Annotated in this window: 43 protein-coding genes (2 of these 43 cut by a window edge); 28 read left to right on the top strand and 15 right to left on the bottom strand. The window is 72.7% G+C overall.

Features of this window, described 5'->3' with window-relative positions:
- Positions 1-845, top strand: the 3' portion of a protein-coding gene (locus L3078_RS31865; RefSeq protein WP_239757394.1) for an L-serine ammonia-lyase. Its footprint begins 523 nt before the window's first position; only the last 845 of its 1,368 coding nucleotides appear in the window; its start codon lies beyond the left edge, outside the window; its stop codon occupies positions 843-845.
- Positions 846-941: 96 nt separating this feature from the next.
- Here L3078_RS31865 and L3078_RS31860 read toward each other — a convergent pair whose 3' ends face one another.
- On the bottom strand, positions 942-1,379 hold the full coding sequence (locus L3078_RS31860) for a DoxX family protein (protein ID WP_239757393.1): 438 nt from the start codon (positions 1,377-1,379) through the stop codon (positions 942-944).
- A gap of 127 nt (positions 1,380-1,506) precedes the next feature.
- Positions 1,507-4,902 (bottom strand): AAA family ATPase, encoded by a 3,396-nt coding sequence (locus L3078_RS31855; RefSeq protein ID WP_239757392.1) that lies wholly within the window; start codon positions 4,900-4,902, stop codon positions 1,507-1,509.
- 311 nt (positions 4,903-5,213) lie between these two features.
- Between L3078_RS31855 and L3078_RS31850 the strand changes: the two genes are divergently transcribed.
- The 3 genes from L3078_RS31850 to L3078_RS31840 all read left to right on the top strand — a co-directional run bounded on the left by L3078_RS31850 (position 5,214) and on the right by L3078_RS31840 (position 8,782).
- Entirely contained in the window at positions 5,214-5,888 is a 675-nt protein-coding gene (locus tag L3078_RS31850; RefSeq protein ID WP_239760537.1) for a helix-turn-helix transcriptional regulator, read from the top strand.
- 135 nt (positions 5,889-6,023) lie between these two features.
- Positions 6,024-6,680, top strand: a complete 657-nt coding sequence (locus tag L3078_RS31845) for a Pvc16 family protein (protein ID WP_239757391.1) — start codon at positions 6,024-6,026, stop codon at positions 6,678-6,680.
- The gene (locus tag L3078_RS31840) at positions 6,677-8,782 is read left to right on the top strand and encodes an ATP-binding protein (protein WP_239757390.1); all 2,106 of its coding nucleotides are present in this window, start codon (positions 6,677-6,679) and stop codon (positions 8,780-8,782) included. Before L3078_RS31845 ends, L3078_RS31840 begins: the two co-directional genes overlap by 4 nt.
- Positions 8,783-8,842: 60 nt before the next feature.
- Here L3078_RS31840 and L3078_RS31835 read toward each other — a convergent pair whose 3' ends face one another.
- From L3078_RS31835 to L3078_RS44985, 3 genes are all read right to left on the bottom strand, one after another.
- Entirely contained in the window at positions 8,843-10,255 is a 1,413-nt protein-coding gene (locus L3078_RS31835) for an RICIN domain-containing protein (protein WP_239757389.1), read from the bottom strand.
- Positions 10,256-10,351: 96 nt separating this feature from the next.
- Complete coding sequence (locus L3078_RS31830; protein WP_239757388.1) at positions 10,352-11,803, bottom strand: hydrolase; 1,452 nt, start codon at positions 11,801-11,803, stop codon at positions 10,352-10,354.
- 101 nt (positions 11,804-11,904) lie between these two features.
- The gene (locus tag L3078_RS44985; RefSeq protein WP_420864125.1) at positions 11,905-13,911 is read right to left on the bottom strand and encodes an eCIS core domain-containing protein; all 2,007 of its coding nucleotides are present in this window, start codon (positions 13,909-13,911) and stop codon (positions 11,905-11,907) included.
- Positions 13,912-14,146: 235 nt separating this feature from the next.
- On the opposite strand from L3078_RS44985, the gene L3078_RS31820 reads away from it, so the two are divergent.
- The 4 genes from L3078_RS31820 (at position 14,147) to L3078_RS31805 (ending at position 16,941) form a co-directional block, all read left to right on the top strand.
- A complete protein-coding gene (locus tag L3078_RS31820; RefSeq protein WP_239757387.1) occupies positions 14,147-15,724 on the top strand; it encodes a phage tail sheath subtilisin-like domain-containing protein in 1,578 nt (525 codons plus the stop codon).
- A gap of 88 nt (positions 15,725-15,812) precedes the next feature.
- Positions 15,813-16,256, top strand: a complete 444-nt coding sequence (locus L3078_RS31815; protein ID WP_033526822.1) for a phage tail protein — start codon at positions 15,813-15,815, stop codon at positions 16,254-16,256.
- Positions 16,256-16,786 (top strand): hypothetical protein, encoded by a 531-nt coding sequence (locus L3078_RS31810; protein ID WP_239757386.1) that lies wholly within the window; start codon positions 16,256-16,258, stop codon positions 16,784-16,786. Before L3078_RS31815 ends, L3078_RS31810 begins: the two co-directional genes overlap by 1 nt.
- Positions 16,783-16,941 (top strand): DUF6760 family protein, encoded by a 159-nt coding sequence (locus L3078_RS31805; RefSeq protein WP_086786782.1) that lies wholly within the window; start codon positions 16,783-16,785, stop codon positions 16,939-16,941. Before L3078_RS31810 ends, L3078_RS31805 begins: the two co-directional genes overlap by 4 nt.
- 993 nt (positions 16,942-17,934) lie before the next feature.
- Here L3078_RS31805 and L3078_RS31800 read toward each other — a convergent pair.
- Positions 17,935-18,384, bottom strand: coding sequence for a hypothetical protein (locus L3078_RS31800; RefSeq protein WP_239757385.1), 450 nt, complete (start codon positions 18,382-18,384; stop codon positions 17,935-17,937).
- A 484-nt stretch (positions 18,385-18,868) separates the two neighbouring features.
- Between L3078_RS31800 and L3078_RS44665 the strand changes: the two genes are divergently transcribed.
- From L3078_RS44665 to L3078_RS31735, 12 genes are all read left to right on the top strand, one after another.
- A complete protein-coding gene (locus tag L3078_RS44665; RefSeq protein ID WP_275593183.1) occupies positions 18,869-20,644 on the top strand; it encodes a hypothetical protein in 1,776 nt (591 codons plus the stop codon).
- A gap of 63 nt (positions 20,645-20,707) precedes the next feature.
- The gene (locus L3078_RS31785; protein ID WP_045563263.1) at positions 20,708-21,133 is read left to right on the top strand and encodes a phage tail protein; all 426 of its coding nucleotides are present in this window, start codon (positions 20,708-20,710) and stop codon (positions 21,131-21,133) included.
- A 16-nt stretch (positions 21,134-21,149) separates the two neighbouring features.
- A complete protein-coding gene (locus L3078_RS31780; protein ID WP_239757384.1) occupies positions 21,150-21,875 on the top strand; it encodes a CIS tube protein in 726 nt (241 codons plus the stop codon).
- Positions 21,875-23,776, top strand: coding sequence for a VgrG-related protein (locus tag L3078_RS31775; RefSeq protein WP_239757383.1), 1,902 nt, complete (start codon positions 21,875-21,877; stop codon positions 23,774-23,776). Before L3078_RS31780 ends, L3078_RS31775 begins: the two co-directional genes overlap by 1 nt.
- Positions 23,777-23,861: 85 nt before the next feature.
- Positions 23,862-24,332: a GPW/gp25 family protein gene (locus L3078_RS31770; protein WP_060883216.1), complete on the top strand. Its 471-nt coding sequence runs from the start codon at positions 23,862-23,864 to the stop codon at positions 24,330-24,332.
- On the top strand, positions 24,332-26,290 hold the full coding sequence (locus tag L3078_RS31765; RefSeq protein ID WP_239757382.1) for a putative baseplate assembly protein: 1,959 nt from the start codon (positions 24,332-24,334) through the stop codon (positions 26,288-26,290). Before L3078_RS31770 ends, L3078_RS31765 begins: the two co-directional genes overlap by 1 nt.
- Before the next feature lie 142 nt (positions 26,291-26,432).
- On the top strand, positions 26,433-26,990 hold the full coding sequence (locus L3078_RS31760; protein WP_239757381.1) for a phage tail protein: 558 nt from the start codon (positions 26,433-26,435) through the stop codon (positions 26,988-26,990).
- Complete coding sequence (locus tag L3078_RS31755) at positions 26,987-28,552, top strand: NADase-type glycan-binding domain-containing protein (protein ID WP_239757380.1); 1,566 nt, start codon at positions 26,987-26,989, stop codon at positions 28,550-28,552. Before L3078_RS31760 ends, L3078_RS31755 begins: the two co-directional genes overlap by 4 nt.
- A gap of 101 nt (positions 28,553-28,653) precedes the next feature.
- Positions 28,654-30,852, top strand: coding sequence for an McrB family protein (locus tag L3078_RS31750; protein WP_239757379.1), 2,199 nt, complete (start codon positions 28,654-28,656; stop codon positions 30,850-30,852).
- 53 nt (positions 30,853-30,905) lie between these two features.
- Complete coding sequence (locus L3078_RS31745; RefSeq protein ID WP_239757378.1) at positions 30,906-32,147, top strand: McrC family protein; 1,242 nt, start codon at positions 30,906-30,908, stop codon at positions 32,145-32,147.
- A 27-nt stretch (positions 32,148-32,174) separates the two neighbouring features.
- Entirely contained in the window at positions 32,175-32,732 is a 558-nt protein-coding gene (locus L3078_RS31740; RefSeq protein WP_239757377.1) for a glycoside hydrolase family 25 protein, read from the top strand.
- A 28-nt stretch (positions 32,733-32,760) separates the two neighbouring features.
- A complete protein-coding gene (locus L3078_RS31735) occupies positions 32,761-36,642 on the top strand; it encodes a P-loop NTPase fold protein (protein WP_239757376.1) in 3,882 nt (1,293 codons plus the stop codon).
- A 28-nt stretch (positions 36,643-36,670) separates the two neighbouring features.
- Here the strand turns inward: L3078_RS31735 and L3078_RS31730 are convergent, their stop codons facing one another.
- The 3 genes from L3078_RS31730 to L3078_RS31720 all read right to left on the bottom strand — a co-directional run bounded on the left by L3078_RS31730 (position 36,671) and on the right by L3078_RS31720 (position 38,702).
- The gene (locus tag L3078_RS31730; protein WP_239757375.1) at positions 36,671-37,333 is read right to left on the bottom strand and encodes an NADPH-dependent F420 reductase; all 663 of its coding nucleotides are present in this window, start codon (positions 37,331-37,333) and stop codon (positions 36,671-36,673) included.
- A gap of 170 nt (positions 37,334-37,503) precedes the next feature.
- A complete protein-coding gene (locus L3078_RS31725; RefSeq protein WP_086800233.1) occupies positions 37,504-37,716 on the bottom strand; it encodes an EF-hand domain-containing protein in 213 nt (70 codons plus the stop codon).
- A 71-nt stretch (positions 37,717-37,787) separates the two neighbouring features.
- Positions 37,788-38,702, bottom strand: coding sequence for a MerR family transcriptional regulator (locus tag L3078_RS31720; RefSeq protein ID WP_239757374.1), 915 nt, complete (start codon positions 38,700-38,702; stop codon positions 37,788-37,790).
- A gap of 60 nt (positions 38,703-38,762) precedes the next feature.
- Here L3078_RS31720 and L3078_RS31715 point away from each other — a divergent pair, with 60 nt between their 5' ends.
- Entirely contained in the window at positions 38,763-39,413 is a 651-nt protein-coding gene (locus tag L3078_RS31715) for a GNAT family N-acetyltransferase (protein ID WP_239757373.1), read from the top strand.
- A gap of 27 nt (positions 39,414-39,440) precedes the next feature.
- On the opposite strand, the gene L3078_RS31710 is transcribed toward L3078_RS31715, so the two are convergent.
- The 6 genes from L3078_RS31710 to L3078_RS31685 all read right to left on the bottom strand — a co-directional run bounded on the left by L3078_RS31710 (position 39,441) and on the right by L3078_RS31685 (position 45,910).
- The gene (locus L3078_RS31710) at positions 39,441-40,082 is read right to left on the bottom strand and encodes an ADP-ribosyltransferase (RefSeq protein ID WP_239757372.1); all 642 of its coding nucleotides are present in this window, start codon (positions 40,080-40,082) and stop codon (positions 39,441-39,443) included.
- 134 nt (positions 40,083-40,216) lie between these two features.
- Positions 40,217-41,443, bottom strand: a complete 1,227-nt coding sequence (locus L3078_RS31705) for a YncE family protein (protein ID WP_239757371.1) — start codon at positions 41,441-41,443, stop codon at positions 40,217-40,219.
- Positions 41,444-41,540: 97 nt separating this feature from the next.
- Positions 41,541-42,044 carry an ATP-binding protein gene (locus tag L3078_RS31700; RefSeq protein WP_217179687.1) on the bottom strand — a complete coding sequence of 168 codons (504 nt, stop codon included), beginning with the start codon at positions 42,042-42,044 and terminating at the stop codon, positions 41,541-41,543.
- Between the two features lie 334 nt (positions 42,045-42,378).
- Entirely contained in the window at positions 42,379-43,146 is a 768-nt protein-coding gene (locus L3078_RS31695; protein WP_239757370.1) for an enoyl-CoA hydratase/isomerase family protein, read from the bottom strand.
- A gap of 84 nt (positions 43,147-43,230) precedes the next feature.
- Complete coding sequence (locus L3078_RS31690) at positions 43,231-44,490, bottom strand: L,D-transpeptidase (protein WP_392310350.1); 1,260 nt, start codon at positions 44,488-44,490, stop codon at positions 43,231-43,233.
- A 193-nt stretch (positions 44,491-44,683) separates the two neighbouring features.
- On the bottom strand, positions 44,684-45,910 hold the full coding sequence (locus L3078_RS31685; RefSeq protein ID WP_239757368.1) for a L,D-transpeptidase: 1,227 nt from the start codon (positions 45,908-45,910) through the stop codon (positions 44,684-44,686).
- Between the two features lie 150 nt (positions 45,911-46,060).
- On the opposite strand from L3078_RS31685, the gene glgX reads away from it, so the two are divergent.
- The 7 genes from glgX to L3078_RS31650 all read left to right on the top strand — a co-directional run.
- Positions 46,061-48,316 carry a glycogen debranching protein GlgX gene (glgX, locus tag L3078_RS31680; protein WP_239757367.1) on the top strand — a complete coding sequence of 752 codons (2,256 nt, stop codon included), beginning with the start codon at positions 46,061-46,063 and terminating at the stop codon, positions 48,314-48,316.
- 169 nt (positions 48,317-48,485) lie between these two features.
- Positions 48,486-50,489: an ABC transporter ATP-binding protein gene (locus tag L3078_RS31675; RefSeq protein WP_239757366.1), complete on the top strand. Its 2,004-nt coding sequence runs from the start codon at positions 48,486-48,488 to the stop codon at positions 50,487-50,489.
- Entirely contained in the window at positions 50,486-52,456 is a 1,971-nt protein-coding gene (locus tag L3078_RS31670; RefSeq protein WP_239757365.1) for an ABC transporter ATP-binding protein, read from the top strand. The genes L3078_RS31675 and L3078_RS31670 overlap by 4 nt, the downstream gene beginning before the upstream one ends.
- A gap of 111 nt (positions 52,457-52,567) precedes the next feature.
- A complete protein-coding gene (locus L3078_RS31665; RefSeq protein ID WP_239757364.1) occupies positions 52,568-53,425 on the top strand; it encodes an alpha/beta fold hydrolase in 858 nt (285 codons plus the stop codon).
- Positions 53,426-53,491: 66 nt separating this feature from the next.
- Positions 53,492-55,291, top strand: a complete 1,800-nt coding sequence (locus L3078_RS31660) for an ABC transporter ATP-binding protein (RefSeq protein WP_239757363.1) — start codon at positions 53,492-53,494, stop codon at positions 55,289-55,291.
- A complete protein-coding gene (locus tag L3078_RS31655; protein WP_239757362.1) occupies positions 55,288-57,108 on the top strand; it encodes an ABC transporter ATP-binding protein in 1,821 nt (606 codons plus the stop codon). The genes L3078_RS31660 and L3078_RS31655 overlap by 4 nt, the downstream gene beginning before the upstream one ends.
- 252 nt (positions 57,109-57,360) lie before the next feature.
- Positions 57,361-57,671, top strand: the start of a protein-coding gene (locus L3078_RS31650; RefSeq protein WP_239757361.1) for a M4 family metallopeptidase. 1,756 nt of this gene lie beyond the right edge of the window; the window shows 311 of its 2,067 coding nt (coding positions 1-311); it begins with the start codon at positions 57,361-57,363; its stop codon lies beyond the right edge, outside the window.

The raw sequence follows: 57,671 nt of genomic DNA, 5'->3' as shown, positions 1-57,671 counted from the left end.
TCCGCACCGGGGACGAGCTGCTGCGGCTCACCCGGGAGACCGGCCTGTCCATCTCCGCGCTGATGCTGGAGAACGAGCGGGCCTGGCGCACGGAGGAGGAGATCCGCTCCGGGCTCCTGGACATCTGGGGGGTGATGCAGGCGTGCGTCTCCCGGGGCATGACCCGTGAGGGGATCCTCCCCGGCGGTCTGAAGGTCCGTCGCCGGGCGGCCGTCTCCGCCCGTCAACTGCGCGCCGAGGGCGACCCGTTGGCCCACGCGATGGAGTGGATCACGCTCTACGCGATGGCCGTGAACGAGGAGAACGCCGCCGGGGGCCGCGTGGTCACCGCGCCGACGAACGGCGCGGCCGGCATCATCCCCGCCGTCCTGCACTACTACATCAACTTCGTGCCCGGCGCGGACGAGGACGGCGTCGTGCGGTTCCTGCTCGCGGCCGGCGCGATCGGCATGCTCTTCAAGGAGAACGCCTCCATCTCCGGCGCCGAGGTCGGCTGCCAGGGCGAGGTCGGCTCCGCCTGCTCCATGGCGGCGGGCGCGCTGGCGGAGGTGTTGGGCGGCTCCCCCGAACAGGTCGAGAACGCGGCCGAGATCGGCATGGAGCACAACCTCGGCCTCACCTGCGACCCCGTCGGCGGCCTCGTCCAGATCCCCTGCATCGAACGCAACGGCATGGCGGCGGTGAAGGCCGTCACGGCGGCCCGGATGGCGATGCGCGGCGACGGCACCCACAAGGTGTCCCTCGACAAGGTCATCAAGACGATGAAGGAGACGGGGGCCGACATGAGCGTCAAGTACAAGGAGACGGCGCGGGGCGGGCTCGCGGTGAACATCATCGAGTGCTGAGCGGGCCCGTACAGGAGGCGGTGCCCCGCGCGCCGGCACCGGTCGCGGGCCCCTGGTGCGGGCCCGCGTGTCCGTGCGGCGAAGGTGCGTGACGGGTTACGTGGTTCCCCGTACGGGGCGGGTGCCGGCCTCGCGGGCGGTGAGGCTCGACAGGGAGAGGGCTCCCGGGCCCGCGAAGACCAGGAGGAGGAAGGCCCAGCAGAAGAGGACGGGGGCGAGGCCGCCGTTCTGGAGGGGGAAGAGGCCGTCCTTCTGGTGTTCCGTGAAGTAGGCGAAGGCCATGATGCCCGAGCTGAGGAACGCGGCGCCCCGGGTCGCGACGCCGAGCAGGATGAGGACACCGCAGACCAGCTCGATGACCCCGGCGTACCAGAAGGGCCAGTCGCCGACCGGGCTCGCCTTGCGGTCCAGGACGCCGAAGACCGTGGCGGCGCCCTCGCTGGCGAACAGCAGGCCCAGGACGATACGGAACAGGCCCAGGACGAGGGGCTGGCGTGACGTCAGCCAGTCGTTCAGGCGCGGTGGGCTGCTCATGGGTACTCCTAGGGTGTGTCGGCTACGCGTGGGTGCTCCCGGTTTTCCTACGCATCCGCCGAGCCTCCGGTTCAGGGAACTCGGTGCCGATTTCGGCACGAACGGCGGGCGAACCGTCCCCGGGCGGTCAGGGGGTGTCCTCGCCGCCGGCGAGGGCCGCGCCGAGTTCTGCTCTGCGGCGGATGCCCAGCTTGCGGTAGGTGCTGGTCAGATGGGTCTCGACGGTGCGGCGGGCCAGGTGGAGGAGCTCTCCTATCTCGGCGTTCGTGCGGTTCTGGGCGGCGAGTTCGGCGATACGGCGCTCACCGGCGGTCAGGGCGGAGGGGCCGGTGAGGGGCGTCGTGGCGCGGCGGGCCCCGCCCTCGCGCAGGGCCGACTCCGCGATCGCGCGCAGGCGGTGGGCGCCCAGGCGTTCGGCGCGTTCGGCCGCCTCCCGGAAGGCGTCACGGGCGCGCGCCCGTTCCCCGGCGGCGGCCAGTCCCCGCCCCTGCGCCAGGAGCGCCGGGATCAACTCCCCTTCGACGGGCCCGACTGTGTCGGGCTCCGTCCCCCGCGGCCCGCCCGCGGCCATCGATCCATCGCCGTCCGGCACGGCCCGGCCACCGGGCCACGGCGCGGACCCGTTTCCGTCCGGCGACCCCGACCCGCGACCGTACGCCGCGCTGGGGCGGTCTCCGGTCGGCGGCGCCGCCTCGGCCGTGGTCGGGGTGGCGGGCCGTCCCGGGTGCGGGGCGGCGGGCCTCGTCGTTCGCGGATCAGGGGTGAGTGCCGTGTCCGCCCCCGCCACGGTCCACCGGCCGCCCGGTGTCTCGGGCGTCGCCCAGCCGGTGATCGAGGAGAACGCGGACGTCCCGTCCACCGCCCAGCCGCCCACTGCTCGCACCGGGTTCCCGCCCAGTGCCCGGCCGCGCATCGCCGTCACCCTCGCGGGCGGGCCGCCCGACGCCGAGGCACTCCACAGGGCAGGGCCCCCGCTCGCCGCTGTCGCGGTCCACGAGGTCGCGCGCGAGGCCTCGGCACCCCACAGCACCGGGCCGTCACCCGACGCGTCGGCGCCCCACAGCGCCGGCCCGTGGTGGGCGGCGGCGGTCTCCGGCGGCGCGGCCGTGGCCCCGGGCTCCCCCGGGCCTTCCGTGCCGTGGCGCAGGAGGTGCACGGCCCGGTCGGCCAGGTGCAGGCCCCGGCGGCCTCGGGTGGCCGTGGCCAGGGTGGTGAGGGCGCGGCCGACGACGCGGGGCGTGTTCCACACGGTGGCCAGGGAGAGTTCCCGTTCGGCCAGGGCGAGGGCCTCGTGGGGGCGGCCGAGGGCGAGGTGGCATTCGGCGGCGGCGGTGCGCCAGGGGGTGACGACGGGGCTCACCACGTCCCGTGCCGTCTGGCGCCGCCCGCATTCCAGGAAGTCGTCGAGGGCGGCAGCCGGGTCGCCGGTGGCGGCGCGGAGGAGGCCACGGGCGTAGAGGAAACGGTTCAACTCCCAGGTGTCGTGGGTGTTCCGGAGGTCGAAGCCGTCGGCCAGGCGGGCGGCCTCGTCGGCGCGGTCGGTCTCCACGAGGGCGATGACCGCGTGGGCCAGCGCGTTGGCGGACTCGGGCCGGCCGGCGACCGCGCGGGTGACCTCGGGGTCGGCGAGGACCTCCGCGTGGGCACCGCGCGCGGCGACGATGTCGACGCGGACGTTGCGCAGGGCCAGGTGCATGGGGTGCAGCAGGGAGGTCCGCCGGCCGCCGAGGCCCCGGTGGACCAGCCGTTCCGCCTCGTCGAGCTGGTCGGCCCACTGGGCGACCGCGGCGGCCGTGCCCAGCAGGAAGACCTCGTCCGCCGGGTCGACCGGCTGGGAGAGCAGGGCCCGGACCCGGTCCATCGCGGTGGCCGCCGAGGTCAGCCCGGCGGTGGCCTCGTACCGCACCAGGAGGGCCTGCCCCGTCGTGCCGACCAGGTGGGGAGTGGTCTCGGCGGTCTCGCGCAGCCAGCGGTAGACCTCCTGCCGTACGCCCTGGTCGTGGTCGGAGAGCAGCGCGGAGGCGATCTGCACCGTGCGGATCAGGTCGGGGTGGTCCGTCAGGTGCTCGTCGCGGAGCCCGCGCAGCACGTCGACGGCGACGCGGGCCTCGCCGCGCCGCGCCAGGGCGGTGCCGAGGGCGACCGCCGCCTGGACGCGCTCGCGGGGCGGGCCCGGCCGGCGCATCGCCTCGACGAGCCGGGGGATGCCCGCGCCGGACCGTACGGTGGCGTACTCCAGGGAGCCCAGTTCGGTGAGGACCACGGTGCGGCGGGCGGCCGGCATCGGTTCGTCGAGGGCGCGGCGCAGCAGGGCGAGGGCGTCGTCGCTGCGCTCGGCGCGGACGGCGAGGTCGGCGGCGTCGAGCAGGGCACCGGTCGCCCAGTCCTCGCCCACGGGGCCGCAGCGCAGCAGTTGTCCGGCGACGGCCGCGGTGCTGTCGCCGCGGTGCAGCAGCGCCTCGGCGGCCCGGCGGTGGGCGGTCTGCCGGTCGGCGCCGGCCCAGCCGCCGAGCACGGCGTCCCGCAGCAGCGGGTGGGCGTAGCGCGGCCGGCCCTCGGCGTCGGGGCGCAGCAGACCGAGCCCGGTCATGGCGGTGAGCCAGCCGGGGACGCGGGCGGGGTCGGCGTCGGCCGTGCGGGCGAGCAGGTCGGCGTCGACGGGCACGGGGGCGTCCGCGTCGTCCAGCGCGGCGAGTGCGCGGGCGACCTCGACGGTCGCGGGCCCGGCGCTGTCCAGCCACCAGGACACGGCGGCGGCGTAGTTGCCCGGGTAGAGCGCGGCGCAGGTGTCCGGAAGGGCACCCGGGACGGCCCCGGGGTCGGTGGTGCGGACGTCGGACAGCAGGGCGCGCAGCAACAGCGGGTTGCCCGCGCCCGCGCGTAAGCAGGCGTCGACCCATTCCGGCGGGGCACCGGCGTGGGCGGAACGGACCAGTCGTGCGGCGGCGTCGGGGCTCAGCGGGGCAAGGGTGCGGGTGTGCACGAGGGCAGGCGAGAGGGCGTGCGCGAGACCGTCCGCCGGGGGGTCGATGTCGTACTGGCCGCGTTCGGTGACCACCAGGAGGACCGGCAGACGGTCGATGCGGCGGACGGCCTCGACGAGCCAGCGGCGGGAGGCGGTGTCGGCGACGTGCGCGTCGTCCACGGCGACGAGGAGGGGGGACTCGGCCGCGTAGGAACGCAGCAGGCGCCACAGCCGGGCGGGCCGGCCCCGGTGCGGCGGGGTCCCCGGCGGGTCCGGCGCCTCGCCCGCGACCTGGTCGAACTCCGGTCCTTGGGCCAGGAGTTGGAAGACGGTGTCGAACGGGACGGAGGTGTGCTCGGGCGAGCAGCGGGCCCGCAGGACCCGCATGCCGTTCGCCGCCGCGTGGTCGGCCGCCCACTCCAGGAGCGCGGTGCGGCCGGTGCCGGTGGCGCCCCGGAGCAGCACCAGGCGGCCCGAGCCGGTCCGGGCGCGGGCTGCCTCCGCGGTCAGCAGCTCCATGGCCTCACGGCGTTCGAGAAGCGGTTCCGGCGGGCACATCGCTGTCTCCTTCGTGGAAGGTCGTTTTCCGCTTCCGTAGACGGGGCAGAGGGCGTCGAGGTGCACCGTTCGCGGACGCTCGGCGTGAAAACGCCGTGTCCGGTCCCGCGGTGAGTCCCGAGGCGGTCCCGTGGTCGGTCCCCCGGAGATCTCGTGGTGTATCTCGTGGTCCTCCACGATTGCGCAGCGCACACGACACACAGAAGTGTGAATCGAGCCCATCGGCCACTCCCCTCACAGGAGCGGCGATTTCGTGCATACGGGAGAAACGGTTGCGCAGCACATTCCGGACCACGGACACGGCGACGGCCCTGTCGACGGCCACGGCCGCGACCACCGTCGCGTCGGAGCCCCAGGAGACCCGGCGCCGCATCCCGGTCGTGGTCCACACCCTCGACCCGCTCTCCCGCGCCGGCGTGCTCAGCCAGCTGCGGGGGCACCCGGTGATCGACCTCGTGGACGACTCCGAGGTACGGCCGGGCACCGTGGCCGTGCTCGTCGGTGACACCCCGGACGAGCCGCTGCTCTCCGCGCTGCGCCGGCTGGTGCGCAGCGAGGGGGCGCGGGCCGTGCTGGTGGTGAGCATGATCCGCGAGACGGAGCTGCTCGATGTCATCGAGTGCGGGGTCGGCGCCATCGTGTGGCGCCACGAGGCGACCGCGCACCGGCTGGCGCAGGCGGTGCTCGCGGCCTCGCGCGGGGACGGCGACCTGCCCGCCGATCTGCTCGGCCGGCTGATCAACCAGGTGGGGACGTTGCAGCGTTCGGTGGCCGGGCGCACCGGGGCGCCGCTGTCCGGTCTGGTACCGAGGGAGATCGACGTCCTGCGGCTGGTGGCCGAGGGGATGGACACCGGCGAGATCGCGAGCAAGCTCTCCTACTCCGAACGCACCGTCAAGAACGTGATGCACGGGCTCACCACCCGGCTGCATCTCCGCAACCGGGCGCACGCGGTGGCCTATGCCCTCCGTGAAGGCTACATCTGATCGAACGGGCAGCCGAACCCGCCCACTTGGGCAGCGCACTCTGCCCGCCCGACGTCCCCGGCGCGTCTACAGGCGCGGTGCCCGCGCCGGGCACGATCGGTGCACAGGCATCCGACACCGCAGGAGAGCACGACCGTGATCCACGAGGTGGACGAGGTCCTCAAGGGACTGATCGGCGGTGGTGCCCTGGCCGGCTCCGGCATCGACGTCTCCTTCGAGGCCCCGACCCGCGACTGGGCGGCCCGGCGCAACGCGCCCGCCGTCAACACCTATCTGTACGACATCCGCGAGGACGTCTCGCGCCGCCAGCGCGGCCACATGCCGGTCCGCGACGAACGGGACATCGTCGTACGCCGACGGCAGCCGCCCCGCTGGTTCCGGCTGTCGTACCTGGTGACGGCCTGGACCAAGCAGCCCCAGGACGAACACCGGCTGCTCTCCGCGGTGCTGGCCAACCTGCTGCCGCGCGAACTGCTGCCCCCGAGCGAACTCCCGGGTGCGCTCGGCGCGCTGGGGCTGTCCGTGCCCCTCTCGGTGGCGGGGCTGCACACCGAGTCGCGGTCCCTCGCCGAGATCTGGTCCGCGCTGGGCGGCGAGCTGAAGCCGTCCCTCGACCTCGTGGTCACCGCGCCGTTCCCGGCCTACCCCGAGTACGACGCCGGTCCGCCGGTCACCGAGGGGGCGGCGATCCGGGTGCGCGGTATCGACGGCTCCCTGGAGGGCTCGGAGGAACGCGCCCACCGTCCTGGGCAGTTGGCGTCGGCGCCGGTCTCCGAGGAGCGGCGCCGGTGACCGTGCAAGTCGGCGTGGACACGGATGGGCTCCTGATCCGGCTCGCCCGACTGCGGGAACGCGTGGCCGAGTTGGTGGCCGAGCGCGGTGCCGGTGATCCGACGGCGAGCGATCCGCTGCGCGGGCTGTACCTGTCCGAGGAGGGCGTGCGGCACCTGCTGGAGCCCTCGGCGGGGCCGAACCTGTCCGTGTTCGCGGACCCGGAACCGGCCTCGGCACCGGCCCCGGAACCCGGCCGGGAGGCCGCCGCGGGCGATCCGTTGGAGGCGCTCGCGGGGCGGCTGGGGCTGACCGGGCTGGACGCGCGGATCCTGCTCATCGCCCTGGCACCCGATCTGGACCGCTCCTACGAGCAGTTGTACGGGTATCTCAACGACGACGTGAGCCGGCGTCGGGCCACCGTCGGGCTGGCGCTCGATCTGTGCGGGCTGCCCGTGCACCTGGCGCGGGCCCGGGCCCGGTTCATGCCCTCGGCTCCGCTGAGCGCGCTCGGGCTGCTGGCCGTCGAGGACCCCGAACGCCCCTTCCTGGGACGGGGGTTGCGGGTACCGGACCGGCTGGTCGCCCATCTGCTCGGCGACGACACGCTGGACGCGGCGCTCGTCGGCCACGTCCGTCCGCTCGAGTCGCAGTCGACGGCAGTGGCGGTGGGGGCGGGCAGGTCGTCGGCGGTGGCGGTGGATCCGGCCGCGCCCGCGTCCGTCCCCGCGTCTGTCGAGGACGGCGGGTTCACGGCGCGGTTGGCCGCCCGGATCGCCGCCGCTCCGGTGACCGTGCATCTGCGCGAGCACCGCGAGGGCGACGGCCTGCTGCGCGCGGGAGCGGCCCTGCGCGCGGCCGGGGTGGACGCGCTGCACTTCACGCCCCCGGCGGCCGAGGACGAGCTCGCCGCGCTCCTGCCCCGCCTGTTGCGCGAGGCCCGGCTGCGCGGGTGCGCGGTCGTGGTGTCGCCGCTGCCGGAGAAGCCGGGGCCGTTGTTCCGGGCGTTGACGGCGGCTGACGTGACCGTCCTGTTCGTGGGCCCGCAGCCGTACGACCCGCAGTGGTGCGACCGTGATCCGCTGGTCCTCGACGTGCCCCGGCCGCCCGCGGGCGCGGTGGACGCCTGGTCGGCGGCGCTCGGCGCCGGGGCGGACGGGCCGGGGTTCGACCTGGCGGCCACGGTCGCCCCGTACCGGCTCGGCGGTGACCGGATCGAGCGGGCGGCGCGTGCGGCCGTGGACCTCGCGGCGTTCGACGGCACCGAGGTGACCGCGGCCCATCTGCGGCTCGCGGCGCGCCTGCAGTCCGCCTCCGGGCTGGAGCGGCACGCCCGCCGGATCCGCCCCGACGTCGGCTGGGACGACCTCGTGCTGCCCGACAAGCCCCTCGCCCAGCTGCGCGAACTCGCCCTGCGCGCCCGGCACCGCGACCGGGTGCTCGGCGACTGGCGGCTGAGCGCCGGGGGCGGCCGGGGCCGTGGCGTGCTCGGGCTGTTCGCGGGCGAGTCGGGCACCGGCAAGACGCTGTCGGCGGAGGTCGTGGCGGCCGAACTCGGCCTGGACCTCTATGTCGTGCAGCTCTCCTCGGTGGTCGACAAGTTCGTGGGCGAGACCGAGAAGAACCTGGAGCGAATCTTCAGCGAGGCCGACCGCACCGACGCCGTGCTGCTCTTCGACGAGGCGGACGCGGTGTTCGGCAAGCGCTCGGAGGTCAAGGACGCGCACGACAAGTACGCCAACATGGAGAGCGCCTATCTGCTCCAGCGGCTGGAGTCCTTCGACGGGATCGCCCTGCTGACCACGAATCTGCGGGCCAACATCGACGAGGCGTTCACCCGGCGGCTGGATCTGGTGGTCGACTTCCCGTTCCCGGACGCCGCCCAGCGGCTGGCCCTGTGGCGACACAGCCTGGCCGCCGTGCCCCGCGCGGACGACACGGATCCGGCTGCGGTCGCCCGCGACTTCGAGCTGGCCGGCGGTTCCATCCGCAGCGCGGTCGTCACCGCCGCGTACGCCGCCGCCGGACGCGGCGGGCCCGTCACCTCCGCCGACCTGCGGGAGGGCGCGGAGCGCGAGTACCGCAAGGCCGGCCGACTGGTGCCGGGCGAGGGCAACTGGTAGCGGGCGGACGGAGGTCCGGGGGCGGCCCGTCCGGGGCGCCCCCGCCCTGCCCGGCCGGGGCTACTTCACGCGCCACTTCTGGTTCGGGGTGCCCGCGCACGTCCACAGCTGGAGGTCGGCGCCGTTGCCGGTGCCGTTGTCCTTCACGTCGACGCACTTGTCGGCCTGCGGGTTGACCAGGTCGCCGCGGACACTGAGCACGAACTGCTGGGCGGGGTTGCCGCTGCACCTGGCCAGCTGGATGACCGCGCCGTCGTCCCGGGAGCCCCACGCCACGTCCATACACATCCCGACGGAGCGCACGGTGCCGTCGCCCCGGAAGTCCCACTTCTGGTTGGCCGAGCCGGCGCAGTCCCAGATCTGGAGCGGGGTGCCGTCCTTGCCCTTGCCGTTCTGCGCGTCCTTGACGTCGACGCAGCGGTTCGAGCCCTCGCCGATGATCGCGAACCCCTTGACGGCGGACGGCTTCTTCTTCGGTGTCTCCTTGGTGTCCGGCTCCTGGTCCGACCCGGAGCCCGATCCGCCGGAGCCGGACCCGGAACCGGAGCCGGAGCCCCCGCCCGAACCCGAGCCGGAAGCCGGGTCCTCCTCCGGCTGCTCCTCCTTCGGGGGCGCCTCGGGTGTCTCGGAGGGCAGCGGCGCCGCGGAGACGGTGGGCGCGGGGGCCATCGCGGACGGGCTGGCGCTCGGCAGGGCCGTCGTACCGGCCTGCTGGAGGTCGCTCGCGGCGCTGACGACCTTGGGCTGGTAGGCGAACCACAGGGTCACGAAGGTGATCGCCAGCGCCACGGCCACCCCCAGGCAGGTGGCGAGCCAGCCCGGCAGGAACCCCCGCTGGACATAGGTGCCGTCGACGGACTGCGGCGCCACACCCGCCCGTTGGACGGCGAGCGCGTACGGTCTCTCCTCCTTGGACCCGAACCAGATGATCTGCCGGGGCTTCAGCGTGGCCTTCACGAACGCGGCACGGCCGGGCTCGATCTGCACGTTGCTCGGGTGGATGTCGTACGACAGCTGGTCGCCGTTGTCGCTGCCGCTGACGGCGGCGGTGACCTTCGTGTTGCCGAGGTTGTCGATGGCGAGCTGTGGGCGGCCCCGCAGGCGGCCCTTCACGGTCGGCGGGACGAGTTCCGCCCGGACCTCCGTGAACGGCGTGATCGTCAGGTTCCCCTCGGGGACGGTCGTCGCCTCCGGGTGCTGCGTGGGAGTGATCCGCACGGCGTACGGGTTGGGCCCGGCCGTCGCGTCCGGGGTGCGGGGCGGCGCGAACGTCAGCTCCACCGTGCCCGTGGTCCCCGGGTACAGCCGGAGCGTCTGCGGCTCCACGGTCGTCCACGGCGCCACGTCGCCGACCGGCTCGAACCGGTACTCGTCGACCACGTCACCGGTGTTGCGCAGCCGCAGCCGTACGGTCGTACTGCTCCCCGGGTCCACGGTCGCGGAGGCGGGTTCGAGCGAAGTCCAAAGGCTCACGGAGGGACGCTACGCGACCGGCCGCGTACGGTCAGGAGTCGCCGGGGCAGGACCGGCTGCCCCGACGGACACCCGGTCCCTTCCCCAACGGCCTTGTCACACAGTGAACTTGACGGCTTCCAGCCAGATGCCGTTGTCGAGGGTGCCGCCGAAGATGTAGTGCTCCCCCTCGCCGGGTTTGTCGCAGGCCAGGTTCTGCCAGCCCCGGTCCTTCTGGTGGACCGACTGGCAGACGCCTCGGGCGCCGTCGTCGACGTTGATGGTGAAGCCCAGCATGGCCGGGGCGTCCTTCTTGGAGTCACCGATGTAGTTGTCCAGGCCGTCGGGCGCGCCCGACCAGGGCTCCACGTAATGCCCATGACCGTTCGTCGAGTCGGGGTTGTGGACGAAGGCGGCGCTGGCGGTGCCGCCCACGCCGGCCACCGCGATGTTGAGCGCGGTGAGCGGCGTGGCCTGGCCGACCGTGCCGGCCGTGTCTCCGTCGCACTCGGGGGCCGTCCAGCCCTTGCCCTTCACGAAGGCGCGGTAGCAGATGTGCCGGCCGCCCGGGTCCGACGCCGCCAGCTGCCGTACGGCGGTCGCGGCCGTCGGCGCCTTCTTCGGCTTCTCCTCGCCTCCGCCGCCGGATCCGCCGCCCCCGTCGTCACCGCCGCCGCTCCCGCCTTCGCTCTTCGGCTCCTCCGTCTGCGGGGGCGCCGAGGAGACGGCCGGAGGCGAGGGCGTGGGCGGTGCGGGGGCGGACAGGCTCGGCGAGGGCGAGGGCGGCAGCGTGCTGACGCCGGCCTCCCGCAGCTCGGTGGCGGCGCTGACCACCCTGGGCTGGTACGCCAGCCACAGCGTCAGGAAGGTGATGGCGAGCGCCAGGAAGATGCCGAGGCAGGTGGCGAGCCAGCCGGGCAGGAAGCTCCGCTGGACATAGGTGCCCTCGACGTCGAGCGGTGTCACCCCGGACCGCTTCACCGCGAAGGTGTAGGGCCGCTCCTCCTTGGACCCGAACCAGATGATCTGCCGGGGCTTCAGCGTGGCCTTCACGAACGCGGCACGGCCGGGCTCGATCTGCACGTTGCTCGGGTGGATGTCGTACGACAGCTGGTCGCCGTTGTCGCTGCCGCTGACCGACGCGGTGACCTTGGTGTTGCCCAGGTTGTCCACGGCGAGCTTCGGGCGCCCCCGGAAGCGGCCCTTGACCGTCGGCGGGACGAGTTCCGCCCGGACCTCCGTGAACGGCGTGATCGTCAGGTTCCCCTCGGGGACGGTCGTCGCCTCCGGGTGCTCGGTCGGCAGGATCCGCACCGCGTACGCGTTCGGGCCGGCCGTCGCGTCCGGGGTGCGGGGCGGCGCGAACGTCAGCTCCACCGATCCCGTCGTCCCCGGGTACAACCGGAGCGTCTGCGGCTCCACGGTCGTCCACGGCGCGATGTCACCGACCGGCTCGAAGCGGTACTCGTCGACCACGTCACCGGTGTTGCGCAGGCGCAGCCGTACGGTCGTACTGCTCCCCGGGTCCACGGTCGCGGAGGCGGGTTCGAGGGAAGTCCAAAGGCTCACCACCGGGACGCTACGGCAGCGCCCTGTGGGCGGGTCAGAGACGCCGGGGCAGCCTTCCCTGCCTCAAGGGGCAGCCTCGGCACCGTCTCCCGGAGCGGCGGTCAGCCCTTGCCCTTGACCTTCGTGACGGTGGCGTCGGAGATGTCCACCGAGTTGGGCAGCATCGCCTGCGGGCGCAGCAGGTCACGGAGGAGGAAGTCCATCAGCTCGGCTCCGCTCATGGCCTTCAGCCGCTGGGCCAGCGGCGGGTTGGCCTGTTCGAAGCGGATGATCTCCACGATCGCGCGCTCGACCAGACCGGGGACGATGTCGGCGCCGGCGAGGATGTTCTTGTGGAGGAGTTCGGGCCGCTTGACCTCCTTCTCCGGGCCGTAGACCATCTCGTCGCCCGGCACCATGTGCGCGAACTGCCGGGCCAACGTGTGCGCCTGCTTCTGCTCCGGGTCCTCGATGTGCTGGAAGGCCGTCATCGAGTTCATTATGTCCTCGTCGTCGAGCTGTCCCCGTCGGAACTCACGGACCGGCCGGTGGCCGGCCTGCTGCGCCGCGAGTTCCCGCTGACCCGCTTTCGCCTTGTGCTCCGGCTGGTCCGGCCGGTTCGCGGGGGCGACCAGTTTGGGGTAGTCGCGCTGGATGAAGTCGCTCAGCATGATCCAGCCCTCGCTCACCAGCCGGTCGATGCCGAGCTCCAACCGGATCTCGCCGAAGCGGGGGGCACGGTCCGTCTTGCCCCGGGGCTCGATGTAGAAGAAGACGAAGCCGTCGTTGCCGAGCACCAACTCGTCCACGTTCATGGTGTTGTTCTCGGCGTCGCCCAGCTCCGACTTGGGCTTCAGCTTCTTCTCCGAGGCGAGCATCGCGGCGGCCCGTTCCTGCTGGGTGTAGTGGGCGAGGACGCTGTTGCCCAGCTCGTTCTCCAGCTTGGCCCTGACGTCCTTGACCCACGCCTTGCCGCCCGCGCCGCCGATCTCCTTGGTCAGCTCCGCCCGGTTCATCTCCGACATCTCCCGGACGTAACTGGCCCCGGACATCCCGAAGTTCACGGTGCTCTGCGCGAACTGCGGGTCCTTCCACATGGTGCCCCGGTCGGTCATGGCCTTGTACGGCGCGGCCGCCGACTCGGGCATGCTCCCGTCGCGCTCGGCCTGCCCGCCCACGACGTTCATCTCGGCCCTGACGGCGGCGAGCACGTTCTCGAGATAGCGCAGGTCGCCGGGGAGCGCGCCCTCACGCAGGGGCAGGGCGAGCATCTGGAGCTCCGCCAGCCGGCTCAGGCACTGCTGCGGGTCGCGGACGGTGGACCTGTCGTACGCCAGGACGGCCTCCTTCACGGGGGCCACCGCCTCGGAGACCGGTTTCTCCTTGATCCAGCCCGCGAGGCGGCCGGTCAGCGACTTGGCCGGGGCGTTCGCCGCGCTCTCCAGCGTCTCGTGCCCCTTGCGCTGGACCGTGGGCCCGCGCTGGACCGAGGGCCCGGTCGGCGCGCTCGGCGCTCCCGCGCGCGGCGGGCCGTCCGTCGCGCGCTGGACGGGGGCGGGCCCGCCCATCACCTGCCGAGCGGTGGACTCCGCCTCCTGCTCCGCCCAGTCGGAGGGGTCGGAGACCCGCAGACCGGAACCGTTGTCCGTGCCGGGCACGGCGCCCTGCCGCTGCTGGCGGACGTGGTGCAGTTCATGGGCGAGGGTGTGCTTGTCGCGGCCGTCCCAGACCACATGGGACCCGGAGGTGTACGCCCGTGCCCCGATCTCCGCCGCGGACCGCTGCGCCACGGTGTCGGTGTGGACGCGGACGCCGCTGAAGTCCTCGCCTTCGAACCGGCTCTCCATCTCGGTGCGCAGTGCCGAATCCAGCGGCGTTCCCGAGGTGCTCAGAACCTGGTGCACGGCGGAGCGCTGCACCGGGGCGTCGTGGCCGCAGCCCGCGCCGTGCCGGTGGCGCTCCTCCTCGACGGCGCGGGCCACGGCCGCGTTGCCCGCGGCGCGTTGCAGGGCCAGGAGCGTGGCGGCGGGCCCCTGCGGCGGCACGCGGCCGGCCCGGCGGGCGGCTTCCGCCCGGCCCCGCTCCCGCCCGGCTCGCTCCCTGTCGGCCGCTCCGTTCTGCGCGCGCACCGGTTCTCCTCGGTTCGACGACAGCTGCTCCGGTCGACCAGGCTCACCGGACCGGGCCCCGCCCGGAAGGTCCTCGGGGGCAGTCCCGGGGGCAGAGGGAGCCTCGGTTGCCCCCGGGCGTGCCCCTGCGGGCAACGGCACTGCCCCCGTCCCGGCCCTCCGGGACGTTTCGAGGGACGCGCTTCGCGCGTGAGGGTGAGAGGCGACCTGTCTCGTACCCCAAGGAGAGCAGAGCATGCCGTCCTACCTGTCGCCGGGCGTCTACGTCGAGGAGGTGGCCAGCGGCTCGCGTCCCATCGAGGGTGTGGGCACCTCGGTGGCCGCCTTCGTCGGCCTGGCCCCGACCGGTCCGCTGAACGAGCCGACCCTGGTGACCAACTGGTCCCAGTTCGTCGCGGCGTTCGGCGAGTTCACCGACGGCTACTACCTCGCGCACTCGGTGTACGGGTTCTTCAACAACGGCGGCAGCGCCGCGTACGTGGTCCGCGTCGGCGGCACGGCCCAGGACGGCGCGTCCGCCGGGGGCCCGGCCGCCGTGACGGGGTCCGCCGCGCCGGCCGCGCTCCCGCCGGGCGAGCCGAAGCAGCTGGGCACGTTCAGTGTGACCGCCATCGCGGGCGGTTCGCTGAGCGTCGAGGTCGCCGACCCGGAGGGCGAGGGTCCCGCCGAGCGCTTCAAGCTGATCGTCAAGGACGGCGACAAGCCGGTCGAGACCTTCGACGTGACCGCCAAGAAGGGCGGCCGCAACTACGTCGTCACCCAGGTCAAGGAGCGCTCCAAGCTCATCACGGTCACGGAGACGGTGCCGGCCGCGCAGCTCGTGCGCCCCGACAACCAGACCGTCGCGCTTGCGGCCCCCGCCGCCCCGGCCCCCGTCGCGCCCGCCGCGGCCGACGACGCCCACCCCGGTCCGGCCGAGTACCTCGGTGACTCCGCCGACCGCACCGGCTTCGGCGGCCTGGAGGCCGTGGACGAGATCTCCATGGTCGCGGTGCCCGACCTGATGGCCGCCTACCAGCGCGGCGCGATCGACCTGGAGGCCGTCAAGGCGGTCCAGCTCGGTCTGATCGCGCACTGCGAGCTGATGGGCGACCGGGTCGCCGTCATCGACCCGCCGCCCGGCCTCAACGCCCGGCAGATCCGCGTCTGGCGCCAGGAGACCGCCGGCTACGACTCCAAGTACGCGGCCCTCTACTACCCCTGGATCAAGGTCTTCGACCCGGCCAGCGGCCAGTCCCGCGTCATCCCGCCGAGCGGCCACGTCGCCGGTGTCTGGGCCCGCAACGACTTCGAGCGCGGTGTGCACAAGGCGCCCGCCAACGAGGTCGTACGCGGCGCGGTGGACCTGGAACTCCAGATCACCCGGGGCGAGCAGGACCTGCTCAACCCCATCGGCGTCAACTGCATCCGTGCCTTCCCGGGCCGCGGCATCCGCGTCTGGGGCGCCCGCACCATGTCGTCCGACCCGGCCTGGCGCTACCTGAACATCCGCCGGTACTTCAACTACCTGGAGGAGTCGATCCTGATCGGCACCCAGTGGGTGGTGTTCGAGCCGAACGACCACGCGCTGTGGGCCCGGATCCGGCGCAACGTCTCCGCGTTCCTCGTCAACGAGTGGCGCCAGGGCGCCCTGTTCGGCCAGCGGCCCGAGGACGCGTACTACGTCAAGTGCGACGAGGAGACCAACCCGCCGGAGTCGGTCGACCTCGGCCGGGTCATCTGCGAGATCGGCATCGCCCCGGTGAAGCCCGCCGAGTTCGTGATCTTCCGGCTGGCCCAGTTCTCCAGCGGCAGCGGGGAGCTGGAGGAGTAGGCCGCCACCGGCCCGCGCCCCCGTTCTTTCGCTGAAGCCCCTTGCCCCCCTGCCCCTTGCCACTTGCCCCTAGAAGGACACAGAACAGATGAGTCTCGCGCCGGGTGACGCCCTTACTTCACACAATTTCGGCCTGCAGATCGACGGGGTGATGGTCGAGTACCTCGCGGAGGTCAGCGGCCTCACCCTCGAACAGGACGTCATCACGTACCAGCAGAACTCCGCCCAGGGCCGTCCCGAGGTCAATCTTCTGCCCGGTGTGCAGAAGAACGGGCAGTGCACGGTGGTCCGCGGTATGACCCAGTCGGCCGCGTTCAACACGTGGATCAACGACTCGATCAACGGTCAGATGGGCTCGGCGCGGAAGAACGCGTCGATCATCATGATGGATTATCAGAACAATCCGGTGAAGCGGTACAACATGCGCAACGCCTGGTGCAGCAAGATCGACGCGAGCACCCTCAAGGCGGGTGAGGCGTCCGCGCTCACCGAGACCGTGACCATCGTCTTCGAAGAACTGGTCATCGAGTAATGCGGCGTACGGCTGGCAGGTCGGGCGCGATGACGGTGACGGGGCAGGAGGCGGCGCCTTCCGCCACGTCTCCCTTCCCCACCACCGCGGCTCCCGTCGCCGCGCCGGAGCCGACGCCTGCTCCGGCGCCGGCCCCGGCCGTCGCGCCGGTGGCGCAGCGGCTGCGGACGGAGTTCCCGTTCGAGCTGCCGCGCGGCTACGTCGACGAGGCGGGGAACGTCCACCGGGAGGGCGTGATGCGTCTCGCCACCGCCCGGGACGAGTTGATCCCGCTCCGCGACGTACGGGTCCAGGAGAACCCGGCGTACCTGTCGGTCGTGCTGCTCGGCCGGGTCATCACCCGGCTGGGCAATCTGCCGATGGTCCACGACGGGATCGTGGAGAACATGTTCGCGTCCGACCTCGCGTTCCTCCAGGACTTCTATCGGCAGGTCAACGCGGAGGGCCACACCCGCGCGGCCGTGGAGTGCCCCCACTGCTCCGAGCCCTTCGAGGTCGAACTCGGCGGGAGCCGCCTGGGGGAATCGTGACGTACGCGACCGACCGGCTGCACGAGGAGATCGCGTACGTCGCCTTCCACTTCCACTGGAGCTTCGAGGAGATCCTCGACCTCGAACACCACGACCGCCGCCGCTACACCGAACAGATCGCGTCCCTCGTGACACGGGGCGGGTCGGAGGGCTGAACACGTGGGCTTCATGGATCGCCTACGGGGCGCCGCCACGTCGGCGGCGCGCCGGGGCGGGGGTGCGTCTGGCGACGCGGGTGCCGCGGACGGTTCGGGCGTTGGGGGCGGCTCGGGTGTCGGGGGCGAGGCCGGCGCTGGGGCTGTCGCGGGGTCCGGCGGCGGCTCGGGTGTCGGTGCGGCTTCGGTCGACACGGCCTCGGTCGGCGGGGGTGTTTCCGTCGGTGGTTGGGAGGGGCTGGGTCCGATTCAGCGGGCCACCGGGGGGCGGGCCGCTGTCGCGGACGCCGGGTTCAGCGGTCGGTTGAGCACCTGGCAGAACCCGTCCTTCACCGGGACCCTGTCCCACGCCGTCCTGCCCGGCGCGCCGGGCGGCCTGGTCAGGAACGTCCTCACCACGTCGGCGGTACCCGTCGCCGGCCTCGAACTGCCCTCGCGCACCCTGCCGGTGGCGACCGACGAGCCAGAGGCCCCGGCCTCCGGCTCCGCTCCGGCGTCAACGTCCGCGTCCGCCGGCTCTCTACCTGTACGGCGAGCCCCGTACGAGGTCACACCGTCGCGCCCGACCGGGCCCCGGGTCACCCCCGCACCGCCCCACGCCACTCGTCGCACTCCGCTGACCAAGGCCCCCGCCGCACCGGCCGTCCAGCGCCGGACACTTCCGACGGCGCGACCACAGGTTTCCGGGCCCGCCGGGGCACCGGGGGGTACGGCTGCCGGGCCGACGGCTGCGAGCGGTGCCTCGTCCGGAGGTCCGGTGCCTGGGCCGACGGCCTCGGGGGGTGCGCCGCCTGTGCGTACGGCAGCGGACGGCTCCTCGTCCGGGCACACGGCTTCCGGTGGCTCCTCGTCTTCGGGTCCGGCACCGGTTGCGGCGTCGGGCGGCACGCCGCCTCGGGCAACGGCGCCTGCCGTAAAGGCTGTCGGCGGCGAGGGCCCTGCGGGCGGCTCAGCCGACACCACTTCCTCCAGCAACACCACCGTCGCCCCCGGTCACGCGTCGCCCGCCATCCAGCGAGCGACGCCCGACACCGCCGCCGGTACGACACCGAACGCGGGCCGAGTAGCGGCGAACTCCGGCCGTAGTACGCCGAGTTCTGGCAGTACGGCGCCGAACTCCGGCCCTACGGTGCCGAGCTCCGGCCGTACGACGTCGAGCTCCGACCGCACGGTGCCGAACTCGGTCCGTAAGACGCCGAGTTCCACCCGTACGACGTCGAGCTCCGCCGATACGACGCCGAACCCCGGACGTACGGCCTCGAACCCCGCCGATGCGACGACGCCCCCTGGACGTACGGCATCGCACCCCACCAGCGCGACCACGCACCCCGGCCCTACGACGGCCGCCCCCGCCGGTACGGTGCCCAACTCCGCCGGCGCGTCAGCGAACCCCCGTCGCACAGCAGGTGACGGGGCCGGGATCGCGCCCCCGTCCAGCGCCACGGGCAACCTCCCCGGGGGTGGCCCCGCAACCTCCGGACGCGGGGAGGTCAGCGTGCAGCGGGCAGCGACCGGTTCCAAGGCCACGCCAGTCAACCCCGCCGGCACGGGCACCGGAGCCGACGCGCCCGCACGCGGCAAGGACAGCGTCCAACGGACAGTCACCGGCCCCGACACCACACCAGCCAGCCCCACCAGCACCAGCACCGGGACCGGGACCGGGACCGGGACCGGGACCGGAACCAACGTCGCGGGGCGCGGCAAGGACCGCGTTCAACCGACAGCAACCAGCCCCAACGCCACGCCAGCCACCCCCGCCAGCACAGGGACCGGCCCCGGCGCACCCGCACGCGGCAAGGACCGCGTCCGACCGACAGGCACCGGCCCCAACACCACGCCAACCCACCCCGCCGGCACAGGCACCCGCCCCGCCGCCCCCGCACGGGGCGAAGTCACCGTCCAGCGGCCGGTGGCCGGGGACCGTGCCGTGTCTGGTGATTCCAGCGGTACGGGGGCCGCCCCCGACGTGCCCGGCCGCGTCGAGGGCACTGTCCAGCGTGCGGCGAGCGAGGCCGGCACCACGGCTGCCAATGTCGCCGGTGCGACCACCCGCACCGCCCCTGCCCAGGCCACCCCCGCCACCCCCGGGCATTCCGGGCTCAACGTCCAACGGGCAGTGACCGGAGCCTCGGACGGCGCTCGCGGAGCAACCGCCCGCCCCGGTGGCACGTCGGCCGACGGCCGACCGTCCAGTGCCGGTCTCGGCAACCCCGTGGGCACCGCGCCCCGGACGACGACCCACGGCATCACGCCCAGCGGCACGGGCACCCCGACGGCCGACGTCCAGCGCTCAGCGATCCGCCCCGACGCCACGCCTGCCACGCCCGGCCCCGACAGCCCCGTCAACCCCCGTACGTCCTCCGGCCCCTCCCCCGTGCAGCGAGCGACGGTCGCCCCCAGCCGTACCGCGGCCACTCCGACAGAAACCGGCAGCACGGCGGTCGGCCCCAGCGGCGCGCCCGCGAGGGCCGCAGCCGCCCCGCCCCCTCACAGCGCGGCCGACCCCATCCAGGAGACGACGACCGACCCCCGAGTCGCGGCCCCCGCCTCCGGTACGCCCTCTGGCCCCGCCCAGCGGAGCGCGCCCGCACGGCGCGCAGGCCTCGGCACCCCCACCTCGGGCCCCGTGCCGCCCACACCTCCGCCGCCGCCCGCGATCCAGCCCACCCCCGCTCCCCGCCAGCGGCCCCTGCTCGGCGCCCCCCTCACCACCCCTCCCGACGACGCGAAGCCCCTGGCCGGGCGCCCGACCTCCGGCACCCGCCCCTCGCCCGTACAGCGAGCGACGGCACCGCACGGGGCCACACCGGCGGCCCCGCCCGTCCCCCTGACCACCCCCGGCCCCGCCCAGGCCCGCCCTGAAGGGGCGCGGGGAACTGCGCGACCGGCCACGTACGCCCCGCAGCCGCCCCACACCCCGACCCGGCACACACCCGAACGAACCAGCGCACCGACGGCCCCCACAGAGTCGAAGGCCCCGTCCGCCCCAGCCACGCCCTCGGCCCTGTCCACGCCCTCCGCCCTGTCCGCACCCTCCGCCCCTCCCGCACCCCTCACCACCGTGCGCCCCCTCACCCCCACCCGCGCTCTCACCTCGGCCCTGCCCACGCCCACCGCACCCCCCGCAGCCCAGCGTCAGGCCCCCCGGCCCGCCGTACCCCTGCGCCGCCCGGCGACCCCCGGTGCCGGCCCCGCCGTACAACGCCTCGCCACGGGCAAGCCCGCCTCCCCCACCACACCCCCGCAGGCACAGCGAGCACCGCAGAAGCCGACCCCCCTCCCCGCCCGCCCGGTGGTACAACGCCAAGCCCCCACGCCTCCCCCACCGGCACCCCCCATCACCCCCCAGGCACCCACCCCGCCCCTCACCGCGCCAACACCGGCACACACACCCGCACCCACACCCGCACCGATCCAGCGAGCCCCGAAGAGCCCCCTCCGCCCCAGCCCCGCCACCACAACCACCGCCACGAGCACGACGACAGCCACAGCCACCGCCACCGCTCACCGCACCGCGTCGGCCGATCCCCCGCCCCCCTACTCGGCGGTGGACGGCCCGGCCCCGTTCGACCCCCGGTCCCTCACCGACTTCCAGCTGGACGAGCTGACCCACAAGCTCATCGGCCGCATCACCCGCCTCGTCCGCACGGAACTCCGCCTCGACCGCGAACGCATCGGCAAACTCCGCGACCCCCGCCACTGACCCAGCCACTGACCCCGTCCCTGCCACCACCGCAACAGACCCCCGTCCGCAGAAAGGCCCCCGATGCCCCGCGATCTCGACCCGGGCTCCACCATCTACTTCACCCTGACGATCGACGGCGAGAGCCTCGGTTACTTCAACGGGTGCGAGGGGCTGTCCTCGACGGTGGAGATCGAGCACCGCCAGGAGGGCGGGAACAACGGGTTCGTCTGGCAGTTCCCGTCGCGCGTGACGTTCTCGAACATCCGGCTGACGAGGCCGCTCACCCCGGACACGGCGAAGGTCGCGGCGTGGATCTCGTCCGTGGCGACGGGCGTGAAACGGCCGACCGCCCAGATCGCGGCGCTGCGCGCGGACGGCTCGGAGGTGGCGCACTGGGGGCTGATCGACGTCCTGCCGGTGAGCTGGCAGGGGCCCTCCCTGGACCCGTCGAACCCGAGCGTGGCGACCGAGGTCCTGGAGATCACGCACCACGGATTCACGGACTGAGGGCGGGGGACGGATCATGGCGAAAGGCAGCAAGGGCGGCGCGGGCAAGAGCCTCGTGCGGGCCACCCTGGCCATCCACGAGCCGCCGGTCGGGACGAGCACGACCCCCGGCGGTCTGATCAGGACGTTCAGCTTCGAGTTCAACCCGGCGGAGCTGACGCTGCGGCAGGGCGCCCAGTGGAAGACCACCATCAGCGCGGCCGTGCGCGACGGCGCCCTGCCGGAGTTCATGGGGCCCGAGGCCCGGCAGATGAACGTCGAGATCTTCCTCGACTCGTCCGCCAAGCCGAGCGGCACCACGGTCCTGAAGAAGGTCGAGTCGCTGCTGTCGTGCTGCGAGGTCACCTCCAAGAGCCTCGCCGCGAAGCAGCCGTCGCCGCCCTGGGTGGTGTTCCAGTGGGGGTCGTTCTCGACGGCCCGCTTCACGGCGTACGTCAGCTCCGTGGACGTCACGTACTCCCTGTTCGGGACGACCGGTGTGCCGATCCGGGCGACGTGCCGGCTGTCGCTGCACGAGATCCCCAGCAACACCAAGGGGCAGAACCCGACGTCGGGCGCGCTGACCGCGCGGAGTGTGCACCGGGTCGTCGCGGGCGACTCGCTCCAGTCGCTGGCGTGGCGGGAGTACGGCAACGCGTCCGCGTGGCGGGCGATCGCGGAGGCCAACGACATCGACGATCCCACCCGGCTGCCCACCGGCATCGAACTCGTCCTGCCGGCCGCCGAGGAGGTCGGATTCTGATGGTGAAACCGTCCTTCTCCAACGTCATCCACGTCACCCTCGACGGCGCGAAACTGCCGACGGAGTACGCCGATCTGCTGGTCGGCGGCTGGGTCGATCTCGGGGCCGGGGTGCCGGGCGCGTTCCGGCTCACCTTCCGGGACCCGCACGGGCTGCTGCTCGGCAAACTGAACGTCAGGTTCGGCACCAAGGTCGTCATCGCGCCCGTCGCCGACGGACAGGGCGCGGGCACCCCGCTGCTCACCGGCGAGGTCACCGGCATGGAGACCGACTACGACGGCACCGGCACCTTCACCGTCGTGCGCGGCTACGACCCGGGGCACCGGCTGATGCGGGTGCGCAGGGTGGCGGCGTACCGCAACCAGACGGCCTCCGACATCGCGCGCAAGCTGGCCGGGATGAACGGCATCCCCGTCGGGCAGGTGCAGGGCACCAAGACGGTCTACGACTTCATCTCGCAGTCCAACGTGACGGACTGGGACTTCCTCGCGCGGCTCGCCGACGAGAACGAGATGGTGATGTCGCTGGACTCGAAGGGGAAGTTCCAGTTCGTCAAGCCGAAGCCGGCGTCCGGCGCGCCCCCGACGAGCACCCCCGGTGAGAAGAGCCCGTTCGTGCTCCAGGCCGGGGTGGACATCCTGCGCTGCCGGGCCGCCGTCACCGCCGCCGACCAGGTCGGCCGGGTCGAGGCACGCGGCTGGAACGTCACGACGAAGAAGAAGCTCACGGCGACCACCCCGGCGAACGACAACCCCGGTATCGCCATCGGCACCACGCCGCAGAAGGCGGCCGGCGCCTTCAAGACGGCGAAGCTGGTGGAGACCGACACGCCGTACGACCTGCAGACCGAGGTCACGCACGCGGCCGCCTCCCTCGCGGACGACATCACCTCGTCCTTCGCCGAGCTGGAGGTCACCGTGCGCGGCAACCCGCAGCTGCGGCCCGGCGTGCCGGTCACGCTCACCGAGGTGGGCACCCCGTTCGAGGGCAAGTACACCTGCACCTCCGTACGGCACTCCTTCGGCGACGGCAGCCACTACGAGACCTGGGTGACCGTCAGCGGACGGCAGTGGCGCTCCCTGTTCGGCCTGACGTCGGGCGGCACCTCCGCCGCGCCCCGGCTGCCCAGTGTGGCCAACGCCCTGGTCACCGACGTCCAGGATCCGCTGAAGCAGGGCCGGGTGAAGCTCCAGTTCCCGTGGCTGGACGACACCTACGTCAGCGACTGGACCCGGACCGTCCAGATGGGCGGCAAGGGCGGCGGCGGGATCTTCCCGCTGGACGTCGGCGACGAGGTGCTGGTCGCCTTCGACCGGGGTGCGCTCGACCACCCGTTCGTGATCGGCGGCCTCTACAACGGCGTCGACAAGCCGACGCCCGTGAAGGACGTGTGGCTGCACGACCCGGTGAAGAAGAAGGCGATCCGGCACACCCTGTCGGACCGCGAGGGCAACCGCGTCGACCTGCTCAGCCAGCAGACCGGTCTGCGCAAGCAGGGCGTACGGATCGCCAGCGGCAACGACCGGCTGATCATCAACCTGGACCGGACGAAGACCGAGATCACCGTGGACAGCAAGGGCGCCGTCAGCATCACGGGCGGCACCTCGGTGTCCGTGAAGGCGGGCACCGATCTGACACTGAGCGCGCTGCGGTCGGTGACCATCCGCAGCGGCGGCCCCCTCAACCTCCAGGGCCAGGGCATGGTCGGTCTGCGGTCGCTGGGCGGCGCGGTCAACATCAACGCGGTCGGCGCGCTCGCCATGAACGCGGCGGGCGCGGCGACGATCAGCGCGGCCGGGACCGTGCAGATCAACGCGGTCGGGCAGGCGGCGCTGCGCGCGGCCAACGTCGACATCACGGGCATCGTGCTGGTCAACAAGAAGCCGTACCCGATCCCGTGACGGCCGTCGTCCGCACCTCCCCACGTCCACACATCCACACGTCCGCCGAGCAGTCGTGCGTTCCGATAAGAGGGGTGGCCCGCTGATGGCCGAGCAGTTCGTCGGATCCGGCTGGGCGTTCCCGCTGCGCATCGGGCCCACCGGGGGCATCGCCCTGGTCAGCGGGGAGCGCGAGGTCGAGGAGGCCATCCGGCTCGTCCTGGCCACCGCGCCGGGCGAGCGGCCGATGCGCCCGGAGTTCGGCTGCGCCATCCACGACCTGGTGTTCGCGCCGGTCAACGAGGCCACCGCCGGCCGGATCCAGCACGAGGTGTACGCGAGCCTCGACCGCTGGGAGCCCCGGATCGAGGTGACCGACGTCGAGGTGACGGCGGGCGCCGACCAGGGCGTCCTCTTCATCGACGTCCGCTACGCGATCCGCGGCACCAACAACCCGCGCAGCCTGGTCTTCCCGTTCTACGTCATCCCCTCCCACGACGAGCCGGATCTGGCCCCCGGGGGTTCCGAGGGCTCCGACCGTCCCGACTTTCCCGACCGTCCCGAAAGCGACCGCTGATGGCCCTGCCCTCCCCGAATCTCGACGACCGCCGCTTCCAGCAGTTCGTCGACGACGCCAAGCGCTACATCCAGCAGCGGGCCCCGGAGTGGACCGACCACAACGTCTCCGACCCCGGCGTCACCCTGGTGGAGACGGTCGCGCACATGGCGGACCAGATCGTCTACCGGCTCAACCGGGTGCCGGAGAAGAACCATCTGGCGTTCCTGGACCTGGTGGGCATCACCCTGTTCCCGCCCTCGGCCGCCCGCACGGACGTGACGTTCTGGCTGTCGGCGCCGCAGGAGGAGCCGGTGCCGCTGCCGGTGGGCACCGAGGTCGCGACCGTGCGCACCGAGAGCGAGGAGGCGGTGGTCTTCACCACCGAACGCGAACTGGACGTCGTGCCCTGCGCGTTGCGGCATCTGGTGACCCAGCGCCCGGGTGAGCCGGTGGCCGACCGGACCTCCGACCTCGCCGAGGGCAAGGACCTGATGTGCTTCGCCGAGTCCCCGAGGCCCGGCGACTGCATGCTGTTCGGGCTGACGGCCGCGGTGCCGCACTGCGCGGTCGTGCTGGAGCTGGACAGCGTGGTCGACGGTGTCGGCGTGGACCCCCGGCAGCCGCCGCTGGTCTGGGAGGCGTGGACCGAGGACGGCTGGACCGCCTGCGAGGTCGACCGCGACGGCACAGGCGGCCTGAACCGTCCGGGCGAGGTCGTCCTGCACATGCCCGGCGGGCACACCCTGTCCCGCACCGGCGGCCAGGAGGCCGGCTGGCTGCGCTGCCGGGTCACCGAACCCCTGCCCGGCCAGCCCTTCTACACCACCTCGCCGACCGTCCGCGCCGCCGAGGCCTTCACCATCGGCGGCACCACCACCGTCGTCCACGCCGAGACCGTGTACGACGAGGCGCTCGGCGAGTCCACCGGCCTGCCCGGACAGCGGCTGCGCCTCGCGCACTTCCCCGTGGTCGGCGACACCCCGCCCGTGCTGCTGCAGACCGCCGAGCACGACGGCTGGACCGACTGGGACGTCGTCCCGTCGTTCGCCGCGTCCACCTCCTACGACCGCCACATCACCCTGGACTCCGCCACCGGCGAGATCGCCTTCGGCCCGGCGGTACGGGAGCCCGACGGCAGCCTGCGCCAATACGGGGCCGTCGCGCCCAAGGGGTCCGTCATCCGCGCCGTGCGCTACCGCACCGGTGGGGGCCGGGCCGGCAACGTGGCCCGGGGCGCCATCCGGGTGCTGCGCACCTCCGTGCCGTACGTCTCCGAGGTCGTCAACCGGGAGGCCGCGCGCGGCGGTGTCGACGCGGAGACCGTGGAGGAGGCGAAGGTCCGGGCGCCGATCACGCTGCGCGCCCAGGAACGCGCGGTGACCCTGCGCGACTACGAGGAACTCGCCCGCCGCGCGGCCCCCGAGACCGCCCGCATCACCTGCCTGGAGGGCGAGGAGGGCGAACACGGGGCGTACGCGGTACGGGTGTTGGTCGTTCCCCAGGCGGTCCCGGACCCGGGCGGCCGCCTCCGCTTCGAGCAACTCGTCCCCGGGGACGCCCTGTTGCGCCGTATCACCCGCCACCTGGACGAACGCCGCCTGATCGGCACGCGGTTGGCCGTCGGCCCGCCCTTCTACCAGGGCGTCACGGTCGTCGCCACGCTGCACGCCTTCCGGGGCGTGGACACCGACCGGGTCCGCCGCCAGGCCCACGACGCGCTCTACCGCCACCTCGACCCGCTGACCGGCGGCGCCGACGGCCGGGGCTGGCCCTTCGGCCGCCCCGTCCAGTCCGGCGAGGTCTTCGCCGTCCTCCAGCGCGTCCCCGGGGTCGAACTCGTCGACGACGTCCAGCTCCACCCCGCCGACCCCCTCACCGGCAAACGCGGCGACCCCACCAACCGCATCGACCTCTCACCCCCGTCCCTGGTGTTCTCGTTCGACCACCGGGTCCGCGTGATCGGGGACAAGCAGTGAGGGCCCTTGATCGCGCCGCGCACCCCCGCATCGGGGCGCAGCCCCGAAAGGGGCGCGGGGAACTGCGCGACCAGCCACGACACACCCGCAGCCGCCGACGCACCGCACCCCCCGAGCTCCTAGGCGCACTCGGAGGCCACATATGAGGGGCTCCATAGACGGCCTCGGCTCCTCCCACCCCATCGGCACCATGCTCCCCGCCGTGTTCGCCGACGACGACCTCGCCCAACGCTTCGTCGGCGGCCTCGACGACGTCCTCGCCCCGATCCTCTCCGTCCTCGACTGCCTGGACTCCTACTTCACGCCGTCCCTGGCCCCCGTGGACTTCACCCGCTGGCTCGCCGGCTGGGTCGGCGCCGAGACGGACGGCACGGAACCGGAGGACCGCCTGCGCGCCGCGGTCGCCGCCGCCGCGTACCTGCACCGGGTACGCGGCACCCGGCGCGGCCTGTCCGAGGCCGTACGCCTGGTCTTCGGTGTGACCCCGGAGATCACCGAGAGCGGCGCCGCCACCTGGGACGCCCGCCCCCTCGGCCCGGTCCCGGGCGAGCCCCGCCCGCGCCTGCACGTGGCCCTGCGCCTGCCCGACCCCACCCCGGCGGACGAACACCGGCTGGACAGCCTCGTCGCCGCCGCCCGCCCCGCCCACATGCCGTACACGGTCCAGGTGACCGCCGCCGAAAGGATCCCCGAGAGATGACCAGCCCGACCCCCGGCACCGGCCGGGCCCAGAGCTGCGCCGAATGCGGAACCCGCGGGGAGCCCGGCCAGTCCTTCTGCGACGCGTGCGGCGCGGTACTCGGCTGGTCCGGCACCGGCGCCGCCAGGAGCGAGGCCGCACCCGCGACGAGCGAGGCCCCGGCCGACGGCGCACGCACACCGGACGCGCCCGCGAACCGCCCCGCCCCAGCCCCCGCGTCCACCGCCACGACCCCGGCACCCGCGTCGGCCACCACGCCGACCCCGGCGGGCGCCGACCGCCCCGCCACCGGCGGCGAACCCGGCTGGGACGCCTTCGCCCACCCGGGCGCCGGAACCGGTACGGCCCGCACCGCGCACGACACGGCCCAGGCGGGAACGACCCCGGCGGTGACGGCCCCGGCCGCCGCCACCGGCGTACGCGACCCGGCCCCCGGCACGCCGGCCGGCACGGACGCACCCGCCGCCGCCCACCCGACGACCGCCCCGGCGGCCCCCGCCGCCCACGAGGCCCGCACCCAGCCCCAACCCCAGGTCCAACCCCAGGTCCAGGCCCAGCCCCAGACCCCGACGGCCCCTCACCCCCACCCCGGCGACGAGGACCCCACCACCCCCCTTCCGACGCACAACACCTCCCAAGCCCCGGCGGCGCCCTCCCCTTCCCCCTCCGCCGCCGACCGCGCCCGGTCCCTCCTGGTCCCGGTGGCCGACCCCGAGCCCCGCGCGCCCGCGGAGCCGGCCGTCGCCCCCGTGCTGCCGGGCCGCCCCGATGTGCAGCGCCCCCAAGTGCGCGCCCCGCAGCCGGAGTTCGGCACCGAGGGCGGGGTGCCCTGCCCGTGGTGCGGGACCCCCACCCGGCCGGACCGGCACTTCTGCGCCCGCTGCGCGATGCCGATGGCCGGCCGTACGGAGGCACCGGCCCGGCTGCCGTGGTGGCGCCGGGTGCTGACCGGCCGCGACACCGAGACCCCGTGGGCCGGCGACCGCCCCCGGCTTCGGCGCGGCTTCGGCCAGATCCTCAGCTGGCTGGTCGGCGCCCTGGTCCTCACCCTGATCGTCACCCTCGCCTTCCAGGCCGACGACGCCTACCAGGCGACCCGTGACCACTTCGCCAAGCGCGCGTCGGTCGTCCCGGACAGCTTCAAGGCGTCCCGCTCGTTCCCCGGCCACAAGCCGCAGCTGGCCTTCGACACGTACAGCAACACGTGGTGGGGCCCGGGTGTCACCCAGTCCGGCGAGGGCGAGTGGATCGAGGCCCGCTTCGAGGAGCCGACGCGGCTGCTCGACGTGGTCATCACCCCGGGCGTCTCCAAGAACGCGGACCAGCGCTCGGAGTCGGCCCGCCCGCACCGTATCGAGGCGAAGATCACCGCCGCCGACGGCTCCGTCTCCACCAAGATCCTCACCCTCGACCAGAGCGCCGGCGGCCAGCGCCGCAAGTTCCGCGTCGGCGACGCGGAGACCGTCCGCTTCACCCTCCGCTCCGCCTACGGCGCCGACGCCAAGAAGCAGGTCGCGATAGCCGAGATCGAGTTCTTCGGCCGCTCCAGCGGCACCAGCTGAAACCGGCCCGGCGACCGCGCCGACCCGCCCCCGTCACGTGACGTGTGCCAAGGCCCCTCCTAGGGTGGGCACTTCGAACGTGAGAGGGGCGGGCGGTGGGCATGGGAGCGGACCAGCCGGTGGGTGCCGAGGTCGCGGCGGAGGTACGGCGCGTCTTCCATGACGGGCTACTGGGCGGGAAGTCGGCGTTCGCACCGGAGACGGACGCCTGGACCGAGGCGACGGCGTCCGATCTGCGCGCTCGTTTCGTGGACCGGCCGGACGAGTCGTCGGACACGTTCCTGGTCAAGCTGAGCCGCCAGCTCGACGGCGCTCCGGCCGCCACCGTCGTCCTGGCGGCCGAACTGCTCTTCGTGAACATGGCCCCGCTCAAGCCCGAGCAGATCGGCCTCAGGAAGAAGCTCCAGATCCTCGGCGAGGTCCTCTCCTGGGCCGGCCTCGCCCACCTGGCGACCCCGGAGCACATGGAGCGGGGCCTGACGGGGTTCCTGAACGGCGGCCAGGGCTTCCTCAACTACCGCTGGGCCCAGTTCCAGATCCTGGTCCTGCTGGTGGAACGGCTCGCGGGCCTGCCCCTCGCCGAGCGGGACGCCGTACTGCGCGACCCGTGGCGGTTCCGCGAGGAGTGCTTGGACGTCCAGCGCTCCGTCGGCCACAAGAAGGGCCGCGCGCAGATCCATGTCCTGCTCTACTGCCTCTTCCCCGACGTCTTCCAGCCGATCGCCAGCGCCCACCACAAGCAGGAGATCGTCAAGGCGTTCGCCGACGAACTGCCGGAGGTCACCGGCGACGACGACCGCGACCTGCTGGAGCTGCGGAAGATCCTGGACGCGCGCAGCGGGGAGCGGGTGTGGTTCTACGCCGACCCCTGGGTGAGCCGGTGGCGGCACACCGCCGTCGAGCACGAGCAGCGGGGCTGGCTGGTGCGCGGCTTCAACGTCGACGGACGCAACGTCGTGCCGGACTGGCTGGAGCGGGGCTACTGCTCGGTGTCCTGGAAGGAACTGCCGGACATCCCTGCGGGCACGGCCAAGCAGGAGATCCAGCGGACCGTGCTGGAAGGACTCCCCGACGACAGCACCCAGTCGCGCGGACAGTCCGTGTACCAACTGCACGCCTTCCTCACGCTGATACAGCCCGGCGACCTGGTGGCCACCGTGACCGCGGACGAGGTCCACGTCGGTACGGTCGAGGGCCCGGCGGTGTACGACACCTCGGACGGCCTCGACAACGCGCGGCGGCTGCCGGTGCGCTGGGCCACCGCCGAGCGGCCGCTGAGGCGCGCGGAGCTGCCCCACGCCGTACAGAGCCGTCTGACCCGGCCCCCCACGGTGTACGACATCAGCAGCGTGGCGGCCGAACTCGCGGAACGCGCCGGCCTGGAGGACAGGGTGGCCGAGCCGCTGATCACGGCCGACGTCACCAAGCCCCTCGAACTGCCGCCCGTGACGGAGGAGTTGGCCGAGCAGTTGCTCATGCCCCTGCCCTGGCTGGCGGAGACCGCCCAGCAGCTCCAGGAGCAGCGCCAGCTCGTGTTCCACGGGCCGCCCGGAACCGGGAAGACCTATCTGGCCCGGGCCCTGGCCCGGCACCTGGCGGGACCGGACCGGGTGGAGCTCGTCCAGTTCCACCCGTCCTACACCTACGAGGACTTCTTCGAGGGCTTCCGCCCGGTACCCGGCGAGAGCGCGGCGGGCGGCTCCGGCTCGGTGGTGTTCGACGTCGTCCCGGGCCCGTTGAAACTGCTGGCCGAGCGGGCGCGGAAGGACCCGGCCAACCCGTACGTCCTGATCGTCGACGAGATCAACCGGGCCAACCTGGCGAAGGTCTTCGGTGAGCTGTACTTCCTGCTGGAGTACCGCGACGAGCCGGTCACCACCCAGTACAGCCCGCACGACCCGTTCCACCTGCCGGGCAATCTGTTCCTCGTCGGCACGATGAACACGGCGGACCGCTCGATCGCCCTCGTCGACGCGGCGATGCGCCGCCGCTTCGCCTTCCGCCGTCTCTCCCCGGAGCGGCCGCCGGTGCACGGTCTCCTCGACCGCTGGCTGCGCCGCCACCGTCTGCCGGAACTGCCCGCGCGCCTCCTGGACGAACTCAACCGCCGCCTCGGCGACGCGGACCGTGCCATCGGCCCGTCGTACCTGATGAAGCCCGGCGCGGCCCGCCCCGAGGGTCTCGACCTCATCTGGCGCACGCAGATCCTGCCCCTGCTGGAGGACCAGGAGTACGGCACGGGGGTGGATGTCGAGGAGGAGTACGGTCTGGCCTCCCTGCGCGCGGCACTGGGCTCATGACGACCGCGCTCCCCGGAGCCGAAGTCGGAGCCGGAGTCGGAGTCAGAAGGGCCGTGGCTCCCCCGCTCCGGCTCACCGTCGACGAGACCGGGCCCGGCACCGTACGGGAGCTGACGGCCGACCAGGTCGCGGGGCTGCTCTCGGCCCCCGGCGCCGTACGGCTGACCCCGGCGGCCGGCGGTCGCTGGCGGGTGACGGGGAAGCAGAAGGTGGGCCTGGTCCGGCTGCGCACCCCGGCGGGCGAGGCGATCGAACTGCTGCTGCGGCCCAAACTCCCGGTCCGCGACCTGCTGTTCCTGCTCTCCCACTCCCCCACCGACCCCTGGCACGCCGAACCGGAGCAGGTCACCGCGGCCACGGCGGACGAGCTGCTGCCCGCCCTCGCGGACCTCCTCGCCCGTGTCGCGCGCCGCACCCTGCGGTCCGGGGTCCTGCACGGCTATCGCACGGTCGAGGAGGACCTCCCGCTGATCAGGGGCCGGGTCCGGACGGCGGACCAGCTCCGCCGCGTGGGCCTGCCCCTGCCCGTGGCCGTCCGCTACGACGACCACACCCCGGACATCGCGGAGAACCGCGTTCTCCTGGCCGCCCTGCGTCTGGCCGCCCGGCTGCCCGGCGTGCCCGCCCGCACCCGCTTCGCCCTGCGCCACCTCACCGACCACCTGCGCGGGGTCCGTCTCCTCCACCCCGGCGCACCGCTCCCGGGCTGGACCCCGACACGGCTCAACGCCCGCTACGCCCCGGCGCTCCGCCTCGCGGAACTGCTCCTCACCCACCGTTCGGTCCAGCCGGAGGGCGGGACCCCGCTCCCCACCGACGGCTTCCTGCTGGACATGCCGGCGGTCTTCGAACGGTTCCTGACCGTGACCCTCACCGCGGCCCTCGCCCGCCACGGCGTGCGCTGCGCCGCGCAGGAGACGCACCACCGGCTGGACGAGGCCGCCCGCGTCCCGTTCCGCCCGGACCTGGTGCTCTACCGGGGCGGCCGGCCCGTCTCGGTGGCGGACGCGAAATACGCGTACGTCACCCCGAGCACCCCACCCACGTCCCACCTCTACCAACTGCTCGCGTACTGCACCGCCCTCGGCCTCCCCCACGGCCACCTGATCTACGCGGCCGCGACCCCGGCCGCCGGGGCGGACCCCGCGCCCCACGTCGTCCGCCGGTCCGGCATCACCGTCACCGCCCACACCCTCGACCTCGCCGTGCCACCCGCCGCGCTCCTCGCGGACGTCACGACCCTGGCCGACCGGATCGCCACCGGGCGGAGCACCACCGGCGCCCCACCCGACTGACTCCCCCCCACCCCTCCCGGAGACCCCATGCTGCGCGGCATCGACGTCAGCTCCTACCAGTCCTCCTCGTACGACACCACCGGCCTCTCCTTCGTCTTCGTCAAGGCCACCGAGGGGCGCACGTACACCAACCCCAAACTGGCCGCCCAGACCAGGACCGCGCGCGAGGCGGGCCTGGTCGTCGGCTTCTACCACTTCCTCTGGCCGGGGAACCTGACGGCCCAGGCCGAGTACTTCGTCGCCAAGGCTCCGGAGCGGGCGGGCGACATCCTCGCCGTCGACTGGGAGACGACCGGCGAGGGCACCCACGCCACGAACGCCGAGAAGGACCGCTTCCTCCGCGCCCTGAAGAGACTCCGCCCGGACCACCGGGTGATCCTCTACTGCAACCGCCACTTCTGGCTGTCCGTCGACTCCACGTCCTACGCCGCCGACGGCCTGTGGATAGCCGACTACGTCACCGCCGGCAAACCCCGCATCAAGGCCAAGTGGCGCTTCCACCAGTACACCGACAACCCGATCGACAAGAACGTCGCGGACTTCACGAGCAAGGCCGCGCTCAAGTCGTGGGCCGAGGGTGCCTGAAGGATCACCGCAGGCGAGAATGCCGGGCATGGGCGTGTGGGACGAAGAGCCGGACTCTGTGCGCGAGTTCTACGGCCGAGCGGTCGAGCGAGCACTCAAGCACGAGGACATCCAGACCTATCTGTCCCTGAACCGCCTGGAGATCGACGCCACGGCGTTGCGCGCCGTCATGCACGAGGACACCGTCGTGGACACCGTGCTGGATCGGGAGGGACAGTACGAGCGGCTGTGGCGGCTCGGGGAGCGCCTGGACCGGAGTCGTACCGAGTTCCGTACGGCGGCGGCCCGCTGCTCCCCGGCGGGGATCGTCTTTCTGGGCACCGTCATCATCGCCGCGCTTGTGCGCCTTTTTCTGTCCCGAGCCGTGGGGATGGCCTGGTGGGGCGATGTGCTTCTGCTGTCCTGGGTGGCGCTCGCCGCGCTCGGGGACTTCCACGAGCCGGCAGGCAGGGACAACTTCACTCGTCAACTGTGGGCGGTGTTCCTTTATGTCCGATGGCGCTGGTGGGCGGCGCGGGCGTATCCGATTCTGGCGCGGTGGAGTCGCTTCCGTCTGAGTCGGACGCTCGTGCCCGTGATGAGCCGTAAGATCACCGACCTCCTGGGCCCGGAACACGACACACTGCTGGTCACGCGACACCACAGGGGTCTGCTGCACGCCCACGACCCGAGCTTCTGGGTGTCGAGCCGGGCCGAGGCGTCGTTGCGTCACAAGCTCGACCAGATGGACGGTGGGGCGATCGCGCTCTGCGGCCCCCGCGGCGTGGGAAAGTCGACGCTGCTGAGGAAGGCCTGCGAGGGCCGCCTCGAAGGCGCGGGGGCGACACACCAGTTCCACGTGATCGTGCAGACCCCGGCCAACTACCGCCCGGAGGAATTCCTGCTGAGCCTGTTCCAGCAGGTCTGCCGCGACTTCCTCGATCGCTTCGGTCAGGGCGCTCACGAACCCTTTCTGCTGCGTATACGCCCCACCGGCGTCGTCCGGCGTCTCGTGCGGTGCCTATGGCGGCTCGGCATGGCCTCAGCGGGAGCGTTCCTGCTCGCCATCGGCCTCGAGAGCTGGGCCAGAGGCACGTATCGCTGGGCCGAGTCCGAGGGGAGGGCCGCGACGGTCCACTGGCTGGGCCGGCTTCAGGACGCCTACCACTCCGCCTGGCAGGAACACCCGGGAATCACCCGTGCGGTCTTCGTGGGCCTGGGAGTTCTGATCATCGCGCGGAGCCTGCCGCGGTCCCTGTTCGCGAGCAGGGGGCGAAAGCATCTCGTGCGCGCCTGCCACAACTACCTGCATCTGCTGCGGCACATGCAGACCTCGGGGACGACCCACAACGCCGGGCTCACCGCCGTGAGCGCACTCACCCTCGGTCTGGCCCGCACCAGTGGTTCCGCGTCCCGGGCTCTGACCTATCCGGAACTCGTCATGGAGTTCCGTGAACTGCTCACCCAGATCAGCGAGTACACCCGCCGCGCGAACGAGCACAAGGTCTTCATCGGCATCGACGAACTGGATCGGCTCGGGTCGACGGAACAGGCCCGGGCCTTCCTCGCCGAGATCAAGGCGATCTTCGCGATACCCAACGTGTACTTCCTGCTGTCCGTGTCGGAGGACGTCGGAGCGGCCTTCATCCGCCGGGGCCTGCCCGTCCGGGACGTCACCGACAGTTCTCTGGAGGACATCCTCCCTCTGGAGCCGCGCAGCCTGGAAGAAGCGCGGGTTCTGCTCCAGACGCGGGTACCGGGTTTCACGAATCCGTTCGTGGCCCTCGTGTACGCCCTTTCCGGCGGGCTTCCCCGCGATCTGATCCGCTTCACCCGCAAGGTCGTCGAGATCCGACACCGCACGGACAGGACGGATCTCCGCGGCATCGCCGGAAGTCTTCTCCTGGAGGAGGTCAGCGAGACCCTCTCCGGCTTCCGTGTCGTCCTCGGGTCCCAGCCCCATGACGCCGCCTCGGGGGAACTCCTGCACGACCTGCACGGATCCGTGGACAGACTGCGTCTGGTTCCCCCCGGCGCGGACGTACGGCGGACGCTCCACCGGGAACTGCACCGCATAGCGTCGAGGGACGCGCCGACGGACGCCAGCCTGCGGGCACAGTGGGCTGAACTCTCCGCGTACATGCTGTTCGCCATGACCATGGTCGACGTGTTCGTCCCACGGCGTTCGGACGAGGAGACCGGCCCCAACCGGCTGCTGACCGACACCGAGCGGTTGAAACAACTCGGCGCCGCCCGCCTCGAACTGGGCGTCTCGGCCGACAGCGCGCGGCTCGCCCTGGAACGCCTCCGCACGGCATGGCAGCTCCACCGCGTCCGGCCCCATGGGACGAGCACGGCGGCGGATCCCCCTGAGGCACTCACGCCGGACGACGGCGAGAGACAGCCCGCCCGGCAGGGCCCGCCGCCCATGAGCGACCGGCGGTACCGCAGGATGCGCCGCGCTCAGCACCTCGGCCGGAGAGAACTCCGCCAGCTCCTCGGTCACCAGGCGTTCACCGTGCGCGGACTGAGCCGACGGTACGAGAACTTTCCCCAGCCCGACGGTCGGCACGGCGACCGGGACAGACCCGGCAGCGTCCTGTGGCGTGCCTCAGAGGTCTACGTCTGGGCAGCGGAAACCCCGGCCTTCACCCACCGGGGCGCCCTTCTGCGCAGGCCCCTGCCCGGCACCCCCCAGCCCGGTCACTGGCACGGCGGCACGCGGACCCCGTACGGCCCGGCCGTCGACTGGGTGACCGATCTCGGAATCATCCGCATCGTGCACACCACCGAGCGGGGGGCCGCCTCGGCCGTGGCCGCTTCCCTCTCCAAGGAGCGGGACACCCACGGAATCGTCACCGTGTGCTCCCTGTACGGGGACCTGGGCCTCACCGGCCCGGCCCTCTGGGCCGCCGACACGGCGCAGCCCTACATCGAGTACGAGGCGGACTGGGGCGTCGTCGGCACCCTGGCGGGGCAGCCCCTCCCCTGGTGGCCCTCCCTGCTGCGGCTGCCCGACCTGGTCACCGAGTGGCGTCCGGGCGCGGAGCCCGCTGTCGTCCGCGTCCCCGCCGACGAGGACGAGACGACACTGCGGCGAGCCGCGCGGAACACCTCGCTCCCCGCCGCCGCCCGCACGGCGCTCGACGACATGGCCAACGCCATGCGCAACCAACGTGTCGACGACGTCGAACGGACCGTCAGGCTCTACGGCAGGTCCGAGGACGCGGAGCGCACGGTCGTCGCCGCCCGCCCCGACGTCACGGATCACCCCCTCCCCGAGAGCGAGGACCGAGTGCTCCTCTCAGCGGGCTGGAGGGCGGTCGGCGACAGCTACGAGCCCGACGCGGCCGCCGCTCTGCAGGCGGCCCGCGCCTACGATCCGGAGCTGCTGCCGTACGGTGCCGTCACCGAGGTCGAGCGGCCCGATCCGACGGTCGAACGGTGGATCGAGCGCCTTGTCGAGTGCGACCCGACCGCGGCACACGTCACGCTCGCTCATGCCCGCGGCACGCAGGCGGAGGCCTTCTTCGTCGACCCGTTGACCGGCATGCCCGCCCTTCGGACCGGCGGCGACGCGTCCGAGCGAGGCAGATGGCGGTTCTACGCCCCGCTGTCGCTGCCCGCGAGCGGACAACTGGCCTCCGTCGTGCTGCGGGACACCGCCTGGATCACGACCGACGCAGGACTGGTCGTTCCCGCGCCCTGCACCGCGCCCCACCACTTCTGGTGGGGCGACGGATGGGGCGACCGCCCCACCGAGCTGGCGTACGTGACGTCCCTGCTCCTCGACGATCTGCGGGCCGTCCCCGACTTCCACGAACAGTGGGCGGCCCCGCGCGGCCTCGTCACCCTGTTCAACGAGGAACACGCTCCGGGCACCGAACTCAGCCGGGCGACCTTGCTGAGCGCCCGGCTGACCTCGGAGTGACGGCACCGTGCCGGTCCCTGGAGCCGGGCTAGCCCCGGAAGTCCGCCGGCCGCTCCGGAGACGCCTCGGCCAGGGCCTTGGTCACGGCCTCCACTCCGGCCTGGAGGCCGTAGACGGGGGTGTCGGGCTGCTGGCGCCAGGAGTCGTCGAGGCCGCCGGCGTCGACGGTGTCGAAGCCGAGGTCGTCGATGAGGGAGCGGACCTTCTCCTTCGCCGCCTCGTCGTCGCCGGCGACGGGGAGGGCCATGCGGTCGGGGTCGCCGGCGGGGCGGTGGCGGTCGAGGATGTCCTGGGCGTAGGTGCCGTTGAAGGCCTTGATGACGGGGTGGCCCAGGTGCCGTTCGGTCCAGCGGCTCTCGGTGAGGCCGTCGTCCTCGATGGCGGCGATCCTGCCGTCGCGCTGCCGGGGGTAGTAGTTGCCGGTGTCGATGACGGCGACCCCGTCGGCCGCCTCGTCGAACAGGCCGGACGGCAGGTCGGGGACCGCCTTCAGGGGGACCGTGACCACGACGACCTCGGCGCCCCGTGCCGCTTCCGCCACCGGGACCGGGGTCGCGCCCGTCTCCTCGGCCAGCGCGGTGAGGGTGTGCGGGCCTCGGGAGTTGGCGACGGAGACGTCGTGGCCGAGGGCGGTGAGCCGCCGGGTGAGGTTGCCGCCGATGTTGCCCGCGCCGATGATGCCGATCTTCATGTCAGGCCGCCCTTGTGTTCGAGGAGAGGGGAAGATCTCCGGGGTTCCGTAGTTCATGCACGTGCATGCATTACCCGGGCCAACCTCGACCCGTCCTCCGCTATTCCCCCGGCACGACGAAGGGGCGCCCTCCGTCGCACATGACGGAGAACGCCCCTCGGCCGCTCGGCTCACTTGCTCAGGTGGGCCCAGAACTCGTCGAACGACAGGAGCTTGTCGCCGTTGAGGTCGCGGGTGCGGATGATGACCTCCGCCACGGACTCGGTGACGTTCCAGTCGCCTTCCTGGGCCAGGGCGGTCTTGAACTCGGCGGCGGTGATGAACCCGTCACCGTCCGCGTCGATCCGCTGGAACTCCTTGCGCGCTGCCTCGATGTCCGCCACCGATCCGCCCCTTCTTGGTGCCCTGCCCCGTCCGGGCAGTCCTGCCGACAGTCCTACTGACGCAGGTCAGATTAACCGGCCTCCCGAGCGCGCAGTGCGGCGACCACCCACGCGAACTCCTCGGTGTGCGCCGACAGCGGCTCCACGCCCCGCACCAGCGCGGCCAGCTCCCGGAAGCGGGCCAGCTCGGCGTGGGCCGCCGAGGTGACGCGTTCCAGCAGGACGGCCCGGTCGGCGTCGCCCAGCAGCCCCGCCAGCACCTCCTCGGCAGCGGGCGAGGCCGGGTCGACACCGTCCCGCAGCGCCTCCCCCGCCAGCCGCACCAGACGGCTCATGAACCACAGGGAGGTACCCGCCGCCACCTCCGGCCCCCGGTCCGCCGCGTTGAACTCGACGGTCTGCCGCATCCGCGCCCGGAACCCCTGGTCCTGGAGCATCTCGGCCAGTTCCACCCAGGCGTCCACCTGCTCGGGCGTGGGGTCCTCCGGCAGGTCCGCGAGGCTGAACCGCAGCCGGGTGCGGATGTCGGGGTCGGCGGTGTCGAGTCCACCGAAGGTCTCCTCCATGAAATCGTCGATGATCCGCCCCCGTTCGGCGGCGGACAGCCGGGCCAGTCTGTTCATCAGCGTCATCTCCTCCGCGGTCGAGCCGCGTCGCGCCACGGTCGACAGCACCGCCCGGGTCACCCTCAGGGCGCGGATCTGCGCGTCCAGCGCGGCCACGTGCGCGGCCGCGACCTCCGCGACGCTCGTCTCGCCCGCGAGCACCTGCCGTACGTGGTCCAGGCCGAGGCCCAGTTCCCGCAGGGTGCGGACGAGTTCGAGCCGGGCGACGGACTCGGCGTCGTACAGCCGATAGCCGCCCGCGCTGCGGGTGACGGGGTGCAGGACGCCCTCGTCCGACCAGTAGCGGATGGTGCGGACGGACAGACCGGAGCCGCGGGCGAGCTGCCCGATGGTGAAAAGTTCGGTGCCGTTCTCGATCACGTCTGCGAGTGTGGGCCTTCCAGTGGGTGGAGACTCAAGGACAGGGGCGGAAGCACGGCGATGGAGAGTCTGCGGGACATTGTCGACGCGGCGGCCGAGGGGATCTTCCCGCCCGCCGACGGCGGTACGACCGTCGTCGCCCAGCACTCCCCCCGGGACGCGGGGGTCCTCTGTTTCACGGCGCACTCCGTCGTGTTCACGGACGAGGATCCGGAGTGGGTGCGCGCGAGTCTCGCCGCGACGGAGTGCGACGCGCTGTCCGCGAGCATGAACCCGCGGTTCCTGGCGGCCCTCATGGAACGGACCGGCCGTACGTCCGAGACCATCGACGCGATGCTGGTCGCCTCACCCCTGCCCGGCGAACCGCCGCTCCCGGTGCGGGAGATCATGGACGCCTGCCACCCGCGTGTCGTGTACGCGCGTCGGCGCCGTGACGACGTACGGGTCTGGACGGTGGACGGCGGTGTCCTGACGACGGGCCGGGGGATCGCCGGGCGGCTGGAGGTCTCGGTCGAGGTGGACGAGGGCGTACGGCAGCGGGGGCTGGGCCGGGCGCTGGTGCGCGCCGCACGCCATCTCGTCGCCGAGCCGCTGTGGGCGCAGATCGCGCCGGGGAACGCCCGCAGCGTGCGGGCGTTCCAGGGGGCGGGCTACCGCCCGGTGGGCTCGGAGATCCTGCTCATCCCCCGGCAGCCGCGCGGGGACCGGTGACCGCGCGGGCCCGGCGGGGCGGCGGTGTCAGTGCCAGGGCTCGTAGTGCGGGTTGCTCTCGCACTCGCTCATCTTCTCCGTCTTCGTCTTCTTGTCGACCGGGCAGACGCCGATGATGAACTCCGTCCTGATGCCGCCGGGGAAGGCCACCTCGACCTGGTCGGCCCACTTGTGCTGGTCACCGATGGTCTTGTTGACGTCGACGCCGCCGGGGGCGTCGATGTAGTAGTTGTAGCCGGACTTGTACCAGGTCTTGTACAGGTCGTGGTCGTAGGTCGTGGAGACGTACGGCGAGGGCTGGTTGACCAGGACGTACTGTTCGATGTCGTACTGCCCGTCGATGACGTCCTTGGGGTGGAAGCCCTGCTCGAAGACGACGGCCGGGCCCCGGCTGTCACTGCGGTAGAGGGTGCCGCAGCTCTTGCGCCAGACCGGCTCGGGGGTGATGCGGTCGATGTCCACGCGGCGGTCGGCGGCGGCGTGCGCGGGGTCCTCGAACTGGGGGCAGGTGGGGGCGGCAGCCCCCGCGAAGGCAGCGGCGGCGGCCTTGGCCGAGGTGAGGTCCGCGGTGGGGCTCTGGGCCGGGGCGGTCGCGGCGGAGGTCGCGAGGACGGCGGAGAGGGACAGGACGACGGCGGCGGCCCGGCGCCGCGCACGAGAAGTGATCATGCCGATCACGATCTCGGCTGCGCGGCGCCGGGCCGGGGACCCTCACTCGTATGGAGGCGTGTCAGCCCGCCCGGTTGTCATGTGTCACCGGAAGGTGCCGGGACGGGACCGCGAGATCGCTAGTCGCCTCGTCGTCACCGGAAGATCCCCGTGTGCCCCAGGGAGTAGCGGCCGGGCTGCGGGTAGACCGCGAGGCCGTGCGGGCCGCTGCCGACGGGGATGCGGGCGAGCTGTTCCCCGGTGCGGGTGTCGATGGCGTACACCTCGGAGTCGTAGCGGCCGGAGAGCCACAGGACCTTGCCGTCGGCGGAGACACCGCCCATGTCGGGGCTGCCGCCGTCGGGCAGGTGCCACTTCTTGGTCAGCTCGCCCTTCGTGAAGTCGAAGACCGACACCGTGCCCTCGCCGCGGTTGGAGACGTACATCTCGCGGGAGTCGCGGCCGACGTAGAGGCCGTGGGTGCCCTTGCCGGTGGGCAGCAGTGTCGGCTCGTCGAAGGTGTCGCCGTCCAGGACCCACATGCCGTGGGCCATCATGTCGGCGATGTAGAACCGCTTGCCGTCGGGTGAGATCTTCACGTCCTGCGGCATGGCCCCCTCGAACGGCAGCTTCTGCTGCCCGATGACCTTCATCTTCTCGGTGTCGACCTTGAGCAGTTCGCCGCTGAACTCGCAGGACACGATGAAGTACGTGCCGTCGAGCGAGAAGTCGGCGTGGTTGACGCCGTAGCAGGAGACCGGCTCGGTCTTGATCCGCTTCATGGTGTGCGGGTCGCGGAAGACCAGTTCGCGGTCGAGGGAGGCCATGACGACGGCGTACTCGCCGTTGGGGGTGAAGTACAGGTTGTACGGGTCGTGCACCTCGACCGGCTTGCCCGCCTTGCCCGTTCTCGGGTCGATGGGGGTGAGGGTGTGGCCCCGGTTGTTGTTGACCCACAGGGTCTTCAGGTCCCAGGACGGGACGACGTGCTGGGGCTGGCGGCCCACCGGGATCGTCTCGATGATCTCGTACGTCTTCGGGTCGATGACGGTGACCGTGTCGGACTCGCTGTTGGGCACGTACACCCGGGAGGGGAAGTCCTTGACCACCGGGGAGAGCCGGTTCGGGCGGTCGGCGGCGTAGACGTCCCGGAGGTCCAGCACGGGCGGCATGCCGCGCAGTCCCCGGACCGCCGTCCGCTGCTTCTTCTTCCGCTCGGCGGCCTCGGCCTCGGCGGCGGCCCGGTCGGCCCGGACGCGCTGCTCCTGCTCGGTGGTCCCGGTTCCGGAGCCGCACGCGGCCACGGCGGCGAGGACGGCGGCCGCGAGCAGGGCGCGCTGCACGAGGTTGTGCTGCTTGAGGGGGGTGCGGGGCGTGGTCACGCGACCTTTATAGGGAGGTTCACCGCGAATACGGGCGATTCGTCCGATCGGCGGAGGTGCGCGCGTGGCGACGGGAGCGGAGTCCGTCGGATGGGCCCTAGCGGTCCGCGACCCTCATCTCGAACCAGGTCGTCTTGCCTCGCGGCAGCAGGTCCACGCCCCACCGGTCCGAGAGTTTGTCCACCAGGAACAGGCCCCGTCCGCTGATGTCCATCTCCTGCACCGGCATCAGACAGGGCAGCCCGCGCGAGGGGTCGCGGACCTCGACGCGGATCCAGCCCGGGCGGCGGCGCATACGGAGTCCGAAGACGCGGGCGCCGGTGTGCCGTACGGCGTTGCCCACGAGTTCGGAGACGAGTAAGACGGCGTCCTCGGTCATCTTCGGGGACAGTCGCCACTGGCGCAGGACGACGACCTGGGCGAGCCGCCGCGCGGTGGCCGCGGACTCGGGACGGGACGGGAGCGGAACCTCCGCCTCGGTGGGATTGCCGAACAACTCCAGTGCCTTCTGCGCCCGTTCGTCCTCGATCGCAGGTGACCAACGCGCCGCGGTCGCACTCCCGTGCCGCCGCGGCTGTTCGATACCCTCCAGCCCCGCCATGCCCCCCATCATGGCCGTCCCGGGCGCCCCGCGGGGCCGTTCCGCAGGAATACAACCCCCGGAACCAACCATTCCGGGGGTTTCGTTCGGCATATGCCAGAGGCAGCAAGCGGCCCGTCACAGCCCGCCTGACCTGCGTGAACCGGCTGAACTTCGGTCAGCGGCAGCCTCTTTGGGCACCCTCCTCTTAAGGCTGCCTTAAGGCTCGGGCAAACCGCCCCTTCGAGGGACACGGGTAAGACACCGCGTCAACTGCAAGCCCTTCGGCGGAACTTGTGGACCGGATTCAGCACGCGTCGACCGTGCCCGCGTGGCCGTCACACGAACGTGGCCGTCAGACGAACTTCGCCTTGCCCGGCCCCTCCTCCACGAAGCTCCGCATCCCGCGCTCGCGGTCCTCCGTGGCGAACAGCCCCGCGAACCAGTTCCGCTCGATCGCGAGCCCGGTCTCCAGATCGGTCTCCAGGCCCGCGTCGATCGACTCCTTGGCGGCCCGCAGCGCGATCGCCGGCCCCCGCGCCAGCCGCGCGGCCCACTCGTGCGCGGCGCTGTAGACCTCGTCGGCGGGGACGACCCGGTCCACCAGACCGAGCGCGAGGGCCTCGTCGGCCTTGACCATCCGGCCGGTGAAGATCAGGTCCTTGGCCTTGGAGGGGCCGACGAGCCGGGACAGCCGCTGGGTGCCGCCCGCGCCCGGGATCAGCCCGAGCAGGATCTCCGGCTGTCCGAGCTTCGCGTTCTCCCCGGCGATCCGGTAGTCCGCGCACAGCGCCAGCTCGCAACCGCCGCCCAGCGCATAGCCCGTGACGGCCGCGACGACCGGCTTGGGGATACGGGCGACGGCACTGAAGGAGTCCTGGAGGGGCCGGGCCCGCGCGACCATCGCCGCGTGGTCCATGGCCTGCATCTCCTTGATGTCCGCGCCGGCCGCGAACACCTTCTCCCCTCCGTAGAGGACGACGGCGCGGACGTCGTCCCGGTCCGTCGCCTCCTCGGCGAGTTCCTTGAGGCGGTCCTGGGTGGCGATGTCCAGGGCGTTCATCGGGGGGCGGTCGAGGCGGATGGTGCCCACGCCTTCGGCGACTTCGAGATGCACGGTCATGCAGGCAGGTTAACGGGGACTAACGACAACGGCTCCGGTGTGCTGTGTCACAGCGCACCGGAGCCGTACGTCGAGCGGAGAAGGCTACGCCTTCCACTTGTCCCAGGACATGTTCCAGCCGTTGTAGCCGTTGTCCGGGTCGACGATGCGGTCGTTGGAGTTCTTGACGACCACGACGTCACCGATCATCGAGTTGTCGAAGAACCAGGCACCCGGCGCCTTGCGGTCCCAGCCGCCGCGGGTGTCGCGCAGGCCGATGCAGCCGTGGCTGGCGTTGTAGTTGCCGAAGGCGTCGCCGCCCCAGTAGTTGCCGTGGATGAAGGTGCCGGAGTTGGTCAGCCGCATGGCGTCCGGCACGTCCTTGATGTCGTACTCGCCGCCGTAGCCGACGGTCTCGCCGTTCATCCGGGTCACGCTCAGGCGCTCGCTGATGACCATCTGGCCGTTCCAGGTCTCCATGCCGGGCTTGCCGGTGGTGACCGGGATGGTCTTGATGACCTTGCCGTCCCGCTCGACCTTCATGGTGAGCTTCTTGACGTCGACCGTGGAGACCTGGCTGCGGCCGATGGTGAAGGAGATCTTCTTGCTCTGCTCGCCGTAGACGCCGTCGCGGCCCTCGACGCCGTCGAGGTTGAGGTCGACGGTGACCTTGGTGCCGGCCTTCCAGTACTTCTCCGGGCGGAAGTCGATGCGGTCGTTGCCGAACCAGTGGCCCTCGACCTCGACGGCCGGCTCGGTCTTGATGGTGATGGCCTTCTCGACGTCCTTCGGCGCGGTGATGCCCCGGGTGAAGCGGACCGAGAACGGCATGCCGACGCCGACCTTCGAGCCGTCCTCGGGGGTGAAGATGCCGACGAAGGTGTTCTTCGGGGTCAGCGTGGTGAAGGAGGAGTCCTCGGCGGCCTCACGCCCCTCGGAGTCCTTCGCGACGGCGTGCACCTTGTACTCGGTGGCCGAGTTGAGGTGGATGGACGGCTTCCAACTGGAGCCGTCCTTGGCTATCTCGCCGGCGATCTTCTCGCCCTTGTCGTTCTCGACCGTGACCTCGGACAGCTTGCCCTTGGCGGCGGTCACCTCGAGCGCGCCGCTGGTCGCCACGTCATCGGCGCCGTTCTTCGGGGCGATGGAGACGACCGCCTCCGAGGCCCCGGTGGCCGCCGCCTTGTCGGAGGCGGTCTTGTCGGAGCCCTTGCCCTTGTCGCCGCCGGAGCCGGAGTCCGAGTCCCCGCCCCCGCCGCACGCGGTGACGGCGAGCAGCATCAGGACCGGCAGCATGGCCAGGGCCCCCTTGCGCCGCCGTGTCCGCGCGCCAACCGACGCCCCCGATATCGGTCGCCCGTTCAACTCTCTGTTCTCCCCTCGCACGGCCTGATCAGGCCCGCACCCCTACGCGCAGCGTGCGCGTACGCACGTACATTAACCAGATGATCGGGATGATTTGGCCTCGGTGAATGTCACCGTTCAGTCCCAACTTGAATCATCGCGCGCGCTGCCCCTGCCGGTGCCGGGCGAGGTGTCATGTCGCCGCTATGTCGGTCTACTTCACCGCGGCACCCGCTTTCCATTCCTTCCACCCCATGTTCCATCCTCCGAGGCCATTGTCGGGAGCGACCGTTTTGTCGTCACTGTTCACGACCTCGACGACGTCCCCGACGAGGCTGCGGTCGAAGAACCAGCCCGCGGGGGTGCCGGAATCGCCGCCCTTCACATCGCGCAGGCCGACACAGCCGTGGCTGACGTTGGCCCGGCCGAAGGCGTCCGGGGCCCAGTAGTTGCCGTGCAGGAAGGTGCCGGAGGTGGTCAGGCGCATGGCGTGCGGGACGTCCGGGATGTCGTACTCGCTCTTGCCGTTCGCCTTCCGGAAGCCCACGGTGGCCCCGTTCATCCGGGTCACCTCCAGCATCTCGGTGACGACCATCTTCCCGTTGTACGTCGTGGTCTTGGGCGCCCCGGCGGTGATGGGCAGCGTGGCGAGCACACCGTCGCCGCGTTCCACGCGCATGGTGTGCCGGGCCGCGTCGACCACGCTGACCTGGTGGCGTCCGACGGTGAACGAGAACGTCCGGTCCTGCTGGCCGTAGACACCGGGCGCGCCCTCCACGTCCCGCAGCCGCAGGGCGACGGTGACCCGGGTGCCCGGCCTCCAGTACCGCTCGGGACGGAAGTCGAGGCGTCCCCCGCCGAACCAGTGCGGGCGGACCTCGACGGCGGGCTCGGCGGTCACCTCGACCGCGCGTTCCACGGCCGCACGGTCCTCGATCACCCGGTTGAACTCCAGGGAGACGATCATCCCGGTGCCGACGGTGGCCCGGTTCTCGGGCTTGGCGTACGCGATGAAGCGCTCGTCGGGGACATGTGTGGTGAAGGTGACGTGGCGTGCCGAGCGCCGGCCGTGGCCGTCGAGGGCGACGGCGTCGACGGTGTACCGGGCGGCCAGCGCGAGCTTCGGTGAGCCGGTGGGGCGCCAGGTGAGCCCGTCGGCGGAGAGCCGGCCCGGGACGGGTGACTCCTGCGCGTCCTGGGACTTCACCACCTTGACGGACTCCAGGCGCCCACTGGGCACCTGTACTTCGAAGCGCTGCTCCGGGCGCACGCCCTTGCTGCCGTCCTCCGGTGTGACCCGGATCGTGTCGTCGGGCGCCTTTCCGCTGGTGAGCGGCGGTCCGGCGGAGCATCCGGCGACCCCGGCGAGCAGTCCGGCCCAGGTGAGCGCGGCGGCCAGGGCGGCCCCGGCGCGGCGCGCGTGCGTCTGTGCGTGGTTCACGTGCGGCCCAACGACGGCGCACGCCCCCGGGAAACGTGAGTGCGAGGCGTGCTCTGGGCAGAACCCTTGGGAGGACGACGCGATGGGGAGCGGTGACGGGACATCTCGCTCCCCTTCTCCGTCGCCCCACCGAGCCGCGGGAGGCCTGAGGTGTCGAGCGCAGCCGAGCAGGAGGAAGTACAGGGGACGCGGGGGGTGCCGGCCGCGCGGCCCGCCACCGTGCTGAACGGCGGCCGGCGGGAGGAGGCCGCGCCGGAGAGCAGGCCGGTGTGGCCGGGTGCGTCGACACCGCTGGGTGCCCGGTTCCGGGTGGGCCCCGACGGGGTCGCCGGCACCAACTTCGCGCTGTGGGCGGGCGGGGCGGAGTCCGTCGAGCTGTGTCTGTTCTCGGAGGCGGGTGAGGAGACCCGGCTGAGGCTGACCGAGCTGACCCATGAGATCTGGCACGGTTTCGTGCCGGGCGTCCTGCCGGGGCAGCGGTACGGCTACCGCGTGCACGGCCGCTGGGACCCGTGGACCGGCGCCCGATGGAACCCGGCGAAGCTGCTGCTCGACCCGTACGCGCGGGCCGTGGACGGCGAGTTCGGGCTGCCGCCGGAGGTGTACGGGCACGTCCGGGACTGGCCCGAGCAGCATGTCGCCGACACCGTGCGCGACGAACGGGACTCGGCGCCGCACGTCCCCAAGGGGGTCGTCGTCCACGATGACGACGACTGGGCGGACGACCGCCGCCCGAAGACCCCGTGGGCGGACTCGGTCATCTACGAGCTGCACGTCCGCGGCTTCACCATGACCCACCCCGGCATCCCGGAGGAGCTGCGCGGCACCTACGCCGGTCTGGCGCACCCCGCCGCGATCGAGCACCTGGTGAAGCTGGGCGTGACGGCGGTGGAGCTGCTGCCCGTGCACCAGTTCGCCCACGAGGACCATCTGCTGCGCCGGGGCATGCGCAACTACTGGGGCTACAACTCGATCGGCTACTTCGCCCCGCACGCGGCGTACGCCTCGTCGGGCACGACCGGGCAGCAGGTCGGGGAGTTCAAGCGGATGGTGCGGGCGCTGCACGCGGCCGGTATCGAGGTCGTGCTCGACGTGGTCTACAACCACACCGCCGAGGCCGACGAGCGCGGCCCGAGCCTGTCGCTGCGCGGCATCGACAACCGGGGCTACTACCGCCTGCAGGGCGACGCGCGCCGCTACGCGGACTACTCGGGATGCGGCAACACCCTGCACGTGGTCCAGCCGCACGTCCTGCGCCTGATCACGGACTCGCTGCGCTACTGGGTGACGGAGATGGGCGTCGACGGCTTCCGCTTCGACCTGGCGGCGGCGCTCGCCCGCTCGATGCACGACGTCGACATGCTCTCCCCGTTCCTCGCGGTCATCGCGCAGGACCCGGTGCTGCGGCGGGTGAAGCTGATCGCGGAGCCGTGGGACGTGGGCTCCGGCGGCTACCAGGTCGGGGCGTTCCCGCCGCTGTGGACGGAGTGGAACGACCGCTACCGGGGCGCGGTCCGGGACTTCTGGCGGGGCGCGCTGCCGGACGTGCGGGACCTCGGTTACCGCCTGTCGGGGTCGAGCGACCTGTACGCGTGGGGCGGTCGCAGGCCCTACGCCTCGGTCAACTTCATCACCGCGCACGACGGTTTCACGCTGCGCGACCTGGTGTCGTACGAGCGCAAGCACAACGAGGCGAACGGGGAGGGGAACCGGGACGGCTCGGACGACAACCGGTCCTGGAACTGCGGCGCCGAGGGCGAGACGGACGACGAACGCGTACGGGCGCTGCGGCGACGCCAGTTGCGGAACCTGGTGACGACGCTGCTGCTGTCCACGGGCGTGCCGATGCTGGTCGCCGGCGACGAACTGGGCCGCACCCAGGGGGGCAACAACAACGCGTACTGCCAGGACAACGAGATCAGCTGGCTCGACTGGAGCCTGCTGGAGGACCCCGCCTGGAAGGCCCTCTTCGACCTCACGTCCCGGCTGATCGCGCTCCGCCACGCCCACCCGGTCCTGCGCCGCCGGGCCTTCTTCTCGGGCCGCGCCCACTCGGCCGACGGCCTGCGTGACCTCGCCTGGTTCACGGCACGCGGCACCGAGATGACCGAACGGGACTGGTACGCGCCCACGGCGACGCTGGGCATGTATCTGTCCGGACGGGACATCCCCGGCCGGGACGCCCGGGGTGCCCCCGTCCTGGACGACAGCTTCCTCACCGTCCTGCACGCCGGCGACCGCCCGGTGAGCTTCGTGCTGCCGGGGACGCCGTGGGCCGGCCGCTACGAGGTGGTCGTCGACACGTCCCGGGAGGAACAGCGGGAGGGCCCGGGGGCGGTCCACCGGGCGGGCGAGACGGTGACGGTACCGGCGCGGTGCGTCCTGCTGCTGCGGGTGATCGGCTGAGGGTGAGGGACTGAGGAGGGCTGTGGGTGGGTCTCGCGGAGGTGGGTGACCGCACGGGAGACGGGAGGCCGGGAGCGGGGTCGCGCGGCTGTCCTAGGACTCACGGCCGAGGGTGGTCCGGCCAAAACTCGGTGGGCGTTGTCAGTGGCGATCCGTAGGCTCGCTGCTGATGCCCACGACACGTGCAACCGCAGAGGAACCCGACCGGACCGAGGAATCGGGCGCGGCCTCCGAGCCCGCGGAACCCGAGCGGGCAGGGCCGCCCGAGAAGGCCGCGGGGCGGTCCGCCGTACGTACGCTGCTGCGGCTGTGGCCGTATGTGCGGCCCGTGCGGGTACGGCTGTCCTTCGCCGCGTTCGTCGCGATCGTCGCCTCCCTCGTGGGCCTGTTCATCCCGCTCGTCCTGAAGTGGATGGTGGACGGACCGGTCGCCGACCGGGACCCGGCGGGCGTGTGGCTCGGCGCGCTGTACCTGCTGCTGCTCGGGCTCGCCGAGGCGTTGCTGTTCGGCCTGCGGCGCTGGCTCGTGGCACGGCCCCTCGCGGGGGTCGAGGCGTCGATGCGCGCGGATCTCTACCGGCATCTGCAGCGCCTCCCGGTCGCCTTCCACGACCGCTGGGCCTCCGGTCAGCTCCTCTCGCGCGGGACGACCGATCTGATGCTGCTGCGGATGTTTCTCGCCTTCCCGCTGACGTTCCTGCTGGTCAACGCGGTGACCATCGTCGTCGGCGTGATCATCATGCTCGCCCAGGACTGGACGCTGGGGCTGGTGATCCTGGGGCCCGTCGTGCCGGTGATCGTGACCTGCGTCGTCTTCGAGCGGAAGTACAACGCCGTCGCGCGCCTCGCGCAGGACCAGGTCGGCGACCTGACGACGGTCGTCGAGGAGAGCGTGCTCGGGATCCGCATCATCAAGGGGTTCGGGCGGCACCGCAGCCAGGCGCGCGCGTTCCGTGAGCTGTCCCGGACACTGCGCGGCACCGAGCTGCGCAAGGCCCGCCTGCTGTCGGCGATCTGGGGCGTCATCGTCACGCTCCCCGAGATCGCGATCGGCGCGGCGCTCGTCCTCGGCGTCGTCCAGGTCGCCGACGGCGTGCTGTCGGCGGGCACCCTGGTCGCTTTCCTCTCCACCGCGCTCGCACTCCGCTGGCCCGTCGACTCGATCGGCTTCCTCCTGGCGATGAGCCAGGAGGCGGCGACAGCGACGGAACGCTATTTCGAGGTGATGGACGAGGCCCCGGAGGGGTCGGCGACGGATGCCGCCCTAACTGCGGGCAGTCGTGCCGCTGGGGCGATGGGGGTCCCCCCGCTCGAGCGAAGCCGAGAGTGGGGGAGGGTGGGCGCAGCGGCACCTCCCAGCGAGCAGCGCCCCCTCCCCGACAGCGCCACCGGCACCCAGACCGGCACTCGCACCGGCACCATGCAACAGGGCGGGCTTCAGTTCCACGACGTCACCTTCCGCTACCCCGACGCCGCTCCCGACACGCCCCCCACCCTCGACCGCATCGACCTCCACATCCGCCCGGGCGAGTCGATGGCCCTGGTCGGCGCGACCGGCTCCGGCAAGACCACCCTCACCGCCCTCGTCCCCCGGCTGCACGAGGTGACCTCCGGCCGTATCACCCTGGACGGCCACGACATCACCGAGATGCCCCGGGACGCGCTGCGCGCCCTGGTCGCCGTGGCCTTCGAGGAACCCACCCTGTTCTCGGCCACCGTCGGCGAGAACGTGCTGATGGGCGCCCCACCGGACGCGGGCGAACCAGAGCTGGACCGCGCCCTGTCCATCGCCCAGGCGGAGTTCGCGCACGCGCTCCCGCAAGGCACGGCCACCCAGGTCGGCGAGCAGGGCCTCAGCCTCTCCGGCGGCCAGCGGCAGCGCCTGGCGCTCGCCCGCGCGGTGGTCGGCAGGCCCCGCTTCCTCGTCCTCGACGACCCGCTGTCGGCGCTGGACGTGCACACGGAGGCCGCGGTGGAGGCCGCGCTGCGCCGCGTGCTCGCGGAGACGACCGCGCTGATCGTGGCCCACCGCCCGTCGACCGTGCTGCTCGCCGACCGGGTCGCCCTGCTCTCCGGCGGCCGCGTCACGGCCGTGGGCACGCACCAGGAACTGCTGCGCACGAACACCGAGTACGCCCATCTGATGTCCGGCACCGAGGAGGACGAGCGATGACGGCGCCCCTGACCACCGCGCCGAACAAGGAACCGAACGAAGAGTCGAACGAGGAGTCGAACGGCGTGGCGAACGGGCAGTCGGCGGGCCGGTCGGGCGGGACGACCTCCCTGGAGAAGGCGCCCGACGACGGCGACCGGTCCACCACCGCGCCCCCCACACACCGGGCCCCCGCCGACGACCCCTTCGACCACGACGACCTCCCCACTCCCCCGGGCGCCACCCTCGCGCTGCTGCGCTCCCTGCTCGCGCCGATGCGGGCCCGGGTGGTCGTGGCGAGCGTGCTGCTCCTGCTCCAGCAGGCCGCGGTGCAGGCGGGCCCGCTGCTGGTGGCGTACGCCATCGACAGCGCCGTACCGGCGCTCCGGGACGGCCGGCACGGTCCGCTGATCGCGGTGGCGGTCGGCTATCTGGCGTGCGCGCTGGCGGCCGGCGGGCTGCAGTACCTGTTCATCGGGGCGTCCGCGCGGGTGAACCAGGACGTGCTGCTGGATCTGCGCGGCCGGATCTTCCGGCACGCGCAGGCACTGAGCGTCGACTTCCACGAGCGGTACACCTCGGGCCGGTTGATCTCCCGGTCCACCACGGACGTCGAGTCGCTGCGCGAACTGCTCAACGAGGGCCTGCAGGAACTCATCGGCGTGATCCTCGCGTTCGTCTACATCTCGGCGATGCTGCTCTGGCTGGACCTGGGACTCGGCGCGGCGGCGCTGGCGTCGTTCGTGCCGCTGTACGGGTTCGTGCGGATGTACCAGCGGCGCGCGGCGAGCGTCTACACGGCCCGGTCCAGCGCGATCGCCGCGGTGATCGTGAAGTTCGCGGAGACGATGAACGGGATCCGTCCGGTGCGGGCGTTCCGCCGGGAGGCCGCGAACGACGCCGAGTTCAGCGCCCTGAACCGGCACCACGAGCGCACGAACGGCGACGCGATCCTGGAGATGGCCCGCTATGTGGTCTGCTCTCGGGTGGTCGCCAACATCACGGTCGCGGCGATCGTGCTGTGGGGCGCGTACCGGGTGGCGTCGGAGTCGCTGGCACTGGGTGTGCTGGCGGCGGCGGTGCTGTATCTGCGGCGGCTGTACGACCCGATCGACCGGCTCGGCATGTTCCTCAACTCGTACCAGTCGGCGGCGGCTTCGCTGGAGAAGATCGCCGGTCTGCTGGCCCAGGCCCCGTCGGTCCCGGAGCCCGCCGAGCCGAAGGAGCTGCCGGCCACCGACCGTGAACTCCCGGGCCGTGAGGTCGTGTTCGACGGCGTACGGTTCGCGTACCGCACCGGCGGCGAGGTCCTGCCCCGGTTCGACCTCACCCTGGCGGCGGGCACCACGGTGGCGGTGGTCGGCTCCACCGGCGCCGGCAAGTCGACCCTCGCCAAGCTGGTGGCCCGCTTCTACGACCCCTCCTCCGGGCGGGTCCTGCTCGACGGCGTCGACCTGCGCGACCTCTCGGTGCCCGAGCTGCGGCGCGGGGTGATCATGGTGACGCAGGAGTCGTTCCTGTTCTCCGGCACGGTCGCCGAGAACATCGCCATCGGCCGCCCCGACGCCGGCCGCGAGGAGATCGAGCGCGCCGCGAAGGCCATCGGCGCCCATGACTTCATCAGCGCGCTGCCCGACGGCTACGACACCGACGTACGCAAGCGAGGTGGCCGTATCTCCGCCGGTCAGCGCCAACTCGTGGCGTTCGCACGGGCGTTGCTGGCCGACCCGGCCGTCCTCATCCTGGACGAGGCGACCAGCTCCCTCGACATCCCGGGCGAACGGGCGGTCCAGCGCGCCATGGCGACGGTGCTGCGCGGACGCACGGCCGTGGTGATCGCCCACCGCCTCTCCACGGTCGAGATCGCCGACCGGGTCCTGGTGATGGAACACGGCCGGATCGTGGAGGACGGCACCCCGGCGGACCTGATCGCGGGCACGGGCCGCTTCGCGGACCTGCACCGGGCCTGGCGGGACAGCCTGGCGTGACGCCCGCGATCCGATGGCACTCGCGACGCGGAACCCCGGTTGCGTCCGATGGCACTCGCAACGCGGAAACCCGGTTGCTCCCGCCCGAACGCCGCTGACAGGCTCTTGACCATGCCTACCTTCTCCGCGTACGACGGGACCGAGCTCGCCTACCACGTGTGCGGAGAGGGCCCCGCGGTGGTCTGCCTGCCCGGCGGGCCGACGGACTCCACGTACCTCGGCGACCTCGGCGGACTCTCCGCGCACCGGCGGTTGATCAGGCTGGATCTCCGGGGCACCGGCGAGTCCGCGACTCCCGAGGACACCGCCACCTACCGCTGCGACCGACTCGTCGACGACGTCGAAGCCCTGCGCGAGCACCTCGGCCTCGACCGGATGGACCTCCTCGCGCACTGCGCCGGCGCCAATCTCGCCGCGCTCTACGTGAGCCGTCACCCGGAGAACGTCGGCAAACTCGCGCTGATCACCCCGAGTGTCAGGGCCGTGGGCCTCACGATCACCGGTGACCTCCGGCTGGAGACCGCGCGACTGCGCCGGGACGAACCGTGGTTCCCCGAGGCGTTCGCGGCCCTGGAGGCGATCGTGGCGGGCAGGGCCTCCGCCGACAGCTGGCAGGCCGTCGCACCGTTCTCCTACGGCCGCTGGGACGAGGCGGCCCAGGCGCATCAGGCCGGCGGGGACGAACGGATGAACCCCGAGATCGTCGCCGCCTTCGGCGCCGAAGGCGCCTTCACCCCAGGCACCACCCGCACCGCACTCGCCCGGTTCACCCCACCGGTCCTCCTCCTGGCCGGTGAGGCCGACCTCGGAGCCCCTCCCGCCACCATGGCCGAGTTCGCGGCCCTCTTCCCGAACGCCGAACTCGCCGTCCAGCCCGGCGCCGGACACAACCCCTGGCTCGACGACCCCGACCAGTTCGTGGCAACCACCAGAGCCTTTTTGGAAGCCACCACTGCCTCGCCGTCATAACCCGCCCGCACCCACATCGCACCGCCCACTCGGCGTCATCCGAGTCCACACAGAAACCGGGGGCCGATGATCAACGCGTACGAGGACCCCGGCACCCCCGACCGCCGTGGCGGTGCCCGTTACCTGTGGTGGCTGGTCAAGCAGCAGGCCGGCCGTTCCGCCCTCGGCTCCCTCATCTCCTGCGCCTGGATGGTGCTGCTCGCCGCCACCCCGTACCTGCTCTCCCGCGCGATCGACGAGGGCCTGGCACCCGGCGACCATCGGGCCCTGGTCGGCTGGACGGCCGCCCTCTTCGGCTTCGGCGCCTTCAACGCCTGGCTGAGCATCATGCGCCACCGCACGATGACGCGGGTCCGGATGGACGCCAACTTCCGCACGGTGAAGGTCGTGATGGCGCACGCCGTCCGGCTGGGAGGGGCGCTGCGCCGCCGCGTCGGCACCGGCGAGGTCGTCACGATCGGCGTGGGGGACGTCCAGACGATCGCCGGCTCGCTGACGGTCATCGGGCCGGGGGCGGGGGCACTCGCCGCCTACCTGGTGGTCGCCGGGCTGCTGGTGTCGGTCTCGCTCCCCATCGCGGCGGTCGTGCTGCTCGGGATGCCGCTGATCGCGGTGATCGTGGGGCCGTTGATGCGGCGGTTGCAGGGCACGGAGACGGAGTACCGGGAGCGGCGGGGCGTGCTGACCGCGCGGATCGCCGACCTCGCGGGCGGGCTGCGGGTCCTGGGCGGGCTGGGCGGCAAGGGGCTGGTCGCCGACGCGTTCCACCGGGACTCGCAGCGGCTGCGGGCGCAGGGGTACCGGGTGGGGGCGGTGACCAGCTGGATGCAGGCGCTCGGGGTGGGGCTGCCGACGGTGTTCCTCGCGGTGGTGACCTGGCTGGCGGCCCGGCTCGCCGCGCAGGGGGCCATCAGCGTGGGCGAGTTGGTGTCGGTGTACGGCTACGTCACCGTGCTGGTGCGGCCGGTGTCGTACTTCGTCGACTGGGGGTACGAGGTCAGCCGCGGGGTGGTGGCCGCGCGGCGCGTCATCCGCTTCCTGGACCTGGAGCCGCTGCCGGACCACGGCACGACGGACGCGCCCGCCGAGCCGTCGACGCTGCACGACCCCGAGTCGGGGGTGCGGGTGCCGCCGGGCCGGCTGGTCGCGCTGGCCGCCGACCGGCCGGGCGACGCGGTGGCGGTGGTGGACCGGCTCGGCCGGTACGGCCCGACCGCGGTGACCTGGGGCGGGATCCCGCTGGACGCGATCCCGTTGGCGCAGGTCCGGGCGCGGATCCTGGTGGCCGATCATGAGGCCGACCTGTTCGCCGGTCGGCTGCGTGAACTGCTCGGCGGGCAGGGGGACGTCGACGACGAGACGGCCCGGCGGGCGTTGCGGGCGGCGATGGCCGAGGACATCGTGCAGGGCCTGTCGGACGGCCTCGACGCGACGATCGACGCGCAGGGCCGCAATCTCTCCGGCGGTCAGCGGCAGCGGGTGCGGCTGGCGCGGGCGCTGGTGGCCGACCCCGAGATCCTGCTCGCCGTCGAGCCGACCTCGGCGCTCGACGCGCACACGGAGGCCCGGGTCGCCGGCCGGCTCCGGTCCGCCCGCGCGGGCCGCACGACCCTGGTCATCACCACGTCACCCCTCGTCCTCGCCCACGCCGACACCGTCCTCCACCTGGTCGACGGCAAGGTCGCGGCCACCGGCACCCACCACGAACTCCTCACCACGGAACGGGGTTACCGCGCTCTGGTGGCCCGGGACACGGAAGAGCCGCCCGAGCCGCGAGGCGGGGGCGACGGGGAGGCGGCCGGGGACACCGGGGACGCGGAGAATACGGAGGGCACGGTGCACACGGACGCGGAGGTCCTGCGGTGACGGAGACGGCGGCAACGGCATCCCGCACCGGCGGTCCCACCCCCGACCCCTCCGGGCGGCTGCCCATCGCCGACGCGCGGGCCGTGCGGCGGGCGACCGTGCGGCTGGTGCGGGCGGACGGGCGGGCCTTCCTGGCCGTCCTGGCGCTGAACGGCGCGGCGGCCGCGACGGGACTGGCCGGGCCGTGGCTGGTGGGCCGGATCATCGACGAGGTGCGCGGCGGGGCCGGCGTCGGGGTCGTGGACCGGCTGGCGGCGGCGATCCTGCTGTGCGCGGTGGCGCAATTGCTGCTGGCGCGCTGGGCGCGGTACGTGGGGCACCGGTTCGGGGAGCGGACGCTGGCCCGGGTGCGTGAGGAGTTCGTGGACCGGACCCTGTCGCTGCCGGCGTCGGTCGTGGAGCGGGCGGGCACCGGTGATCTGACGGCGCGCGGCACGGCCGACGTGGACGCGGTGGGCAAGACCCTGCGTGACGTGGGCCCCGAGCTGCTGATCAGCTCGGTGCAGGCGCTGTTCCTGATCGGCGCGGTGTTCGCGCTGGACCCGTTGCTCGGGGTGTGCGCGCTGTTCGGACTGAGCGGCATCGGGGTGGTGCTGCGCTGGTATCTGCGCCGGGCGCGCACCGGTTATCTCGCGGAGGGCGCGGCCGGTTCGGAGGTCGCGGAGATCGTCGCGGCGACCGCGTCGGGGGCCCGCACGGTCGAGGCGCTGCGGCTGGAGCGTCGGCGGATCACCGCGAGCCGTGACGCCCTGGAGGAGTCCCGGCGCCGACGCTTCCACACCCTGTTCCTGCGGACGGTGTTCTTCCCCGGGGTCGAGGTCTCGTACTTCGTGCCCCAGGTGCTCGTCCTCCTCCTCGGCGGTGTGCTGCTCGCGCGTGGTTCGGTCACGCTGGGCGCGGTGGTGTCGGCGGCCCTGTATCTGCAGCAGCTGAGCGGCCCGCTCGACGAGATCCTGATGCGGGTGGAGCTGTTGCAGAGCAGCGGCGCCTCCTTCGCCCGGGTGGAGGGGCTGGCCGGGGCGCCGCGCACCGGCTCCGCCGCCACCCCGGAGCCCGCGGACGACCGTATCGACGTACGGGGTGTGCGGTACGCGTACGAGCGGGGCGGCGAGGTGCTGCGCGGGGTGGACCTGACGGTGCGTCCGGGCGAACGGCTCGCGGTGGTCGGCCCGTCGGGCGCCGGGAAGACGACGCTGAGCCGCCTGCTGGCCGGTATCGACGCGCCGACCGCCGGCACGGTGACGGTCGGCGGTGTGCCCGTCGTGGACCTCGGCCCGGAGCGGCTGCGCCGCCAGGTGGTCCTGGTCACCCAGGAGCACCACGTCTTCCTGGGCACGGTCCGCGACAACCTCCTCATCGCCGAACCGGCGGCCACGGACGAGGAGTTGTGGGCGGCGCTGTCGGCGGTGGGCGCGGACGGCTGGGTCCGTGACCTCCCCGACGGCCTCGGCACCCGCCTCGGCGAGGGCGGGCGCCGTACGGACGGCCCCCAGGCCCAGCAACTCGCCCTCGCCCGGGTGGTCCTGGCCGACCCGCACACCCTCATCCTCGACGAGGCCACCGCTCTCCTCGATCCCACCACCGCCCGCCACACCGAACGCGCCCTCGCCGCCGTGCTCCACGGCCGTACGGTCATCGCCATCGCCCACCGCCTCCACACCGCCCACGACGCGGACCGCGTGGCGGTGATGGAGGACGGCCGCCTCACCGAACTCGGCACGCACGAGGAGCTGGTGGCGGCGGACAGCGCGTACGCGGCACTGTGGCGGCGCTGGCACGGGGACGAGAGAACCCCGCCAGGTGAACGGTCCGTATAGCGAACACGATCAACCGGGCAACGGAGCATTTCCGGCCAACTTGTTGACGCGCTCCTGACAGGAAGCGCAATCTCCTGCCACTCTGCCCACAACCGCGGCACAGCAACCTCACAAGTAGCGCTCTCACGTGCCGCGCGGCACCCCCACGCATGTGGTTTCGCGTTCGTCAGTGCACACCTTGTTCTGCCCGGACGGCCACCAGCCGTCCGGTCTCCCCTGGCCGTGCGAACCGCGGCCACGCAGAAGGAGTCAGTGTTGAGACGCCAGTCCCACAGACGCACCTCCCACACCGGTAACACCTTCGGCCACACCGCCCGCCGGCGCACGGCCGCCGGCGCGCTCGTCGCCGTCACCGCCCTGTTGGCCGCGGCCGTCCAGTCGGGCGCCGCCACCGCCGCCCCGGAGAAGGCACCGTCGGCAGCGGGCAAGGCCACCGGCGCCGCCTCGGTCAAGCTCACCCCCGCCCAGCGGGCCGAGCTGATACGCGAGGCCGACGCGACGAAGGCGGCGACGGCCGAGGAACTGAGCCTCGGCGCCAAGGAGAAGCTCGTCGTCCGCGACGT

Source organism: Streptomyces deccanensis (assembly GCF_022385335.1).
Classification (GTDB): Bacteria; Actinomycetota; Actinomycetes; order Streptomycetales; family Streptomycetaceae; genus Streptomyces; species Streptomyces deccanensis.
Note: the sequence above shows the minus strand (reverse complement) of the source record. Positions and strands in the feature narration are given on the sequence as shown.

Bases quoted from the DNA above. Each gene is read 5' to 3' on its own strand.
- L3078_RS31860 (WP_239757393.1), bottom strand. From the start codon at position 1,379: ATGAGCAGCCCACCGCGCCTGAACGACTGGCTGACGTCACGCCAGCCC.
- L3078_RS31855 (WP_239757392.1), bottom strand. From the start codon at position 4,902: ATGTGCCCGCCGGAACCGCTTCTCGAACGCCGTGAGGCCATGGAGCTG.
- L3078_RS31820 (WP_239757387.1), top strand. From the start codon at position 14,147: ATGCCGTCCTACCTGTCGCCGGGCGTCTACGTCGAGGAGGTGGCCAGC.
- L3078_RS31815 (WP_033526822.1), top strand. From the start codon at position 15,813: ATGAGTCTCGCGCCGGGTGACGCCCTTACTTCACACAATTTCGGCCTG.
- L3078_RS31810 (WP_239757386.1), top strand. From the start codon at position 16,256: ATGCGGCGTACGGCTGGCAGGTCGGGCGCGATGACGGTGACGGGGCAG.
- L3078_RS31785 (WP_045563263.1), top strand. From the start codon at position 20,708: ATGCCCCGCGATCTCGACCCGGGCTCCACCATCTACTTCACCCTGACG.
- L3078_RS31780 (WP_239757384.1), top strand. From the start codon at position 21,150: ATGGCGAAAGGCAGCAAGGGCGGCGCGGGCAAGAGCCTCGTGCGGGCC.
- L3078_RS31775 (WP_239757383.1), top strand. From the start codon at position 21,875: ATGGTGAAACCGTCCTTCTCCAACGTCATCCACGTCACCCTCGACGGC.
- L3078_RS31770 (WP_060883216.1), top strand. From the start codon at position 23,862: ATGGCCGAGCAGTTCGTCGGATCCGGCTGGGCGTTCCCGCTGCGCATC.
- L3078_RS31765 (WP_239757382.1), top strand. From the start codon at position 24,332: ATGGCCCTGCCCTCCCCGAATCTCGACGACCGCCGCTTCCAGCAGTTC.
- L3078_RS31760 (WP_239757381.1), top strand. From the start codon at position 26,433: ATGAGGGGCTCCATAGACGGCCTCGGCTCCTCCCACCCCATCGGCACC.
- L3078_RS31755 (WP_239757380.1), top strand. From the start codon at position 26,987: ATGACCAGCCCGACCCCCGGCACCGGCCGGGCCCAGAGCTGCGCCGAA.
- L3078_RS31750 (WP_239757379.1), top strand. From the start codon at position 28,654: ATGGGAGCGGACCAGCCGGTGGGTGCCGAGGTCGCGGCGGAGGTACGG.
- L3078_RS31740 (WP_239757377.1), top strand. From the start codon at position 32,175: ATGCTGCGCGGCATCGACGTCAGCTCCTACCAGTCCTCCTCGTACGAC.
- L3078_RS31735 (WP_239757376.1), top strand. From the start codon at position 32,761: ATGGGCGTGTGGGACGAAGAGCCGGACTCTGTGCGCGAGTTCTACGGC.
- L3078_RS31730 (WP_239757375.1), bottom strand. From the start codon at position 37,333: ATGAAGATCGGCATCATCGGCGCGGGCAACATCGGCGGCAACCTCACC.
- L3078_RS31715 (WP_239757373.1), top strand. From the start codon at position 38,763: ATGGAGAGTCTGCGGGACATTGTCGACGCGGCGGCCGAGGGGATCTTC.
- L3078_RS31710 (WP_239757372.1), bottom strand. From the start codon at position 40,082: ATGATCACTTCTCGTGCGCGGCGCCGGGCCGCCGCCGTCGTCCTGTCC.
- L3078_RS31700 (WP_217179687.1), bottom strand. From the start codon at position 42,044: ATGGCGGGGCTGGAGGGTATCGAACAGCCGCGGCGGCACGGGAGTGCG.
- L3078_RS31695 (WP_239757370.1), bottom strand. From the start codon at position 43,146: ATGACCGTGCATCTCGAAGTCGCCGAAGGCGTGGGCACCATCCGCCTC.
- L3078_RS31675 (WP_239757366.1), top strand. From the start codon at position 48,486: ATGCCCACGACACGTGCAACCGCAGAGGAACCCGACCGGACCGAGGAA.
- L3078_RS31670 (WP_239757365.1), top strand. From the start codon at position 50,486: ATGACGGCGCCCCTGACCACCGCGCCGAACAAGGAACCGAACGAAGAG.
- L3078_RS31665 (WP_239757364.1), top strand. From the start codon at position 52,568: ATGCCTACCTTCTCCGCGTACGACGGGACCGAGCTCGCCTACCACGTG.
- L3078_RS31660 (WP_239757363.1), top strand. From the start codon at position 53,492: ATGATCAACGCGTACGAGGACCCCGGCACCCCCGACCGCCGTGGCGGT.